The organism is Caulobacter sp. BK020, from assembly GCF_004342605.1.
Lineage (GTDB): Bacteria > Pseudomonadota > Alphaproteobacteria > Caulobacterales > Caulobacteraceae > Caulobacter.
Window position 1 is genome coordinate 228,004 of record NZ_SLZL01000006.1, and the last position, 43,743, is coordinate 271,746.

The following is a 43,743-nucleotide window of genomic DNA, read 5'->3' on the forward strand; positions in this document are numbered from 1 at the left end:
CAGAAATCGGCAACCCCTTGAACGGCTTGCATTATACTTTGATTTACCACGATTTTCCCCGGCAATATTTGCCCAGTGCGGGACCGGATGGGAAAAATCTGCCGGGCAAATTCAGGTTGAGTTCGGATAATCGACGAACGAAAAAAGAAATGCCGGACGGCCCGCAGGCCGTCCGGCTTTGATCGCTTCTTGAAGCCTAGTCGCCGATCACTTGAACAGCGAAAGGATCGACTGAGGCGTCTGGTTCGCGATCGACAGGGCCTGAACACCCAGTTGCTGCTTGGTCTGCAGCGATTGCAGCTTGGCGCTTTCCTTGGCCAGGTCCGCATCGACCAGGTTGCCGACACCCGCGTCCAGGCTGTCCTGCAGCTTACCCGTGAAGGTCAGGTGCATGTCCAGGCCCGTCGAGCTGGTGCCCAGGTTCGCCAACTTGTTCGTCGCCGTGGTCAGGGCCGTCGTGATCGTGGCGATCATCGTCTTGGCCGCGGCCGCGTTGGCGAAGGTCGACGTCGCCGTCAGACCCAGGCCGACCAGCGACAGGGTCTTGGCGTTCACCGTGTAGGCGACACCGTCCGAGTTGCTGAGGAACTGCAGCTTGGAGGTCGTGCCGTCCACGAGGCTGACGCCGTTGAATTGAGCGTTGGTGACAGCCTTGGTGATCTGGTCGCGCAGCGAGGTGAAGTCCGAGACCAGGGCGTTGAACGAAGCGGTGTTCAGCGAGGTGTCGGAAGCGGCCAGGGCCTTTTCCTTCATCTTGCCGAGCAGGTCGGTGATGGTGTCGCCAGCGGCAAGGCCCACATCGATCGTCGATTGTCCGCGCTGGAGCGAGTCCTTCACGGCGTTCAACGAGCTCGACGTCGCGCTTTGCATCTTAGCCATCGACCAGATCGCGCCGTTGTCCTTGGCGTTGGAGATCTTCTTGCCGGTGTTGATGCGTTGTTGGGTGCTTTGGAGCTCCGAGTTGGTGGCGTTCAGGTTTTGCAGCGCGATCATGGCGCCGGCATTGGTGTTGATCGAGTTCAGCATGATGGTTCTCGCCATTTTGGGAGGATTGCCCCGGCGTTTTGCCGGTCGGGCGTTTTGCCCGCAGAACCCATCGCAAGCGGCGGGCCAGTTGGCGCCGCCTTGGCGAAATTTCTAAAATTCTGATTTTATTCGATTTCTACGAGCCCAAAGCCGAATACGAGACCGCCCGGCGAATGCAGAATTCGCCGGGCGGCAGGTTTTTCCGGAAAGGTTTGCCGGAGGGGCGGAAGCGCCCTCCCCGCCTGGATCAGGCGGCGTCGGCGCGGCCCGCCAGGCCTTGCATGATCATGCGATTGATCTCGATCAGCGGCTCGAAATCCTCCTCCTTGCGCATGATGGCGCTGGAGTGGCGGCCAACCCAGAGGCTGAGCGAGATGATGCTGGCGCGCAGCTGCACCGGCAGGGTGTTCTCCGGCAATGAGCAGTCGGTCGCCAGGGCCGACCAGACGCGGCGGTTCCAGTCCAGGGCGTCGATGCGCGTAGCGATGTCGTCCGCCGGAGCCTCGGACGCCGCCATCAGCGCGCGCGTCACCTGACCGAACAGACGGTACTCCATCTCACGCGGGTTTTCGGTCCGCGTCGCCGTCTGCTGATAGGCCCTAAGAGACATGCCCCAACCTCTGATCTTCGTATTCGATTAGCTTACGGCTCAGCATGAGCGCCTTGTAGTACTCGCGCGCCATCACATGCTTGGAGATGGCGATGCAGTCGCTCAGCACGTCGGGATTGCGCACTACGCCCATGAATTCGGTCAGGCGGGTGGCGAACTCTTCGTACTGACGCTCGGCGGCGGACTCGTCCAGGTACATCATCATGACCGGGAAATAGATCCGGCGCGCCGGCGTGGTCGCCTCGTCAGGCTGCATGATGTCCTTCTCACGCAGCACCGAGGCCTTGTTCTGAAGCACCAGCACGCCGCGGCGGTCGCCATTCTGGACCACCGCGCCGTTCAGCACGAACTTCTCGCCGGGTTTCAGCGACAGCTTCAATGGCACAGGGCCGCTCCCTCTCGCATTGCTGTGTCGCCCCACCCGCCGAGATGACGGTTTCGAAGCAGAAGCTAGGCGGAGGCGGTTAACGTCCCCTTGCCAAGCCTGCGACCGTGGGACGCAGCTTAGGATACAATTAAGCATACTGACCCAGAGGATGACTCTCTCAAATCGCCAAGGCCTCAATGATGTCCCGCGTTCGCGACACCCAGATCTCGGCCAGCGCGCTGGCCATCGCCCAGGAGGCGGTCGCCCAGGCCGTTAACCTCGGCTTCAAGACGACGGCCGGCGACGCGGCCTCGGCCGAGGCCCTGGCGCGGCTGGACCGCCAGACCAACGAGGTCCGCAACCAGGAAACCGCCCGGCTGCTGGCCCGGTCCGTCCACGCCATGCAGAACCGCGACTTCGCCGAAGGCGAGAAGCTGGCGCTGAAGGCCCTGGAGCGGGACGACAAGCTGGGCGTGGCCTGGCACGTCCTGGGCATCGCCCGCGAGAAGATCGGCGATTTCGCCGGCTCGATGCGCTGCTACGAGGCGGCGCTCAAGCTGCTGCCCGACCACGGCGCGGTGGCCGGCGACCTGGGGCGCCTGGCGTTCCGCATGGACATGCCGGAAATCGCCGCCAAGTTCTTCATGCACTACATCAACGCCCGCCCGGGCGACCTGGAAGGCGTCAACAACCTGGCCTGCGCCCTGCGCGACCTCAACCGCTGCGACGAGGCCATCGAAGTCCTGCGCCCGGCGATCAACGACAATCCCGAACAGCCGCTGCTGTGGAACACCCTGGGCACGGTGATGTGCAGCCTGGGCGACGGCAGGACGGCGTTGACCTTCTTCGACGAGGCCCTGCGGCTGGCCCCGAACTTCGGCAAGGCCTACCACAACCGCGCCTACGCCAAGCTCGACCTGGGCGACGTCGCGGGGGCCCTGGCCGATTGCGACCTGGCCATCGCCGCGGTCGAATCGCCTGAGGATCTGGCGACCATGCAGTTCGGCCGGGCGACCATCCTGCTGGCCCTGGGCCGGGTCGAGGAAGGCTGGAAGGCCTACGAGGCCCGCTTCTCCAAGGATCTGGTCGAGGCCCCGCGCTTCACGATCGAGGCCTCCCGCTGGCGCCCGGGCATGGACCTGGCCGGCAAGTCGCTGATGATTTGCGCCGAACAGGGCCTGGGCGACGAGGTCATGTTCGCCAACATGCTGCCGGACGTGATCGAGGCCCTGGGCCCCGCCGGCAAGCTGACCCTGGCGGTCGAGCGACGGCTGGTCCCGCTGTTCAGGCGCTCGTTCCCCAAGGCCGACGTCTTCCCGCACAAGACCGTTTCCTACGAGGGCCGAGTCTATCGCGGGGCGCCCGAGATCGAGGACTGGAGCGGCGTCGACTTCTGGACCCCGATGGGCGACCTGCTGGAAACCTTCCGCCCCAGCGTGGCCGCGTTCCCCGACCGGCGGAACTTCCTTGAGGCTGATCCGGTTCGGGTGGCGCACTGGCGGCGGACGCTGGAGGACGCGCCCAAGGGTCCCAAGGTCGGGCTGCTGTGGAAGAGCCTGAAACTGACCGGCGAACGCGCCCGCCAGTTCTCGCCCTTCATGCTGTGGCGGCCGGTGCTGGAAACGCCGGGGATCACCTTCGTCAACCTGCAGTACGGCGACTGCGACGAGGAGATCGCCCTGGCCAAGGCGGAGTTCGGCGTCGACATCTGGCGGCCGCCTGGCATCGACCTGAAGCAGGACCTGGACGATGTCGCCGCCCTGTGCTGCGCCATGGACCTGATCGTCGGCTTCTCGAACGCCACCACCAACCTGGGCGGAGCCTGCGGGGCGCCGATCTGGATGCTGACCGGAGCCTCGTCCTGGACCCGCCTGGGCGCCCAGACCTGGCCCTGGTATCCGCAGACCCGCTGCTTCATCACGCCGGACTTCAACGACTGGACTCCGACCATGCAGGAGGTGGGCGCCGCCTTGCGCGAACGCTTCCCGGCCGGCTGATCCACAAGCTTCGCCAGATGCGCACCACATTTCGGCGGTAGACGAACGCCGGTGTTCGGGTTTCAAGATCCCGTCCCAATCTCGAGTACGCCCTTGCCGCTCGCCATCCTTCAAGCTCGCATGTCGTCGACCCGGCTGCCCGGCAAGGTCCTGGCCGACCTGGCCGGACAGCCGATGATCCTGAGGCAGATCGAGCGGCTCCAGCGCGCCACGCGGCTGAACCGGATCGTGGTGGCCACCTCGCACCAGGCCAGCGACGACCCGCTGGCCGTCTGCCTGATCGCCGCCGGCGTTCCGGTGTTTCGCGGGCCGCTGGACGACGTGCTGGCCCGCTATATCGGCGCGATGGAGGCCTTCGGACCGGTTCGCACGGTGGTGCGCCTGACCGCCGATTGCCCGCTCGCCGATCCCGACCTGATCGACCAGACCCTCGACCTTCATCAGCGTTCGGGCGCCGACTACACCTCCAACACCCCGGTCCGGCGCAGTTTCGCCAAGGGCCTGGACGTCGAGGTGTTCGAGGCCGTGGCGCTGAAGATCGCCGCCGACCAGACCGTTGATCCCTACGATCACGAACACGTCACGCCGTTCCTCTACCGCCACCCCAACCGCTTCAAGATCGCAGGCCTGGAACAGGCGGCGGACGAGGGCGAGGTGCGCTGGACGGTCGACCGGCCCGACGACCTGGACTTCGTCCGCGCGGTGTACGACGGACTCTACGCCGCCAATCCGGCCTTCACGTCCGACGATGTGCGCGCCTTCGTGCGGAGCCGGCCGGATCTGGCCGCCCTGGGGGGAGATCGCCGCGTATGACAACTCAGCCCGTGCATACCGTCGTCCTGCGCGACGTGACCGAATCCGACCGCAAGAGGCTACTGGACTGGCGCAACAGTCCCGACGTGGCCGCCTTCATGTATTCCGACCACCGGATCGGCCAGGCCGAGCACGACCGCTGGTTCGACGGCATGGCCGGCGACCGCCGCCGGCGCTACTGGCTGATAGAGGTCGACGGCGAGCCCGTGGGCCTGGCCAACCTGGCCGACATCGACGCCCGAAACCGCCGCTGCGCCTGGGCCTACTACCTGGCCAGCCCGTCCGTGCGCGGCCTGGGCGTCGGCTCCTACATCGAGTTCTGGGTCATCGAATACGTGTTCCGCATCCTGGGCTTCGACAAGCTGTGGTGCGAGGTGCTGCTGTCCAACGAGAGCGTCTGGAAGCTGCACGAGCGCTATGGGTTCCAGCGCGAGGCCCTGTTCCGCCACCACGTGATCAAGGACGGGGCGCCCGCCGACGTGGTGGGGCTGGGCCTGCTGGCCCAGGACTGGCCGGCCCGGCGCGAGGAGATGGCCCAGCGCCTGCTGGCCAAGGGCTACGCCCTTCCCTTCGCCTGACGGGCCGACGGAACAATCGCCGCGGACGACGGGTTGAATCGGCGACCGCGAGGGCGCGCCGCCCTCGCTCCTCGACTTCAGGGAGCCCGCCATGCCCGCCGACATCGACTATGACGACCAGGACGGCGCCGAGGCCCTGGACGAAACCAACCTGACCGACGATGGCGAGGACATCGCCAATTTCGACGAACTGGACGACGTCTACGACGTGACCCAGGCCGAGGGCGACGCGGACGAGGACGACGAGGACGACGAGGACGTCGACGACCTGCTCGACGATGAGGATCTCGAGGACATCGACGACGACCTCGAGGGCGAACGCGACGACGAGGGCCTGGACATCGAGCGCGAACCGCTGGACGCCATCGCCGGCGACGACGAGGATCCGGAGGATCTGGTGTCGGACGACGACGACAGCGCCGCGGACTTCGAGTCCACCGAACTGGCGGAGGACGACATCGAGTCCCTCGGCTACGCGAAGGAAAGCTGAGATCTTCAAGACCGGGCGATCCTCGGCGCCGCTGGATCCACCAGACGCCGGTCTCGCCAGGCGACAGGAGAGCGACCATGCCGCACGCGACGCCAGATCCCCGCACCGACGACTCGTCCGAACACCTCGACGATCAGCTTGAAGAGGGGCTGGAGGACAGCTTCCCGGCCAGCGATCCGCCATCGGTCGCCCGCCGCCACCGCAGGCCGGCGTCCGAGCCGCCGGAGCCGAGCGAGGAGGATTGACCACAAGCCGGCTTGATCCGGCCGACCGTTGGTCTGTAGGTTAGCCCCTGATTTGAACAACTGTTCGAGGCGCTCGCCGGAGTCGCCGTCAGGAAACCGCATGAGCTCGCGCTTCGAAGGCACCGCCGATTACGTCGCAACCGAAGACCTGAAGGTGGCCGTCAACGCCGCCGTCGCCCTGGAACGCCCCCTGCTGATCAAGGGCGAACCTGGCACCGGCAAGACGGTCCTGGCCTACGAGGTGGCCAAGGCGATGAACGCGCCGCTGCTGACCTGGCACATCAAGTCCACCACCAAGGCCCAGCAGGGCCTCTACGAGTACGACGCCGTGACGCGGCTGCGCGACAGCCAGCTGGGCGACGAGCGGGTCAAGGATGTTCGCAACTACATAAAAAAGGGCAAGCTTTGGGAGGCCTTCGAGGCCCCGAGCCGGCCCGTCCTGCTGATCGACGAGATCGACAAGGCCGACATCGAGTTTCCCAACGACCTGCTGCAGGAACTGGATCGCAACGAGTTCTACGTCTACGAGACCAACGAGACGATCGCCGCCAAGGTCCGGCCGATCATCATCATCACCTCGAACAACGAGAAGGAACTGCCGGACGCCTTCCTGCGCCGCTGCTTCTTTCACTACATCCGCTTCCCCGAGGAGGCGACGATGCAGGCCATCGTCGACGTGCACTTCCCGGGCATCAAGCAGAAGCTGGTCGCCGAGGCCCTGCGGATCTTCTACGACATGCGCAAGGTCCCGGGCCTGAAGAAGAAGCCGTCGACCTCGGAGCTGCTGGACTGGCTGAAGCTGCTGCTGGTCGAGGACATCGACGAGGCCGTCCTGCGCGAGAAGGACCCGACCAAGCTGATCCCGCCGCTGCACGGCGCCCTGCTGAAAAACGAGCAGGACGTCCACCTGTTCGAGCGCTTGGCCTTCCTGGCCCGTCGCGAGGGTTCTGGGCTCCGGCCGGGGCAGTAGACGCTCGCCGAAAGATTGTATCTGGACGTACGCTCTTGGCTCGGCCAACCTTGAGTCAGGTTGGGAAGCGCGCGATATGAGATCCTGGGCTTGGACAACGCTTGGCCTGGCCATGGCGACGACTCCGGCCGCGGCGCGCGAGGCCTGCCCGCCGCGACCGCCCGTGCAGGCGATCGTCCTGCCCTCGACCAACATGCAGAGCGACCTGGTCACCCTGATCTCCCTCGGTCCGGCGATCGCCGATAAGGCGCTCCAGCGCAAGGCCTTGCTGAAGGCCAAGCCCAAGTGCGACGAGGCCGGGCTCAAGGCAGGCGGTGCGACCTACGCGCTGTTCGAGACCACGGCCACCTCGCCGGTCCTGATGGCGCGAACCGCCAGTCCCGACGCGCCGATCTTCTTCGTCGCCCCGTTCGCCGACATGACCGCCGCGGTCATGGCCGAACTCGAGAAACGTCCGGCCCCTTCCGCCAAGGCCAGCTACGTGCTGGGGATCTCGACCAAGACGGGCGCCTCGGCGTTGCGCCTGTATCCATCCGTTCCCGACGGCCAGGCCTTCAAGGCCGATGTCGCCGCGGCGCTGCAGGGCCGGCTGCCGCCGCTGGTCAGCCGCGACGAGCGGACCAAAAGGATCCAGGTCAACGTCCAGGCCGACGCCTACGAAGGCCCCAAGTCCACGCCCGGCGCGACGCCCCTGCCCGGCTCCCGGCCGGGCCTGCCGGCCGTCAGCGCCACGCCGCAGAACCAGAGCTTCCGCGAGCAGCCGGACGGCGCGGCCCTGCACCAGGCCTCGGGCTTCACCTGCCCCGTCGCGATCGACGGCTTCAAGCGCGACCGCCTGACCGTCTACGACGCCGCCCAGGGCGGCCGCGACGTCAGCTGCGGCTACGCGGCGTCCCCCGCGACCGCGACGGCGACCCTCTACCTGACGAAACTGCCCGCCCAGTACACCCTGACCCGCGTGTTCGACATCTATGTCGAGCAGGCCAAGGCCCACACGCCCCCGGTGGGCGAGGCGGTCGATCCCTATCCCGCCTCCGAAGGCGGCCCGCGTCGCCAGGGCCGGTTCTGGCGCGACAAGGAGGGCCGCAACGAAGGCCTGTGGCTGATGCAGATCGGCCCCTGGTTCGCCAAGCTCCGCGTGACCTATTCCGACGCCGACGTCGCGACGGTCCGCCGCCTGGCCGCCGACCTGCTGGGCGCCATCGACGCCCAGGTGAAGCCGCCGACCGTATGAGGCCCTTACCGCGATTTCATTGGATTTCCGCGCGCCGCCAGCCCAGTTTCGCGCCGAACGGGAGATTCCTCTGATGCGACACCTGCTGCTGCTGGCCGCCACGAGCCTGATCGCCCTGACCGCCTGCTCACCCAAGGTCGAGGTCGCCCACAAGGACCGCAAGCCGCACGGCAAGCACGAGCCGCTGCGGGCGATCACCAGGCTGGACTGCCCCGACCGGCAGGGCGAGCTGACCCGGGTTAGCGCCGCCGCCGACGGCCAGGCCTGCGTCTATGCCGGCCAGAACGCCGAGGTGACCCTCAAGCTGGTGGCCTTGAACGGCGGCGACGCCGAGGCGGCCCTGGCGCCGATCGAGACCGAGCTGAAGGCCCTGATGCCGGCCGTCAAGTCGCCGCCGCCCTCGCCTCCCACCAGCGGCAAGCCCCGCGGCGACAGCGCCAAGATCAGCCTGCCCGGCATCCGGATCGACGCCCACGACAAGGGCGCCGACATCAAGATCGGCGGCCTGACCATCAACGCCAACGACGACACGGCCGAGGTCAAGGTCGCCAAGAACGTCACCGTCCGCGACGGCGGGACGACGCGGACGGTCAGCGAGCGCGCCAGCGGCGGCAACGCCAATGTCAGCGTCAAGTCCAGCGACGACGAAGAGGGCGACGTCGACATCCACGCCACCGACGAGGGCGCCCAGATCCGCCAGCGCCGGCGCGGCGACGGGGTGCGCGCCACCCTGATCCTGGCCAGCGACAAAGCCGCCAGCGGCTATCGGGTCGTCGGCTACGAGGCCCGCGGCCCCAAGGGCGGCCCGCTGGCCGTGGCCGTGGTCAAGGCCAAGGGCCGCGACGGCAGCGACCACGACATCTTCGAGGACATGAAGACCCTGGTCCGTCACAACGTCGGGGGGTGAACGCCCCGCCGATCGGGAAGATTCCCAGAAACCCCTCGCCTTCAACTTCGTCATCCCGGGACTCGTGCCCGGGACCCCTGGTTCAGCTCGCACGTGAAGCGCAAGCGGTTCGCCGGCGAACCGCCCCTCCCGCACCTGCGGCGGACAGAGGGGTTCCGGGCACAAGGGCCCGGAATGACGGCTGAAATGGGATTGGTGGTCGATCGAGGACAGACTCCCCCTCAAACCGGCGTCACCTCCATCACCTTGTAGGTCAGCGGCCGGCCCTCGTCGTCGGTGACGGTGACATATTCGCCCAGGGCGAAGCGGTGCTGGCCCAGGCGGTGCACCGGCTCGTCGTCCAGCTCGACATCCTCGTCATAGTCGAAGAACCAGCGCTCGCCGCGGCGGTTCAGGCGACCGTCGGCGGCGTCCTCGTCGGGGGCGAAGCGGCGCACCACGCACTCGTCCTTGGCCTTGGCGTAGGCGTCCGCGTCCAGGTGGCCGTCCTCGGTCAGCGGCGCGGTCAGGGCGTAGCCGCGGTGGTCGTCGCCCCCCGCGAACTCGGTGCCGGGATTGCGGGCCAGACGCATGACGATGCGGGACAGGGACATTTTTACGTCCTCCTTCTTGTTGCTGAACAATGACTTAGTGAGACAGAAACAGCGAAGGGCCGTCGCTGTTGAGCAGGCTGCGGGTGGTGCCGCCGAAGATGAACTCCTGCAGGCGCGGATGGCCGAAGGCGCCGGCCACCATGACCTCGGCGCCGACCTCCCGGGCCGCGCCCAGCAACAGGGCCGCGGCGTCGTTGCCCGAGCCGTCCAGCACCTTGGCCGTGGCCGCGACGCCGCGCGCCGCCAGGAACTCGACCAGGCGCTCCAGGGCGAAATTTCGCGACGAGGCGCCCGGCGCGCCGGCCACCACGACGGCGGCGGCCTTCTGCAGCAGCGGCAGGGCCGTGCGCATGGCGCGGCTGGCCTCCTTGCCGCCGTCCCAGGCCACCAGGACCGTGCCGCCGACCTTCAGGCCCGGCCGCGCCACCAGCACCGGACGCTGCTCGTCGGCGATCATCTGCTGGAACGACTCGGCCAGCGGCCCCTTGCCGCGGGCCGCGGCGCTGTCGAAGACGATCACGTCCGACAGGCGGCCCTCCATGGCCAGGCCGGCCCAGACCGGCGACTCCAGGCTGATCGCCCGGCTGCGGGCGTAGCCCAGCTCGGCCACCAGCCGGTCGACGGCGCGGTGGCCCTCGACGGCGGCTTCCTTCAGGCTCTCCAGGGCCGTGACCTGCACCCCGCCCATGAAGCCCTCGCCCATCCACGGCATCAGGTCGGCCATGTCGGCCGGGGCGTGGACGCAGGCCAGCTCGGCGTCGAACCCCTCGGCCAGCACCCGGGCCGACTCCAGAAGGCCCCGGTCGGCGGCGGCGCCGGCCAGCGGCGCCATGATTCTCGCCCAGCTCATGATCGATCTCCTGGTCCAGGCATTTCCAAACGGCGAGGGTGTCGCCTCAGGCGCATTTCCACAGCCAAAGGCCGGCCCCTCATTGATCTTTGTCAATCGATGGGCCAGTCCAGACAGGGTCAGGCCTGCACCTTCACCGTAAGGAACGATTTCGTGGCCAAAGGGCTGCATAAAACTCCGCCCCGGGCGTGGCAGCGCATGCTGTCGGGACGCAGGCTCGACCTGCTGGACCCCTCGCCGATGGACATCGAGATCGAGGACATCGCCCACGGCCTGGCCCGGGTGGCGCGCTGGAACGGCCAGACCACCGGCGAGCACGGCTTCTCGGTGGCCCAGCACAGCGTGGTGGTCGAGGAGATCGCCGCCCACATCAAGCCCGACCTTGAGCCGAAATGGCGGCTGGCCGCCCTGCTGCACGACGCCAGCGAATATGTGATCGGCGACATGATCAGCCCGTTCAAGGCGGCCTTGGGCGTCAGCTACAAGGACTTCGAGGCCCGGCTGGAGGACGCCATCCACATCCGCTTCGGCCTGCCGCCGAAGACCCCGCCGGCGGTCAAGAAACTGATCAAGCAGGCCGACCGGGCCTGCGCCTTCTTCGAGGCCACCCAACTGGCCGGGTTCGAGCACGCGGAGTCCCTGGCCATCTTCGGCCCGCCGCCGGCCGGCTACGACCTGAAGATCCTGCCCCTGCCGCCGTTCGAGGCCCAGGCCCGCTACGTGCAGCGCTTTCACGTGCTGTCCCGCGCCGCCGGCTTCGAGTCGGCGCCCGGTGCGGCGTTCGAGACCGAATGAGCGCCCCTCGCTCGACATCGGTCGTCATCGGCCTGTCGGCGGTGGTGGTGGCCATTCGCGACGGCGAGGCCGTGGTGCTGACGGTCCGGCCGCACGACGCCGTCACCGACGTGGCCAGTCCCCTGCCCGGCCTGCCGTTCGGCCCGTTCGACCCGGCCGGCCACCGCACCTTCGAGCTGGGCCTGCGGGCCTTCGTCACCCAGCAGACGCGCTTCCAGCTGGGCTATGTGGAGCAGCTCTACACGTTCGGCGACGAGGGCCGCGACGCGCCGCGCGCCGAGATGGGGGCCGGGGCGGCCCGGATCGTCTCGGTCGGCTATCTGGGCCTGACGCCCACGGCGGTCGAGACCCAGGCGCCCGACACCGCCTGGGCCCCCTGGTCCGCCTTCTTCCCCTGGGAGGACTGGCGCCACGGCCGTCCCGCCCTGCTGGACGAGGCCATCGCCCCCGCCCTGCGCCGATGGGCCGGCGACGACCCCGGCAAGGCCTCACGGGCCCGCCTGGCCTTCGCCCTGGACGGCGCGCCGTGGAACGAGGAACGGGTGCTGGAACGCTACGAGCTGCTCTACGAGGCCGGCCTGGCCCCCGAGGCGGCCCGTGACCGCGCCAGGGCCGAGGGCCATGACCCGGCCGAGCCCGCCGCCCTGTCGGCGGCGTTGGGCGAGCCGATGATCTCGGATCACCGCCGCATCCTGGCCACCGGCCTGTCTCGCCTGCGCGGCAAGATCAAGTACCGCCCCGTGGTGTTCGAGCTGATGCCGGCCGAGTTCACCCTGTCGGCTCTGCAGCGCACGGTCGAGGCCATCGCCGGCGTGCCGCTGCACAAGCAGAACTTCCGCCGCGTGGTCGAGCGCGAGGATCTGGTCCAGGGCCTGGGCCGCCAGGACGCCGACACCGGCGGCCGCCCGGCCGAGCTGTTCCGCTTCCGCCGCGAGATCCTGGCCGCGCGTCCGGCCACGGGGCTCTCCCTGCCGCTGCTGCGGGATTAGCTTGCGCCGCCGCGCGTCGCGGCCAGGCTGCACCTCGGGATGGTGAGACTTCGCAAGACGCAACTGGCGGCTGGGGCCAGCGTGGCCGCGGCCCTGGCGGCGCCGGGCTTCGGCCTGGCCGTTCATATGGGGTGCGACACCCAGGTCTAATCCCCGTCCGAAGGCGTCCTGTCCCGCGCTTCCCGTATTGCGGCGGCCAACTTGAGCCGACGGCGGATATCGCGCCGAAGACAGTCCATGCGCGCGGGCGTGCGGCCGCTGTCGTCGTCCATCGGGTCGGTGGTGTCGGGGGCGGGCGATCGGGCGGCCCGGAGACGGGCGCGAGTCCTGGATCGAGGCATGGGGTCTCCTCACGAGGGCAAGGTTTCGCCGCCTCACGCGGCGGGCCGCTGAAGTGTGGGGAGGGCTGCGGAGCGCCGGGCCAGGCCCGGAAGCTTTTGAAGAAATACCGTTTCGACCAGGACCGACGCTCCGCGCGATCGTTATCCGGGAGCGTCCGGCGATCGGCCCTGTTCGGACCTCGCCGGTCTAAAGCCCCCGACGGGCGGGCCGGGCTTGCGTCGCCCGGTCCCGGAACGTCCGCGTCACCGCAGACCTGTCGCGCCCCTCGGCCCTCACCCAACGCCGTATCTGTGTTCCAGGCCCGGCCGGCACCAGATGGATGAGGTTTGGCGACCCCTGACGAGACCGCCGCCGACGAGCGTGCCCGCTCGACCGCCCCCCAAGGCCGCGAAGGTCGCAGGCCTTAGCGCCCTCCCCATCGCCTCAAGGTGAGTTGATCATACGGCGGCGCGAGAGACGGAGGATAAGTGGATTTGCGACGTTGAATTGATTGGGGAAACGCGCCGGGAGCGATGAGGGCGTTTTCTCGTCCGTTTCCCCGAACCCTCTCCCTTGGGAGAGGGAGGGGCCCGTCGCGAAGCGATGGGAGGGAGAGGGATTATGTCCGTCCGACGCCGTAAGCCCTCTCCCCGCCCCTCTCCCGCCGGGAGAGGGAGCATAAGTTTGACCGCCGTTCAGGCCGCGCGGCCGGGGCGGCGCAGGGCGGTCGGAGCCTGGTCGGCCTGGCCGGCCCCGCTCAGTTCGAACCGGGCGACCAGGGCCCCGAGATGCCCGGCCTCGCCCTTCAGGGCGTGGCTGGCGGCGGTCGACTGCTCCACCATGGCCGCGTTCTGCTGCACCATCTGGTCCATCTGGTTGACCGCGGCGTTGATTTCCGAAAGTCCCGTGGCCTGGGCCTGGGTGGAGTCGTTGATCTCGGTGACCAGCGCCTCGACCGTCTCCACCTGCTCGACGATGCGGCGCAGCGCCTGGCCGGTCTCGTCGACCAGGGCCACGCCCTCGTCCACCTGCTGGCCGGAGGTCGAGATTAGGGTCTTGATTTCCTTGGCGGCCTCGGCCGAGCGCTGGGCCAGGGCCCGCACTTCCTGCGCCACCACCGCGAAGCCGCGGCCGGCGTCGCCGGCCCGCGCCGCCTCGACCCCGGCGTTCAGGGCCAGAAGGTTGGTCTGGAAGGCGATCTCGTCGATCACGCCGATGATCTGGGTGATCTCGGCCGAGGACTTGGCGATCTTGCTCATCGCCGAGATGGCGTTGCGCACCACCTCGCCGGAGCCCTGGGCCTCGCCGCGCGCCGCCTCGACCGCGGTGGAGGCCTTTCGCGAGCCGGCGGCCGTCTGCTTGACCCGCTGGGTGATGTCCTCCAGCGCGCTGGAGGTGCGCTCCAGGCTGGCGGCCTGCTGTTCGCTGCGCCGGGCCAGATCGTCGGCGGCGCTGGTCAGCTCGTCCGACCCGGCGCGGATGCCGTTGGCGGCCGTGGCGATCACGCCCATGCTCTGGTCAAGCTGGGAAACGGCCGTGTTGAAGTCGTCGCGCAGCTGGCGGTATTCCTGGGCGACCTCTTCGGTCAGGCGGGCCTTCAGGTCGCCGCCGGCCAGGCGGTTCAGCTGGCTGGCCATCGCCGCCACCAGCCGCTGCTGGCTCTCGCCGGCGCTCTCGAACGCGGCTTCCATGTCCTTGAGCTTGCGGTCCAGCTCGGTCTGGAACGCCGCGGCCTGGGCCTGCAGGCGCTCGCGTTCGATGCCGCCGTCCTTGAAGACCAGGACCGCGCGGGCGACGTCGCCGATCTCGTCCCTGCGGTCGGCGCTGGGCACCGCGACCGAGAAATCGTCGGCCGCCAGGCGGCTCATCACGCGGGTCAGGTCGGCCAGGGGCCGCACCGAGCGCACCGACCACAGCGCGATCACCCCGCCCAGCACCAGGGCGCCGACCGCCAGCAGGATCGTCAGCCAGGTGAAGCCCTCGGCGATCGCCCGGGTGTGGGCGCCGATCGCCTTGTTCTCCGCCTCCTTCAGGTCGATGAACTGGTTGATCTGCTTGAGCCACTGCACGAACAGCGGGCGGGCTTGGCCCATCAGGACCTGGTGTGCGCCCGCCGCGTCGCCCGCGCGCTGGCGCGCGATGACGTCCTGGATCAGCGGCAGGGTCTGGGCCTCGGTCTGCTTGATGCTGTCGACGATCGCCCGCTCGGCGTCGGTGGCGTCGGGCCGAGCCATCATCTCGTCCAGCGGGGCGGCCGACTGCGCGTACTTGTCGGTCAGCTTCTTGATCAGGGCCTCCTCGGCGCCGATCGCGTCGGGCTCGACCAGGGTCACGTCGCGCAGGGCGATCGCCCGGTCGTGGACGCTGCCCCGGAAATTGATCGCGTAGCGCTGGGCCTTGCTGTTGACGTCGTTCACCGTCGCCAGGTTCTGGTTGATCTGCTGGACCTTCTGGATGCTGATCGCCGACAGGCCGACCACCAGACTGAGCACCAGGGCGAAGCCGACCCAGAGGCGCGTTCCGATCTTCAGGGACGAAAGGATGTTCATGTCGCGCCTCATGGCCGGGTGATCCATTGCATAGGGGCGGTCGATCCAGACCATGCCGTCCTCGCATCGAGACTTCGACACGATCCCTGGCCGATCAAATCTTTGGAAACCGCCACACTGCGATCAACAGTTTGGCGATCACGGTAAATTTCCGATGAAGAATTAACGTTCGCTCGGCGGCGAATCGTCGCAACAGGACTTGGTGGGCATTGCGCTCCAATCGACCGCCAACATAACCTGAAGTTTATTCACGCCGGATAAATCAGAGGCGGGACAATTTCAGGAAGATTTAATTTGACTTGATGACTCAGGTCACGCGACCGAGCAGCAAAACTCAAGACTCGCCGCCAGGCCCGCCCTGCACCCCGTTCCGCGCCGTCCGCGCAAGCCATTTGGCCTTCAGGGTGTGGGAGGTGTCGCGCGAGCCGTCGTGGCTCCAGCCCGGCGGGCCGAAGACGTAGCCCAGGGCGTGGCGGGGATGGCGGGCGACGTCCCTGGCCATGCCGATCCACTCGTGGAAGACGTTGGTCAGCAGGTTGAAGCTGGGCAGGTTCCTGACCGTGCCGTAGCGGACCGGCTCCTCGTCGGTCTCGGGAATGAAGGTGCCGAACAGCCGGTCCCAGATGATCAGGACGCCAGCATAGTTGGCGTCCAGGTAGCGGGCGTTGCGGGCGTGGTGCACCCGGTGGTGCGACGGGGTGTTGAACACCGCCTCGAACCAGCGCGGCATGCGCTTGATCGCCTCGGTGTGGATCCAGAACTGGTAGACCAGGCTGATCCCCTTCTGAATGGCCACCATGGCCGGCGGGAACCCCAGGAACGACAGCGGCAGCCACAGCAGCCAGGTCCCGGCGACCCCGCCCGTCCAGGTCTGCCGCAGGGCCGTCGACAGGTTGTAATGGGTGGAGGTGTGGTGGTTGACGTGGCTGGCCCACCAGAACCGCCGCTCGTGCGACAGGCGGTGGAACGCGTAGTAGGTCAGGTCCTCGGCGAAGAAGAGCACCACCCAGGCCCAGACGGCGGTCATCGGGATCGTGAAGACGCGATGCTCCCAGACCCACAGGCTGGCGGCGAAGATCACGCCGCCCATGAGGGTTCCGGCGATGCTGCTGCCCAGGCCCATGGCCAGGGAGACGGCGGTGTCCCGGGTCTCGTAGCGGGCGTTGGCCCTGCCCATCCGGGCCAGGACGATCTCGAGGATCACCGCCAGCACGAAGAACGGAATGGCCGCCTGCACGGGGTCGAAGGCCTTCACGCCGCGATCTCCCCGGACAGCAACCGCGGCGGCGGCCAGGCCTCGCCGTCCTTCAGCGCCAGGCGGGCGACGCCGTCGGCGGTCTCGAGGCGCACGACCTTGTTGGCGGACTTCGCGTCCAGCGCCGCCGCCCATGGCAGGTCGCGGGCCACATAGCCGTCGCCCTTGCGCCAGGCGACCAGGGCCCGCTCGCCCGATCGCGCCACCAGACCCGCGCCGTCGGCGGCGATCCACAGGACGTCGACGCGATCGTCGGGGAACTCGACCGCCAGCAGGGCGCGCGCGGCCTCGGCGTCGAGCGGCGGGGTCGGCCGCGCGATCCGCGCCCAGGCCGACAGGGCGACCAGCAGTCCCACGGCCGCGGCCGAGCCCGCCAGCTGAATGACCAGCGCCTTGTCCAAAGCGACGCTTCCTCCCGATCCGCTTCAGCGTCGGCGTCGCGTCGACCGGCGTCAAGCCTTCCAACCGGTCCCCCGCCTGGTCGCCAAGTGATCTTGGCAATTGTTCTTTACGGCGGCCGCCTTCCCACCCTAGGTTCGCCTTCGGGTTGTCGGAGTCGGCCAGTCGCCGGCCATCGGGGGGAAGCTTAACCGTATGATGTTCGAGGCCTTGCGCAAGTATGCCGAGTTCGAGGGCCGCGCCCGGCGTTCGGAATACTGGCTGTTCACGCTGTTCCAAGCCCTCGTGACCTTCGGCCTGTTTCTCCTGCTGGTCGTGTTCAGCGCGGCGACGGGCGGCGACGAGGATCAGCTGGGGGCCGCGGCCGCGATGATCCTGGCGCTGCTGGGCCTGTTCTGCCTGGCCATGTTCATCCCCAACCTCGCCGTCAGCATCCGCCGCCTGCACGACAGCGACAAGTCCGGCGGGTGGCTGCTGCTGAGCTTCGTGCCGTTCGGCGGCTTCATGGTGTTCATCTTCACCCTGCTGGACGGCACGCCGGGCGAGAACCGCTACGGTCCCGATCCCAAGGGGCGCACCGGCTACGGCCATCCGACCGTCGTGCACCATCATTATTACCCGCCTGGCGGCGGCCCGCCGTCCGATCCGGCCCAGGCCTGACCGCGAGATTCACGCCCCTTTCGGGGCCTTCACAGGAGCCTGCCATGTCGTTGATGTTCCAGCCGCTCAAGAAATACGCCGATTTCACCGGCCGCGCCCGGCGTTCGGAATACTGGCTGTTCACGCTGTTCATCATTCTGGTCGAGATCGCCTATTTCATCCTGGTCAGCGCGATCGGTGGTGGAACCAGCGGGAACATGAACCCCATCGGCTTTGTGCTGAGCGGCCTCTACGGCCTCTTCGTCCTGGGGATCATCATTCCCAGCCTGGCCGTCAGCTTCCGCCGCCTGCACGATACCGACCGCTCGGCCTGGTGGCTGCTGATCGCCTTCCTGCCCTTCATCGGCGGCCTGGTGCTGCTGGTGTTCAACGTCTTGCCGGGCACCAACGGCCCCAACAAGTACGGCCCCGACCCCAAGACCGGGCAAACCGACACCGCGGCCGTGTTCAGCTAGGCATTCTCAGAGCCTGAATCAGGAAGCGCGCCCCCGCGAGGAGGCGCGCTTCTTTCGTTTTCGGGCCCGGGCGTGGCTAGAACTTCCGGGCGTAGCCCACCGACACGACATTGGCGTCGGCCGCGTCGTTGTCACGGAACTGCTGGCGCGTGTAGTCCAGGCGCACGCCGTTCTTGTCATCGACCTTGTACTGGGCGCCGACCCCGTAGTTGACGCTGTCGGCGTCGAACTTGTTCTCGACCCCGGCCAGGGTCTGCTTGAACTGGGTGTTGCCGTAGCCGACGCGGCCGATCAGGTCGATCTTCGGCGTGACGGGCAGGAAACCCACGCCGTAGACGGCGGCCGAATGGGTCTGCTCGATGTTGGACCGCACGCCGTTGGTGTCGATGTCGTCGTCCTTGACGCCGCCCGACAGCTCGCCCTCGACGCCAAAGTGCGGGGTCAGCTTGGCGCCCAGACGCCCCTGCACCGCGCCGGTGTCGGCGCCTTCGGCGCGGGACCCGGCATAGCCGAGGGTCCCGTAGACCCCGGTGTCCTGAGCGTGAGACAGGGAGGGAGCGGCGGCGACCGCCATGGCGACCACCGGCGCGGCCAGAACGGCCGCCGACATGAGAGTCTTCATTGTTGTACTCCTTGGTACTGGCGAGGCAGGGGGAGCGCCTCGACCTGGCCTGGATAGCCGCGCCCTGGGGCCTGGATTGGACCCTCGCTGGGCCTTTTGCGGCCATTGCGTGTCGTTCCCGACATGTCCGTGGCGATTGTGGCGGCGCCAAATCGTTCCGTGTCCGGTCTCGAAAGCGGCCAGGTGTGGCATCCCTGCCGCGCGGGGAAAGGTGACGCCCGCGCCGGGCGTGCTATGGATCGGACAACAGAGCCAAGCCGCGCCCGCACCTTTCAGAGAGAGGGGGCGCGCCAGCGTCACCGGGACCGCCGCCTTGCCTAAAGCCGTCATCGTCGCCACGGGGCTGTACACCCCGCCGTTCAGCGTTTCGAACACCGAGCTGGTCGAAGCCTTCAACACCTATGTCGAGCGCTTCAACGCCGCCAACGCCGAGGCGATCGCCGCCGGCGAGGTCACGGCGCTGGCCCCCTCCTCGCCCGAATTCATCGAGAAGGCCTCGGGCATCAAGGCCCGCTACGTGATGAACAAGACTGGGATCGTCGATCCCGAGGTCATGCGGCCGATCCTGCCCGAGCGGCCCAACGAGCAGATCTCGCTCCTGGCCGAGATGGCCGTCGAGGCCGCCAGGCAGGCGATCGAACGCTGGGGCAAGCCGGCCTCGGAGATCGGTGCGGTGATCTGCGCGGCCTCGAACATGCAGCGCGCCTATCCGGCCATGGCCATCGAGGTCCAGCAGGCCCTGGGGATCGAGGGCTTCGCCTTCGACATGAACGTCGCCTGCTCCTCGGCCACCTTCGGTATCAAGACCGCCGCCGACTTCATCGCCACCGGCAGCGCCAAGGCCGTGCTGATGGTCAACCCCGAGATCTGCTCGGGCCACCTGAACTTCACCGACCGCGACAGCCACTTCATCTTCGGCGACGTGGCCACCGCCGTGATCCTGGAAGCCGAGGACCAGGCGACCGGCGGTTGGGAGATCCTGGGGACGCGGCTGAAGACCCAATTCTCCAACAACATCCGCAACAACTTCGGCTTCCTGAACCGCGCGGCCCCGGAAGGGATCGGCGCCAAGGACAAGCTGTTCGTCCAGGAGGGCCGCAAGGTGTTCCGCGAGGTGGTGCCGATGGTCAGCGAGATGATCGTCGACCACGCCGGCGACATCGGCGTCGATCCGACCGGGCTCAAGCGCCTGTGGCTTCACCAGGCCAACATCAACATGAACGAGATGATCGGTCGCAAAGTGCTGGGCCGCGATCCCGCGCCCGGGGAGAACGTGATCATCCTGGACACCTACGCCAACACCAGCTCGGCCGGCTCGATCATCGCCTTCCACTCCGCCAGCGACGACTTCGCGGCGGGTGAGACGGGGCTGATCTGCAGCTTCGGCGCGGGCTACTCGGCGGGAACGGTGTTCGTGAGGAAGCGGTAGGCTTGGCGACAGCAGGCCAACGAACGGCGCGTCGCGGGCCCGAGCGGCGAGCGGCGCTTCCGGGCTAGTTGCCCCCCCTCGCGGTTCCAACGCCAAGCATTAGCGTCGATACGCGAGCGCCGGGGCTCAAGACCTTCAGGCCGTCCACGAGTTCGGCCCCGGCTTGCGCCAAGGCGTCCATCGGCATCGGGTCCAGGCGTTCCAGAACGAACCACATGCTGGTGGTGTCGGCGCTGATCCGGGTTCGAACGCCTTGCCGCCAGTTCCAGCGGCGACAGGTCACGCCTTGAGCGTCGCGCCAAACCACTTCGCCAGGATCAACCGGCTCGGTCCGAGGCCGACCGTCCTGGAAGGTGTCGAACGGTTCCCCGCCGGTCGCGCGGATCAAGGACGGCGCCCCGGCGTAAACGTCGGCGTCCTCGCCGCCGATGGGAAGTGCAAAGCATAGGCTGATGGCGTTGTAGAGATCGACGACCGCGTTGACCGTCGGCAGCCGGCCATCCTTGAGCGCGCGCCTGCGCAGAGCTTCCGCCGAACAGGGCGTGCGCTGAGGCTTGGCGCCGAAGGCGCGGTAGGCGTCTCGCCAGGCCTCCAGATGCGCCTCCGCCCAAGGGGCGGCGTCCAGAAACCCGCACGCGGCGTCCAGCAAGGCGACGCTTCGGGCGTCGCTCTCGGTGTTGCGGACAGCCTCGACATGGACGCTGAGCGCGGTGAAGTCCGGTCGCAGGGCGAAGATGTCCGGCGAGATGGCGGGCGCGAACGACATTGGGTTCCCTCGGCCTAGACGGCGACGGCGCCGTGGACGAGGCTGGCGGCCAGCGCCAGCATCAGGACGCCGATGGCGATGTCGAGGACGCGCCAGGCCATCGGGCGGGCGAAGAGCAGGGCCAGGAAGCGGGCGCCGAAGCCGAGCGAGGAAAACCAGACAAGGCTGGCCAGGACAGCGCCGGCCACGAAGAGCGGACGCTCCGGCGGCGGCAGGCTCGCGCCGACCGCGCCCATCAGCATGACCGTATCGATGTAGACGTGCGGGTTCAGGAAGGTGAAGGCGGCCGTCCCCGCCAGGGCCACGCCCAAGGTCATACCCGCCTGGTGGCCGACGACCAGGGCCGAAGGCTTGGCCGCCCGGCGCAGCGCCGAAATCCCGTACCAGCACAGGAAAGCCGCCCCGCCCAGGCTCAGCAAGAGCGTCAGGCCGGGGACCAGCGCCAGGACGCCGCCCAGGCCGCAGACGCCCGTCACGATCAAGGTGGCGTCCGCGAGCGCGCAGAAGAGCACGATCGGCAGCACATGCTCGCGCTTCAGGCCTTGGCGCAGCACGAACATGTTCTGGGCGCCGATGGCGATGATCAGCCCGGCGCAAAGGACGAAGCCCTTGGTGAAGGCGGGAAGAAGCTCTTGGGTCATGCGCGCTTGATGGCCGACGCGAGCGGTGTAGGCTAATTCAGTTTTCTTACCTTACGTTAGGCAAACTAATGTTGGACTATGCGTCGCTCGCCGCCGTCGCCGTCGTCGCGCGTGAAGGCAGTTTCGACAAGGCGGCCGCAATACTCGGCGTGACCCCTTCGGCCGTGTCGCAGCGGGTCAAGAGCTTGGAAGAGCGGGTTGGCGCAATCCTGCTGACACGCGGCGTCCCATGCCGGCCCACGGAAATCGGCGCCAAGCTTTGCGCCCATGTCGAAAGGGTGCGCCTTCTGGAGAGCGAGGTCATCCGCGACTTGCCTGGCCTGGCCGGTCCTGCGCTTGAACCCTCCACCGTCCGCGTGGCGGTCAATTCCGACAGCGTCAGCACCTGGTTTCCGGACGCCGCGGCGATCTTCGCGGCGGAGACCGGCGCGATGCTGGACCTGGTTCTTGAGGACGAGGCCCACACCGCCGACCGCTTGCGGTCAGGCGAGGTGCTCGCGGCCGTGACGGCCGATCCGTCGCCAGTCTCCGGTTGCAAGACCTATCCGCTCGGCGCCATCGACTATGCCGCGGTCGCCAGCCCCGCGTTCGTGACGCGCTTCTTCGGCGGCGGGGTCAGTGCGCGGAGCCTCCAAACGGCGTCCATCCTGCGCTTTGATCGACGCGACCAGCTCCAGGCGCGCTGGGCGCGCGAGGCTTGGGACGTGGAGATCTCTCCGCCGACACACTGGGCGCCCTCGACGCCGGGCATGCTGGACATGACTCTCGCCGGCCTCGGATGGGCGATGACGCCGATGGTCTTGGCCGCGCCGCACCTCGCCGCCGGCCGCCTCGTGGAGCTCTCGCCCCAGCATCGGATCTCTGTTTCGCTCTACTGGCAGCGCACAAGACTGTCGGCCCGGCTGCTGGACCATCTCACCCAGGCCGTCCGGACGGTCGCCGCGCGCGCATTGTCGCCTTGCTAGAGGCGCTCGCCGCCCCCTTACAGGGGCTTCGGATGCGCCGCCTTCCAGTCCATGGCCCGACGGATCCGGTTGCCCACCGCCGGATGGTCGTAGAACACGATCTCCTCGAGCCGCCCCGGCGTCGCCGCCCGGTATTCGATGGTCTTGACCAGGGCCTTGGACAGGCCGTCCGGCTCGTTGAAGTGCGCCAGGCTGTAGTGGTCGGCGTCGCTTTCGGCGATGCGGATCAGGCTGTTGGTCACCGGCTGGCCCAGCAGGCCCAGCAGGCCCAGGATCACCGCCAGGATCGGCAGGCCGGCCGGGTCGGCGAGGCCCCTGACCGCGTCGGCGCCCATCAGGGCGGACACCGGCGCGAACAGGCGGTCGACCAGAAAGAAGGCGACGATGGCCAGCAGGCTCATCCCGCCGGCGATCCACAGCGCGTGGTGGTGGGCGTAGTGGCCCATCTCGTGGCCGACCACGCCGCGCACCTCGGCCAGGTCCGCGCCCTGCTTGAACATGGTGTCGCTCATCGCCACCCGCGCCGAGCCGAACAGGCCCGAGACGTTGGCGGTGTAGGCGTTGGACTGCTTGGAGCCGTTGTAGACGAAGATCTTGTCGGCCGGGATGTCGTTGGCCTTGGCCATGGCCACGACCTGGTCGCGCACCGGCCCGGCCGGCGCGGGCGTGTACTGGTTGAAGATCGGCTCGATATAGATCGGGGCCAGCACCATCATCACCGTGATGAACACCGCCGTCAGCCCGCCGCTCCACAGCCACCAGGTGCGCGGCGCCTTGCGGATCAGGGCGTACAGCGCCGTCAGGAACAGGCCGAACAGCACCGCGCCGATCGCCGTGCTGATCGCCTGCTCGCCCAGCCAGCCGGCGAAGGCCTGGCTGGTCAGGCCGTACTGTTTCTGCCGCCACCAGTCGGCATAGACCGACCAGGGCAGGCTCAGGACGCTGTCGATCAGCAGGTAGACGATCCCGACCACGAAGCTGACCAGGACGGGCCTGGGCTTGCGGCGCTCCAGCCGTCGCCGCAGGGCCGCCAGCACGCCCCAGCGCACGATCAGGAACGACACCAGGGCCGAGACCAGGAAGCCCCACAGCAGCAGCCAGTGCCCGCCCTGCGTATAGGCCGTGGCCTTGGCGTGGGCCTGCGGCGGCAGTTGGGCCAGATAGGCGGCGGTGGCGGCGGCCGGATCGAACAGAGCCAATGGAAGTCCCCCGAAGAACAACTAGAGTTCTTGTTTTCGCATCGCTTTTGCGGAAAACCGGCGTCCACTTTTCCGCGCGATGCTCTAAGCCCGCAGCAAGCCAGAGCCGAAGCGTGGCGTCAGGTTAAATCTCGGTCAGGTTGGGTCTCGCGACGCCCGCGGGCGAGGCTTGCCCCTGGCGGCGGCGCGCGAGGCGTATAGAAATGCGTCGAATGTTTTCGTCCTCCGAGGCCCGCATGCGATTCCCCGCCCGTCGTGACCTGATGATCGCCCTGGCCGTTGTTGCGCTGGGAAGCGGCGCGACGGTCCTGGCCGGCTGTGGCGGCAAGGCCGGCGACGCCGCCGAGACCGGCCTCAAGCGGGTCGAGGCGACCAAGACGCTGCGCATCGGGCTGGAAGGCACCTATCCGCCGTTCAACTTCCAGGACAAGGACGGCCAGCTGACCGGCTTCGAGGTCGACTTCGCCAAGGCCCTGGCGGCCCAGATGAAGGTCAAGGCCGAGTTCCACCCCGCGCCGTTCGCCGGCCTGCTGGGGGCGCTGGAGGCCAGACGCATCGACGTGGTGATCAACCAGATCACCATCACGCCGGAACGGGCGGCCAAGTACGACTTCTCGCGGCCCTACACCGTCTCGGGCATCCAGATCATCGTCCGCAAGGGCCAGGCGGGGATCGCCACGCCGGCCGACCTGGCGGGCAAGAAGGTGGGCGTGGGCCTGGGCACCAACTACGAGAGTTGGCTGCGAACCAATGTCCCCACCGCCGTGGTCCGCACCTATGACGACGATCCGACCAAGTACCAGGACCTGAAGGCCGGCCGCATCGACGCGGTGCTGAACGACCGGCTGGTGGCCGCCGACTTCGTCAAGACCTCGCCCGACTTCGTCGCCTCCGGCCCGCCCTTCGCCAGCCAGGGCATGGGGGTGGCCATGCTGCGCGACCCGGCCCTGAAGGTCACCATCGACGAGGCCATCGACGCCCTGCGCGCCAACGGCCAGCTGGCGGCGATCTCGAACAAGTGGTTCGGCCAGGACGTGACGAAGTGACCATAGAAATACCGCTCATCCCGGCGAAAGCCGGGACCCAAGCTGAATGTCCAGACGGGCGGGGACGATCGCGCCGCGACGGCTCCTTGCTGAACCTCGGCTTGGGTCCCGGCTTTCGCCGGGATGAGCGGATTTAATGAGTCCAGCCCTCGATCTCGTCGCCCAGTCGGCCCCGCTGCTGCTGAAGGGCGCGGTCTACACCGTGCTGCTCAGCCTGATCGGCATGGGCGTGGGGCTGGTGATCGGGTTCGGCCTGGCCCTGATGCGCCTGTCGCGCAGCCCGCTGCTGCGCTGGCCGGCGGCGGTCTATGTCTCGGCGATCCGGGGCACGCCGCTGCTGGTGCAGCTGTTCCTGATCTATTACGGCCTGCCGCAGCTGGGCGTGCAGTTGCCGCCGCTGCTGGCCGCCGGGATCGGCTTTTCGATCAATATCGGGGCCTATGCCGGCGAGATCCTGCGCAGCGCCATCGCCGCCGTCGACAAGGGCCAGTGGGAGGCGGCCAGCGTGCTGGGCATGAGCCGCGGCCAGGCCCTGCGCCGGGTGATCCTGCCCCAGGCCGCCCGCACCGCCGTCGCGCCCCTGTCCAACAGCTTCATCAGCCTGGTCAAGGACACCTCCCTGGCCGCGACCATCCAGGTGCCCGAGCTGTTCCGCCAGGCCCAGCTGATCACCGCCCGCACCTACGAGATCTTCGCCATGTACCTGGCGACCGCCGCCCTCTACTGGATCCTGTCCAGCCTGCTGGCCCTGGGTCAGACCCGGCTGGAACGCCAGGCGGAGGGCCGCCGATGACCGAGGTCGCGGGAGACGCCATCGACGCCAAGGGCCTGGTCAAGCGCTTTGGCGACACCACCGTGCTGAACGGCGTGGACCTGACCGTGACACCCGGCGAGGTGGTCGCGGTCATCGGTCCCAGCGGCTCGGGCAAGAGCACCCTGCTGCGCTGCCTGGCGGGGCTGGAGGCCATCGACGGCGGGACCCTGACCGTGGCGGGCGTCACGGCGGGCGCCAAGCCGCCCCTGGCCCGGGCCCTGAAGGGCCGGGTCGGCTTCGTGTTCCAGAGCTTCAACCTGTTCCCGCACCGCACGGCCCTGGACAACGTCGCCGAGGGCCCGATCGTGGTGCGCGGCGAAGCGCCCGCCGCCGCCCGCCACAAGGCCCGGGCCCTGCTGACCAAGGTGGGGCTGGCCCATCGGGTCGACGCCTATCCGCGCGAGCTGTCGGGCGGCCAGCAGCAGCGCTGCGCCATCGCCCGAGCCCTGGCCATGGACCCGCAGGTCATCCTGTTCGACGAACCGACCTCGGCCCTGGACCCGGAGCTGGTCGGCGAGGTGCTGACGGTGATCCGCGACCTGGCCGCCGAGAAGCGGACCATGGTGATCGTCACCCACCAGATGGACTTCGCGCGCGATGTGGCCGATCGGACGCTGTTCATGGATGACGGCGTTATAATTGAACAAGGCCCTTCCGCCGAAGTGCTTGGTTCGCCTAAGGAAGAACGTACGCGGCGATTCCTCAGCAAGGTGAGCGGCCTAAGGTCATAATTTGGCCTCCGGCGCCCCTCACCTCCTCTCCGCCGACGCCGTGTGCTGTGAGGCGAGGTCCAGTGAAACCCTATATCGATCTGCAAGGCGCATCAGGCGCCGTCTACCGTTACAAGCTGGCCGAGGATCGCGATCCTCGGACGACGATCGCTGGCAATTTCGTCTTCGTGGACGCCACCGGAACCGTCGTCTACGCCGGCGAGGCCAACAATCTGCATGGGGCCGGCAATCGCTTCCCCGAAGCGGCGATGAAGCATAAGGCCGAATATCTCTACACCCGCCTGAACGTCTCGGGCGCCTCGCGCTCGGACGAGCTGCAGGACATCCTGGCCGCGCTGCATCCGGCCATGAACAAGGGCGAATAGCGCCCGCCTTCGGGTTTCCGGGGACGTCACGCGCGTCACCCCGGGATCCGTTCGGCCTTTTACGGCCGAGCTTCCTTCGAAATAGCTGATCAGCACGAAAAGAGAACACGGCGGCGTCCACTTCCGTCGCGGGCTTCGCTATGGTGATCCCGCATGCGCCCCGAGATTCTCTTTCCGCTGTTCACGCCGGTCTCCACGCTGAAGGGCGTGGGGCCGCGCGTCGCGCCGCTGGTCGAGCGCCTGGCGGGGCCGATCGTCCGCGACGTGCTGTTCACCCTGCCCCAGGGCCTGATCCGCCGCACGGCCACCACCTCGGACCGCGCCATCGACGGTCAGGTCCAGACCTTCCTGGTCACCATCGACGCCCACCTGCCGCCGCAGCGCCCCGGCCAGCCCTGGCGGGTCCGCGCCTGGGACGAGCACGGCTTCGTCACCCTGACCTGGTTCAAGGGCCACGGGCCGCACCTGGAACGCCAGCATCCGGTCGGGGCGCGGCGGGCGGTCAGCGGCAAGGTCGAGCGGTTCGGCAGCGAGATCCAGGTCGCCCATCCCGACTACCTGCTGGAGGCCGAGCGGCTCGCCGAGATCCCGCCGATCGAGCCGGTCTATCCGGCCACCGCCGGCCTGCCCTCGCGCACCTTCCGCAAGTTCGCCCACGAGGCCCTGGAGCGCGCCGCCTCCCTGCCCGAATGGCAGGATCCGGCCTGGCTGGCCAAGAGCGGCTTTCCGGCCTGGCGCGAGGCCCTGGCCCTGGTCCACGGCCCGCAAGCCGAGATCGACCTGTCGCCGATGTCGGTCGCCCGCCGGCGCCTCGCCTACGACGAACTGCTGGCCCACCAGCTGGCCCTGGCCCAGCGCAAGGCCGGCAAGCGGGCCCAGGCGGCCCCGGTCATCCGCGCGGGCGCGCTGTCGGACGCGGTCGAGAGGGCCCTGCCCTTCCGACTGACCGGGGCCCAGATCCGCGCCCTGTCCGAGGTGCGTGGCGACATGGCCAGCGGCGAGCGGATGGGCCGTCTGCTCCAGGGCGACGTCGGCTCGGGCAAGACCGTGGTGGCCATGCTGGCCATGGCCGACGTGGCGTCCAGCGGCCTGCAGTCGGCCCTGATGGCCCCCACCGAGATTCTGGCCCGCCAGCACTACGAGACCCTGGCCCCGCCGCTGGAGGCGCAAGGCCTGGCCGTGATCCTGCTGACCGGCCGCGACAAGGGCGCGGCCCGGGCGTCCAAGCTGGCCAAGCTGGCCGACGGCTCGGCCGCCGTGGCGGTCGGCACCCACGCCCTGTTCCAGGACGACGTCGTGTTCAAGGCCCTCGGCCTGACCATCATCGACGAGCAGCACCGGTTCGGCGTCAACGAGAGGAAGCGGCTGCAGGACAAAGGTGCGGGCGCGCACCTGGTCGCCATGTCGGCCACGCCGATCCCGCGCACCCTGGAACTGACGGTGTTCGGCGACCTGGACGTCTCGCGCATCGACGAGAAGCCGCCCGGCCGCACGCCCGTCGCCACCCGCGCCGCGCCCACCCCACGCATTCCGGAGATCATAGAGCGGCTCAAGGCCGCCGCCCAGGCCGGGGCCCAGGCCTTCTGGATCTGCCCGCTGGTCTCGGAGTCCGAAAAAATCGACCTGCGCGACGCCGAGCGCCGCGCCGCCGCCCTGCGCCAGGCCATCGGCCCCAGCGTCGGTCTGGTCCACGGCCAGATGAGCCCCGCCGAGAAGGACGCGGTGATGGCCGATTTCGTCGACGGCAAGGTCTCGGTCCTGGTCGCCACCACCGTGGTCGAGGTCGGGGTCAACGTGCCCAACGCCAGCATCATGGTCATCGAGCACGCCGACCGTTTCGGCCTGGCCCAGCTTCACCAGTTGCGCGGACGTGTGGGCCGCGGGGCGCGCGAGAGCGCGTGCGTGCTGCTCTACGACCCGCCCTTGTCGGAGACCGCCCAGCAGCGGCTGGACATCCTGCGGCGCAGCGACGACGGCTTCGAGATCGCCGAGAAGGACCTGGAGCTGCGCGGCGGCGGCGATCCGCTGGGCCTCAAGCAGAGCGGCTTCCCGGCCTACCGGCTGGCCGACCCGGTGGCCCACCGCGACCTGATCGCCGTGGCCGCCGACGACGCCCGGCTGATCCTGGCCCGCGACCCGGACCTGAGCTCGCCGCGCGGCCAGGCGGTGCGGACCTTGCAGGAACTGTTCGACTGGAAGGCCGCCTCGCCGCTCAACGACGCGGGCTGAGCGGACTTGATTGGGGACATGCCCATGGGCATGTCCCCAGCCGCAGGCTACGGCTGCGCGCCCCGCCGCTTCAGCGCCGCCACTCGCGCCAGGGCGTCGGCCTCGATGTCGGCCCAGAACAGGTTGAAGCCGTCCACCTTGCGGCGGTCGGTCCAGGAGCCGCTGTCGCGCAGCGAGGTCGATTTCGGCCGGCCGGTGTGCAGCAGGCCGTTCTGGCACTGGGCCCAGACCTGGCGCTTGAGCAGGGCCGGCCGCGCGCCCCACTCCAGGCCGGTGGCGTTGGCGGCGCCGAGGTTCAGCCGGGCCGGGGCGCGGATGTCGCTGCGCGCGCCCAGCAGCGGGTTGACGCAGAGCGGCAGGCGACCGTCCAGGGTGACCAGCTCGCCGCCGGCGTTCCAGACCAGCGAGCGATTGGTCAACTCCTGGGCCTGCTGGAAATCGCCGTCGAGCATCGAGGCCCAGGCCACCACGCAGCCGGCCTGGGCCCGGCTGGCGCAGGCGGGTACGGCGGATCCCGGCCCAAATTTATCCGCCGGGACGACGGTCTCGATCAGATAGACCCCGGCCAACCGGTCTCGCAGCGCGGCGTTGGGGGCGATCTCGTCGTTCAGCAGCCGCTCGGCCAGGATGCCGCCCTGCTCCACCCCGACCAGCACGATCGGCCGCCCGCGGTTGTCGTGCTCCAGATAGCGGTGGAAGGCGTCGCGGATGTCGTCATAGGCGAAGCGCCGGGCGTCGCGGGCGTCGTCGCGCAGCGTCAGGAAGGTGTAGAGGCTGGCCTGGCGGTAGCGGGGCGCGAAGACCCGCCCGACCCGGGCGAACGGGGCGGCGTAGTTGGGCAGCATCACCCGCGCCAGGTCGCGCGCCGCCTTGGGCTGGTCGAAGGGCGCGTTCCAGTCCCGGCCGCCGTCATAGCTGGTGGGATGGACGAAGAAGACGTCGGCCGCGACCCGGCTGGTCGCACCCTGCTGGGGCAGCAGGGCCCAGGCGTTCGATCGCGCATAGTCGGGCGCCGCGGGCGGCTGATAGGTCTGGAACGGAACCTTGGGATCGAGGGTGGTGCGCAGGATGTCGTAGCGCCAGTAGAACGCCGCCGACAGGACCAGCGCCAGGAACAGCACCGCTCCCGCGAAGATCCAGCGCTTGAAACCCTTGAAGCGGTCGGCCATGGGCCCTGGTTACACGAACCCGCCGCGTCGCGCGAGACGGCCCGGGACGCTTGCGCGCCTTCCTCTCCGTTGATCGCCACCGAGCAGACATTGCTCGCGCAGCCGCTCGAAGCCCGTGCTCCTTCGGCTGGGCTCGGCTTGGAGGTGGTATTGATCGGGTGTAGGTTTGAGGTCATGCCGCGCCACATTCTCACGGACGAAGCGGATCGCCTCGCCCGGCAGGTTGCGGAGCAAACGGGCGAAAGCCTGGACGACGTTGTTGAGCGAGCCCTGCGCGCCGAGGCCGACCGGACCCAGCCGCCGCTGATGACCAAGCCACGCACCCCTGAGGAAAAGCTCGCACTTATCGCGGAGATCCAAGCTCGCGTTGCAGCACTCCCGATCCTGGATCCACGCGATCCCGACGAGATCCTATACGACGAGGACGGACTGCCGAAGTGATCGTGGTCGATACGTCGGCGATTCTGGCGATCCTCTGGCGGGAGCCGGAAGCCGAAGACCTTAAGGCGGCCATTATCGGATCGGACGGCGTCATCATGTCCGCCGCGACCCGCCTCGAATGCTTTATCGTTTGCATGAGGCGCGGCGGTTCGGCCGTTGTCAGGGAAATGGAAGGCCTGCTGACGGGCCTGAATGTCGTCACGGCTCCCTTTGACGATCCGCAACTCACGACGGCTCGCGACGCCTTCACAAGGTTTGGCCGCGGCCGCCACGGCCTGAACTACGGCGACTGCTTCAGCTACGCCCTGGCCAAGTCTCGCGGCCTGCCGCTGCTGTTCAAGGGCGAGGACTTCGCCGACACCGATGTGGAGCGCGCGGTCTGACCTCGCCCATGCCGCCGCTCTTGGAAGGACGCAAAGGCGTCACCGATACGGATCGTCCGTGTTCAGGAACCCGCAGACATAGTCCTCGACGCCGTCCTCCAGCGAGGTCATCGGCGCGTTGTAGCCGGCGGCGCGCAGGCGGCTCATGTCGGCTTGCGTGAAATACTGGTACTTGCCGCGCAGCACCTCGGGCATGTCGAAATAGTCGATGTCGGGCTCGCGGCCCACGGCGCGGAAGGTGGCCTCGGCCAGGGCCTTGAACGAGCGGGCCTTGCCGGAACCCAGGTTGTAGATCCCGTTGACGTGCGGGCTCTTGGCCAGCCAGGCGACGACGTCGGCCACGTCGCGCACATAGACGAAGTCGCGCAGCTGGCCGCCGTCCTCGTAGTCGGGGTGGTGCGACTTGAACAGCCGCACGCCCTCGCCCGCCGCCACCTTGGGCCAGATCTGGCAGACCACCGACTTCATGCCGCCCTTGTGGTCCTCGTTGGGGCCATAGACGTTGAAGAACTTCAGCCCCACCCACTGGGTCGGGGCATGGCCGCGGCCGGCCTCGCGGACGGCGTAGATATCGAACAGCGCCTTGGACCAGCCATAGGCGTTCAGCGGCCGCAGGGCCTTGAGGCTTTCGATGTCGTCCTTGCCGTCGAAGCCTTGCAGGCCGTCGCCGTAAGTAGCCGCCGAAGAAGCATAAATCAGCCGCCGTTGATGTTGCGCGCACCACCGCCAGAGGTCGCGCGACAGCACGAAGTTGGACTGCACGATCAGATCGGCGTCCGGCTCGGTGGTCGAGGAAACCGCGCCCATGTGGATCACCAGCTCGACCTCGTCGCCGCGCTCGGCCAGCCAGTCGAACAGGTCCTCGGGGGCCACGAAGTCGGCGATCGCCGACTTGGCCAGGTTCTTCCACTTGTTCTGCGCGGCCTCGCCCAGCCAGTCGCAGACCACCACGTCGAGGCTCTCGTCCTCGCAAAGCCGAGCCACGATGTTCGAGCCGATGAACCCGGCGCCGCCGGTGACGAGGATGACGCGTCTGGACATGAAGGGCGTTATGGCACACGGATCCAACCTGACAAGGACGCGGGCTGCTTAGACGCCCCCTTGGAAAGCACCCAGTGATTCTGTGGAAAACTATTGGTGAAGTGCGGTCAGATGCCGCAACGGCTTTTCGAATTCGCCATTAAGTCGTTGTAAAAGTTAACCTCTTTTTCCATTGTTTTCCAACTTAATGATTTATTAAGAAAAAACTTGCGCGCGATTGGGTTCTAGTGGTTGACGAACCATTACCGCCTGTGGCCCCATATGTGGGCTGAACGACGTGCTGCAGCACAACATGTAGCGGAGCGGTCAGTCGCAAAGGGTGCGGGGCGTGGTCCGCAATCCAAGGATCCAAGTCGATGACTAAGCCGTCTTCGACCGGTGGGAACAACCGTTCCGCTGTGACTGGGCAATACGTGACGCCGCAATACGCTGCGCGACACCCCAGCACGACGGTTCGCGAGGCCCCTCCGAAACCGAAGAAGTAGGCCTTGAGCCTATTTAGCTGATTTGTTTGAGAGATCCGACATATCGGCACTCATACCTCAACGAGGTAGCAGGGACGAACGACCACACCGGCGAAAGTGAAAAGGTCGCCCGCCCCCTTCAACGCAGCCCCGGTAACTAGTGTTATCGGGGCTGTTCTATTCCAGTCGAGCTAGCTTAAAAAAGCGTGACTCGTTCAGAATGATCAAAGGTAATCTGTCTAGAGGGGCTTTGCCTAGCCCTTCTTCCACTCCATAGGCCCCGAGTTTTGGCCAATAGCGAGCCATTTGATCGCTCGTTGGCAATTCAGGAAACCTCCAACGTGCGGATCGATCGGGACGGCCCTGTCATCGTCTGGCTGCGCAATGACCTGCGCCTGATCGACAACCCCGCCCTCGCCGCCGCGGCGGCCACGGGGCGGCCGGTGATCCCGCTCTACGTCCTCGACGAGACGCCCGGCGTGCGGGGGATGGGCGCCGCCTCGCTGTGGTGGCTGGACAAGTCGCTGGCCGCCCTCGCCGCTTCCCTGGAGGCGCTCGGCGCGCGGCTGATCCTGCGGCGCGGTTCGGCGCGCGCGGTTCTCGAGGCGATGATCGCCGAGGCTCGGCCCTCGGCCGTGGTCTGGAACCGGCTCTACGACGCCGCGGCGATCGACCGCGACAGCGCCCTCAAGGCCTGGCTGAGGGAGGAAGGCGTCGCCTGCGAAAGCTTCAACGCCGGCCTGCTGAGCGAGCCCTGGACGGTGAAGAACGGCGCCGGCCAGCCCTACAAGGTCTTCACCCCTTACTGGCGCGCCGCGCGGGAACAGCTTCATCACGTCCACGTCGAGCCCGCCCCGAAGATCCTGCCTGCGCCGGAGTCCTGGCCGCTGACCGAAACTCTCGAAAGCTGGAACCTGCACCCGACCAAGCCCGACTGGTCCAAGGGCTTCGACCTGTGGACGCCCAGCGAGGCCGGCGCGACCGCACGGCTGAATGACTTCCTGTCCGGCCCTGTCGAACGCTACGACCGTCAGCGCGACCTGCCCGGGGTCGAGGCCACCTCCCGCCTGTCGCCGCACCTGCATTTCGGCGAGATCGGTCCCCGCCAGGTCTGGGTCGCCGCCCGCAACGCTGTCGAGGCCGGCGACGCCCCGGCCGGCCCGGTCGAGACCTTCCTGTCCGAGATCGGCTGGCGAGAGTTCAATCATTCCATCCTGTTCCACAATCCGGACCTGCCGCAGGCGAACTTCCGGCCCGAGTTCGACGGCTTTCCCTGGAGCCGAGACGACGCCGCCTTCGACGCCTGGAGCCGCGGCGAGACCGGCTACCCGATCGTCGACGCCGGTCTGCGCGAGCTGTGGGCCACCGGCTTCATGCACAACCGCGTGCGGATGATCGTCGCCTCGTTCCTGGTCAAGCACCTGCTGATCGACTGGCGCGCGGGCGAGGCCTGGTTCTGGGACACGCTGGTCGACGCGGACCTGGCCAACAACGTCGGCAACTGGCAGTGGGTCGCCGGCAGCGGCGCGGACGCCGCACCCTATTTCCGGATCTTCAACCCCATCGCCCAGGGCCAGAAATTCGATCCGGCGGGGACCTATGTCCGCCGCTGGGTTCCCGAACTGGCCAGCCTGCCCGACGCCCTGATCCACGAGCCGTGGAAAGCCCCCGCGCAACTCGAACCCGCCACCAGGCGTCTCTATGGAGAACCGATCGTGGGGCATTCGGCGGCGCGCGAGCGCGCTCTGGAGGCTTATCGCGGCCTCAAGGGAAACCCGGTTTCTCGCGAGGCCGGATAGCGCGCCCCATTTACAGGTCGGTTCCGAGAGTTCTTAACTTCGTCAATCAAGTTAGGGATGGGAGCGTCGATGACCGATATCCTGCCTGCGACCTGGCCGGCCACGGCCCGCGACCCCGAACTGCGCCGCGCCCCGGCCGCCTTCCGCACCGCCCTCCGCGTCGCCGTCGAGAACTGGGCGGCGGGCGACCTGACCTTCGTCCTGCCGTCGGGCAAGCCACTGCGCATCGTCGGCAAGGCCCCGGGCCCGGACGCGGTGATCCGCATCCACGACTACCGGTTCATCCGCCGGGCCCTGGCGGCCGGCGACATCGGCTTCGCCGAAGGCTACATGGCCGGCGATTGGGACACGCCCGACCTGTCGGCGGTGCTAGAGGCCTTCTCGCTGAACTTCGACCGGTTGACGGCCCTGGTCCGCGGCAATCCGGTGATGCAGGCGGTCAACAAGCTCTACCACCTTTTTCATCGCAACGACCGCCAGGGCTCGAAGAAGAACATCCACGCCCACTACGACCTGGGCAACGCCTTCTATTCCCGCTGGCTGGACCCCAGCATGACCTATTCCTCGGCCCTGTACGAAGCCCCGGACCAGCCGCTGGACCAGGCCCAGCGCGCCAAGTACGCGGCCCTGGCGCGGTCGATCGATCTCAAGCCCGGCCAGCACGTGCTGGAGATAGGCTGCGGCTGGGGCGGCTTCGCCGAGTTCGCGGCCCGGGAGGTCGGCGCCCAGGTCACCGGCGTGACCATTTCCCAGGCCCAGCACGACTTCGCCAGGAAGCGCTTGTTCGACCAGGGCCTGGCCGAGAAGGCCCAGATCCGGCTGATCGACTACCGCGACGTTCAGGGCCAGTTCGACAGCGTCGCCTCGATCGAGATGTTCGAGGCGGTCGGCGAGGAGTACTGGCCCACCTATTTCGGCAAGATCCGCGAGGTGCTGTCGCCCGGCGGCCGGGCCGGCCTACAGATCATCACCATCCGCGACGAATTGTTCGCCCGCTACCGAACCCATACCGACTTCATCCAGCGCTACGTGTTCCCGGGCGGCATGCTGCCCAGCGAGGCGCGGCTGAAGCAGGAGACCGCCGCCGCGGGCCTGGCCTGGACCGAGGTCAACCGCTTCGGCCAGAACTACGCCGACACCCTGGCCGAATGGGCCGCGCGCTTCGAGGCGGCCTGGGACGACATCAAGGGCCTGGGCTTCGACGAGCGGTTCCGCCGGCTGTGGCGGTTCTATCTCAGCTATTGCGAGGCCGGCTTCCGCACCGAACGCACCAATGTGATCCAGCTGGGCCTTTCCCGCGCCTGAAAGAGGGGCCCAGACCTGGCGAAGGCCGGCGTCCATCCCGACCTCTGATCTGTATCAACAGCGCGAGCGCGCGTGCGAGGTCGGCGCGATGAACCTCTACACCCTGGTCCTGGATTTCCACGGCGGCACCTACATCACCCAGTTCGACGCCGAGACGGCGACCGACGCGGTCGCCGCCTGGTGCAAGGAGCTGGAGGACGAGCAACTGCTGGGCGACGCCTCGTTCCCGGTCGCCGAGGGCATCATGGTCGACGCCATCGAGAACCACTTGGTCGAGGTGGAAGGCCTGCACGGGGCCTGGTGCGCCGCCGCGTCGGTCAACGGCTCGCTGGCGCTGCTGAACGTAATCATCACCCAGCGGGTCGATTGACCTGCGCTGAAACCATTCAGGCCGCCTTCAGGAAATCTGGCCTTGCCTGAGGACCCCGCGTCACGATCTACCCTACCACCTCCCGACCGGCCGGACTGAAGAGATGACCGTAAAGACCAGCGTCCTCGACGCTATCGGCGACACGCCGCTGATCCGCCTCAACCGCGCCAGCGAGGCGACCGGCTGCGAGATTCTCGGCAAGGCCGAGTTCATGAACCCCGGCCAGTCGGTCAAGGACCGCGCGGCCCTGGGGATCATCCGCGACGCCGAGGCCCGGGGCCTGCTGCGGCCCGGCGGCCGGATCGTCGAGGGCACGGCCGGCAACACCGGCATCGGCCTGGCCATGGTCGCCTCGGCCCTGGGCTACAAGACCACCATCGTCATCCCGCGCACCCAGAGCCAGGAGAAGAAGGACGCCATCCGCCTGCTCGGCGCCGAACTGGTCGAGGTGGACGCCGTCCCCTACTCCAACCCCGACAACTATGTCCGCTATTCCGGCCGCCTGGCCGAGGACCTGGCCCGCACCGAGCCGAACGGGGCGATCTGGGCCAACCAGTTCGACAATGTCGCCAACCGCCAGGCCCATTTCGAGACCACCGGACCGGAGATCTTCGAGCAGACCGACGGCAAGGTGGACGGCTTCATCTGCGCCATCGGCTCGGGCGGCACCCTGGCCGGCGTCTCCGCCGCCCTGAGGGCCCGCAAGCCCTCGGTGAAGATCGGCTTGGCCGACCCGCACGGCGCTTCGCTGTACAGCTGGTACGCCGACGGCGAGCTGAAGTCGGAAGGAACCTCGATCAGCGAGGGCATCGGCCAGGGCCGGATCACCGCCAACCTGGAAGGCCTTTCGGTCGACCATCCGTTCCGGATCAGCGACGAGGAGATGCTGGAGCAGGTCTTCGACCTGGTGCAGCACGAGGGCCTGTGCCTGGGCGGCTCGACCGGGATCAATATCGCGGGCGCCGTGCGCATGGCCAAGGCCATGGGGCCAGGCCACACCATCGTGACCATCCTGTGCGACCACGGCTCGCGCTACCAGAGCAAGCTGTTCAACCCTGCATTCCTGGCCGAGAAGGGCTTGCCGACCCCGCCTTGGATGTAGGGCGCCGCCCTCGACTGACCAAAAAGTTGCAGAACTCAACCGTCCAGTGCAGGATCACGCCAAGTCGCACCGGGAGGGCCTGATGGCTTGGAAGGGTATTGTCGGCAAGAGCTTTTCACCAGAGTCGTTCGAGACTTACTGCGAGGCTTTGACCTGGTCGGCGTGGCGGCCGAAGTTCATCGCCCTGCACAACACCGGCGTGCCCTCGCTGGCCCAGCGGCCGCAGGGCTTCACCCAGACCCACATCGCCAATCTCGAGGCCTACTACCGCGACAATCAGAAATGGAGCGCGGGACCGCACCTGTTCGTCGACGACCGGCAGATCTGGGTCTTCACGCCGCTGACGGTGTCGGGCGTCCACTCGCCCAGCTGGAACAGCATCGCCCTGGGCGTCGAGATGCTGGGCGACTACGACAAGGACCCGTTCGACGCCGGCCGCGGGGCGGCGGTGCGCGACAACGCCGTGGCGGCCATGGCCACCCTCTCGGCCGTGCTGGGCCTGGATCCCACGACCATGAAGCTGCACCGCGAGGATCCGGCCACCACCCACGCCTGTCCGGGCAAGAACGTCAAGAAGCTGGACGTCATCCAGCGCGTGCAAGAGAAGATGGTCCAGGAGGCCAAGGAGCACTCGCTGCACGAGGCGCATCCCTAGCCTTCCCCGCGGATAGGCGGATCAAGGGCGGAAAGGCGGGCTGAACCGCTTGCCCCGCAAGGCCGATCGCGTGATCTTGCGCGCCTTCTCGAAGGGGCGAGTCAGACCCCGAAAGGCCTTGCGATGACCCATGCCGATCCGCTCGTCTCGACCGCCTGGCTGGCCGAGCACCTCGACGCGCCCGACGTCCGCGTGGTCGATGGGTCCTGGCACATGCCGGCCGCCCAGCGCGACCCGAAGGCCGAGTACGAGCGTGCCCACATCCCGGGGGCGGTGTTCTTCGACATCGACGACATCGCCGACGAGACCTCCGATCTGCCGCACATGCTGCCCTCGCCGATCAAGTTCGCCTCGCGCGTCAAGAAGCTGGGCCTGGGCGACGGCTCGCGGATCGTGGTCTACGACACCAGCGGCATCCTGCCCGCCGCCCGGGTCTGGTGGGAATTCCGCGCCATGGGCCACGAGGACGTGGTGGTGCTGGACGGCGGCCTGCCCAAGTGGATCGCCGAGGGCCGCCCGGTCGACGACCTGGCCGTCGTCCCGCAGGAACGCCACTTCACGCCCCGCTACCAGGCCGACATCGTCCGCTCGCTGGACCAGATGAAGCGCAACCTGGAAACCGGCCGCGAGCAGGTGATCGACGCCCGCGCCGCCGGCCGGTTCGAGGGGCGCGACCCCGAGCCCCGCGCCGGCCTGCGCGGCGGCCACATCCCCGGCTCGCGCAACGTGCCGCTGTCGGCCCTGCTGGCCGCCGACGGAACCCTGCTGCCGGCCGACCGGCTGGCCGCGGTGTTCGAGACCGCCGGGGTCGATATCGACCGGCCGATCGCCACCACCTGCGGCTCGGGGATCACCGCCGCCGTGGTGGCCCTAGCCCTGGCCCGGCTCGGCAGGCCCCGGGCGGCGGTCTATGACGGCTCCTGGACGGAATGGGGCGGTCGCGACGACGTCCCGGTGGCGACGGGCGCGGCGGTCTAGTCGAGCGGCGGGAGAAGACTGTAGTCACGCCGATTCCCACAGCCGCAGCTCGCGCCCCGCCACGCCCTCCGCCTCGACCGGTCGTTCACGCAGCCAAGGCGCCTGGGCGAAGGCCCGATTGCTGGTCGAGACCGAGGCCACCACGATCCGCCGGCGCCGCGCCTCGGTCTCCAGCCGCGCCAGCACGGGCGGCAGGAGGCGCGGCAGCACGGCGTTCATCATGCAATAGACGTCGGCGGCCGGCCACGGCGCCGTCAGCAGGTCGCCGGCCGCGAAGGTCACGCGGGCCAGACCCAGGGCCCGCGCGGCGCGCGCCGCCTCCTCCACCCGCTCGGGCACCAGTTCCAGCCCGTGGGCGACCAGGTCATGGCGCAGGCCGCCATACAGCCCGAACCGCCCGTAGCCGCTGCCCAGGTCCAGCAGCCTGAGGCCGGGACGCGCCCTGATCTCGGGCTCCAGGGCGCGGTAGAAGGCCCGCACCACGTCGTAGGCCAGGTCGCCCTGGTCGAAGCGCTGCACGCCGTGCCGGTCCAGCAGCCGCAGGGTGTCGAGTCGGGCCTCGACCGCCGTGATGCGCAGGCCCAGGGCCGCGTCGAGCTGGGCGTCGACGATCGACGCATCGTCGCGATCCACGGCCTGGATCAGCCGCCGCGCGGCCTCCGGATCGACATTCAGCTCGCCTTCGATCAGGCCCATGAACAGCTCCTGCCCGCCGGATACAATCGCTATGCTATCATAAAACCAACATACATCCTTCAGTTGACAACACGGTCCATTTCCCCGAACCTCGTAAGCAGGAGGAAGGATCGCGATCTTTCTCCGCCGCCACGGCGTGATCGGCCGCGGCGCTATCGACAGTGCCCGCCTATCGCCTCAATCCGCCGCCGAACGCTTTCCGGACGGGATCGCAGCCTCGACGCCTGGCGCCGGGCCGACGACGCCTGCCGCCCGCGCTCGGCCCGTCCCAGCCCGGAGCCTCCCATGACCCCCATCCCGCTCTACGGACAAGCCATCACCGACGCCATCGCCAGCGGCGACCTGGACCAACTGCGCAAGCTGCAAGCCCTGGCCGAGTCCCATCTGGAAGAGCACGGCGACGTCGGCGCCCTGCTGACCCAGCTCAAGGTCGAGATCGCCAAGCTGAAGCGCTGACGCCAACCGAACACGCCCCCCTAAAACACGCCCAAGGACAGATCCAGGGCGACGGAGGAGACACCATGAGCATCAAACCCTACGGCGTGGCCGTGACCGACGCGATCGCCTCGGGCGAACTGGCCCGCCTGAAGGAAGCCGAGGCCGCCGCCGAGGCCCACCTGCAGGAATACGGCGACATCCCCGCCCTGCTGGCGGTGCTGAAGGTCGAGATCGCCAAGCTCGAGAAAAGCCGCGGCTGACGCCGCCCCCTCAACCCCTTCCCATCGGAGGTCAAGACCATGGCCATCGTCATTCTGTACGGACAAGCCATCACCGACGGCATCGCCAAGGGCGATCTGGCCGAACTGCAGCGCCTGCACGACCAGGCCGAGGCCCATCTGCGGGAATATGGCGACATCCCCGCCCTCCTGGCCCTGCTCAAGGTCGAGATCGCCAAGCTGGAACGCGGCCGCTGAGGCCTGCCCCTCCCTCCTCCCCGGGACGCGCCGACCGCGCGTCCCGGTCTTCTTCCGCCCGCCCGAGGACCGACACGATGACGGACGCGATCTCGCTGGACGCCGATGCTCGCGCCCCGGTCACGCCCCCCGCCGGCAAGCCCGTCCGCTACCGGCTGGAGCGCGACTATACCGAGCTGGTGCCCGTCCACGTGGTCTGGGAAGTCACCCTGGCCTGCAACCTGAAATGCCAGCACTGCGGCTCGCGGGCCGGCCGGCCGCGCTCGGACGAGCTGACCACGGTCGAGGCGCTGGAGCTGATCGATCATCTGGCCGCCCTGGGCACGCGCGAGCTGACCCTGATCGGCGGCGAGGCCTATCTGCGCCGCGACTGGATCGAGCTGATCCGCCGCAGCCGCCAGCACGGCATCCGCACCGGCGTCCAGACCGGGGCCCGCAACCTGACCGACAAGCGCCTGGACGAGGCCGTCGAGGCGGGGCTGCAGGGCCTGGGCGTGTCGATCGACGGCCTGCCCGACCTGCACGACCGGGTGCGCGGCGTGCCCGGTTCGTACGACCAGGCGATCGACGCGCTCAAGCGCGCCAAGGCCCGGGGCCTGGCCGTCTCGGTCAACACCCAGATCGGGGCCGAGACCGCCGCCCACCTGCCCGAACTGATGGACCGCATCATCGCGGCCGGCGCCACCCACTGGCAGATCCAGCTGACGGTCGCCATGGGCAACGCCGTCGACAACCCGCAACTGCTGCTGCAGCCTTACCAGCTTCTGGAGGTCATGCCGCTGCTGGCCCGGCTATACGACGAAGGCCAGGCCCGGGGCCTGCTGATGGTGGTGGGCAACAACATCGGCTATTTCGGTCCCTACGAGCACATCTGGCGCGGGTTCGGCGACGAGGCAGACCACTGGAACGGCTGCTCGGCCGGCCAGACCGGCATTGGCATCGAGGCCGACGGCACGATCAAGGGCTGCCCGTCCCTGGCCACCTCGCTGTACACCGCCGGCAACGTCCGTGACATGACCGTGGCCGACATCTGGCGGCACAGCGAGAAGATGAGCTTCGGCCGCCTGCGCGATGTCGACGAGTTGTGGGGCTATTGCCGCACCTGCTACTACGCCGACGTCTGCCGGGCCGGCTGCACCTGGACCTCGGAGTCGCTGCTGGGCAAGCGCGGCAACAATCCCTACTGCCACCATCGCGCCCTGGATCTGGCCCGCCACGGCCTGCGCGAGCGGGTGGTCAAGATCAAGGACGCCCCGCCGCAAAGCTTCGCGGTCGGCGAGTTCGCCCTGATCACCGAGGCGATTCCGGGAGCCGAGGTCACGCCCCTGCCCGACCGCGATCCGGCCGCCGTGCACGTGGCGCCGCGCCAGCGTTCGGCGGCTGGCGGCGCCCTGCCGCCCAGCCTCAAGCCCTGCGCGGCCTGCGCTCACTACATCTGGCCGCACGAGACGACCTGCCCGCACTGCCAGGCCGACGTCGCGCAGGCCGAGGCCCGGCGCCAGGCCGACACCGAACGCCGCCGCGCCCTGATCGCCGAGGCGACGCGGGTGCTGGGCAAGCTGGGCGTTGGGGTTTAGTCGGGGACAGGCGCATGCGCCTGTCCCCAGCCCCGCCCAGTTCCTCTCCCGGCCCGGACGGATTTCCTGCCTTGAACCGGTTCGCCCGCGCGCCGTAAACCACCGGGTGTCGCAGTCGCCCGAGTCCCCCATGCCCCTGGATGAACAAACCCGCCTGGTCCGCAAGGGCGCCCCGCCCAAGGGCGGCTCGGTGCTGGCCCGCACGGTCAATCCGCCGGTCCAGCGCGGCTCGACCGTGCTGATGCCCAACGCCGCCTCGCTGTATGACGACAGCCAGCTGACCTACGGCATAACGGGCCTGTCCTCGCCGGCCAACCTGCAGCTGGCCCTGGCCGAGCTGGAGGGCTCGCCGGACGTGACGCTGTATCCGTCGGGCCTGGCGGCGATCACCGGCGTGATGCTAGCCCTGCTGAAGGCCGGCGACGAGATCCTGGTGGTCGACAGCGCCTACCGGCCCACCCGCCGGTTTTGCGACAGGGTGCTGGCCCGGTTCGGCGTCGCCACCACCTACTACGACCCGGGCCTGCCGCCCGACGCCCTGATGGCCCTGTGCACGCCGCGCACCCGGATGATCCTGCTGGAGGCCCCCGGCTCGCTGACCTTCGAGATGCAGGACGTCCCGGCCATCGCCGCCGCCGCCAACGCCCGCGGGATCCTCACGATGATCGACAACACCTGGGCGGCGGGCTTCTACTTCAAGCCCCTAGCCCACGGGGTGACCATCAGCGTCCAGGCCCTGACCAAATATGTCGGCGGCCATTCGGACGTGTTCATGGGCAGCGCCGCCACCGCCGACAACGTGATCGGCAACCAGCTGGGCGACGCCATGTGGGACATCGGCTGGTCGGTGTCGCCCGACGACGCCTACACCGTGCTGCGCGGCCTGCGCACCCTGGCCACCCGCCTGCCGGCCCACCAGGCCAAGGGCCTGGAGATCGCCCGCTGGCTGCAGGACCGGCCCGAGGTGGCCCGCGTGCTGCATCCGGCCCTGGAGACCGATCCGGGCCACGCCCTGTGGAAGCGCGACTTCACCGGCGCCTGCGGCCTGTTCGGCCTGGTGCTGAAGCCCTGCTCGCAGAAGGCCGTCCACGCCTTCCTCGACGCCCTGGACCTGTTCGGCCTGGGCTTCTCCTGGGGCGGCTACGAGAGCCTGGCCATCCATTGCGACCCGCAGCTGAAGAACCGCACCGTCCCGGTGAACCTGGAAGGTCCGCTGTTGCGCCTGCACGTGGGGCTGGAGGCGACCGGCGACCTGATCGCCGACCTCGAACGCGGCTTCGAAGCGCTGGCGGGCGCCTGATCGACATGACCGTCCACATCGCCCTGCTGCGCGGCGTCAACGCCGCCGGAAACCGCCAAGTTACGGCCGACGAGCTGACCGCCCTGCTCGGCGAGCTGGGGCATGCCGAGGCCCGCACCGGCCCCAAGGTCGGCGACCTGGTGTTCGCCAGCGGCCAGCAGACCGGCGCCGAGCTGCAGGCCCGGATCGAGACCGCGCTGATGGAGCGGTTCTCGCTGCGGACCGACGTCTATGTGCGCACCGCCGACGCCTGGCGCGCCCTGGTGGCCGCCAACCCGTTCCCAGCGTTCGCCGCCCAGGATCCGGGGTGGCTGATGACGCTGTTCCTGAAGGACGCTCCGGACAAGAAGGCCGTCGGCGCCCTGCGCACGGCGATCCGCGGCCGCGAGCAGGTGCGGGCCGAGAGCCGGCAGCTCTACGTGACCTATCCGGACGGGATCGGCGGCTCGAAGCTGACTGTGGGCCTGGTCGAGAAGACCCTGGGCGCACGGATCACCGGCCGGCCGTGGACGACGGTCCTGGCGCTTGAGGCGATGCTGGGCGGCTAGGCTGTGGTGACGATTTAGCTATTTGAGCCATAGCATGATGGCGGCGAGGGTTACGAAGCCCATGAAGGTGGCCGCCAGCTTGTCGTAGCGC

General features: G+C 68.4%; 47 protein-coding genes and 3 pseudogenes. 34 read left to right on the plus strand and 16 right to left on the minus strand.

Features of this window, described 5'->3' with window-relative positions; all coding sequences use genetic code 11:
• Positions 1 to 207 precede the first annotated feature (207 nt).
• From EV278_RS09845 to flbT, 3 genes are all read right to left on the minus strand, one after another.
• A complete protein-coding gene (locus EV278_RS09845; protein ID WP_132090223.1) occupies positions 208 to 1,029 on the minus strand; it encodes a flagellin in 822 nt (273 codons plus the stop codon).
• 244 nt (positions 1,030 to 1,273) lie between these two features.
• Positions 1,274 to 1,636 carry a flagellar biosynthesis regulator FlaF gene (flaF, locus tag EV278_RS09850; protein ID WP_029589244.1) on the minus strand — a complete coding sequence of 121 codons (363 nt, stop codon included), beginning with the start codon at positions 1,634 to 1,636 and terminating at the stop codon, positions 1,274 to 1,276.
• On the minus strand, positions 1,626 to 2,021 hold the full coding sequence (gene flbT, locus EV278_RS09855) for a flagellar biosynthesis repressor FlbT (RefSeq protein ID WP_029589245.1): 396 nt from the start codon (positions 2,019 to 2,021) through the stop codon (positions 1,626 to 1,628). The genes flaF and flbT overlap by 11 nt, the downstream gene beginning before the upstream one ends.
• Before the next feature lie 182 nt (positions 2,022 to 2,203).
• Here flbT and EV278_RS09860 point away from each other — a divergent pair, with 182 nt between their 5' ends.
• From EV278_RS09860 to EV278_RS09890, 8 genes are all read left to right on the plus strand, one after another.
• The gene (locus tag EV278_RS09860) at positions 2,204 to 4,000 is read left to right on the plus strand and encodes a tetratricopeptide repeat protein (protein WP_132090226.1); all 1,797 of its coding nucleotides are present in this window, start codon (positions 2,204 to 2,206) and stop codon (positions 3,998 to 4,000) included.
• Positions 4,001 to 4,093: 93 nt separating this feature from the next.
• Positions 4,094 to 4,813, plus strand: coding sequence for a glycosyltransferase family protein (locus tag EV278_RS09865; RefSeq protein ID WP_132090064.1), 720 nt, complete (start codon positions 4,094 to 4,096; stop codon positions 4,811 to 4,813).
• Positions 4,810 to 5,391: a UDP-4-amino-4,6-dideoxy-N-acetyl-beta-L-altrosamine N-acetyltransferase gene (pseH, locus tag EV278_RS09870; protein ID WP_132090066.1), complete on the plus strand. Its 582-nt coding sequence runs from the start codon at positions 4,810 to 4,812 to the stop codon at positions 5,389 to 5,391. Before EV278_RS09865 ends, pseH begins: the two co-directional genes overlap by 4 nt.
• Positions 5,392 to 5,482: 91 nt before the next feature.
• Positions 5,483 to 5,881 carry a primosomal protein gene (locus tag EV278_RS09875; RefSeq protein WP_132090068.1) on the plus strand — a complete coding sequence of 133 codons (399 nt, stop codon included), beginning with the start codon at positions 5,483 to 5,485 and terminating at the stop codon, positions 5,879 to 5,881.
• Positions 5,882 to 5,958: 77 nt separating this feature from the next.
• Positions 5,959 to 6,126, plus strand: coding sequence for a hypothetical protein (locus EV278_RS23970; RefSeq protein ID WP_165916591.1), 168 nt, complete (start codon positions 5,959 to 5,961; stop codon positions 6,124 to 6,126).
• A gap of 100 nt (positions 6,127 to 6,226) precedes the next feature.
• Complete coding sequence (locus EV278_RS09880; protein ID WP_132090070.1) at positions 6,227 to 7,096, plus strand: MoxR family ATPase; 870 nt, start codon at positions 6,227 to 6,229, stop codon at positions 7,094 to 7,096.
• A gap of 76 nt (positions 7,097 to 7,172) precedes the next feature.
• On the plus strand, positions 7,173 to 8,330 hold the full coding sequence (locus tag EV278_RS09885) for a hypothetical protein (protein ID WP_132090072.1): 1,158 nt from the start codon (positions 7,173 to 7,175) through the stop codon (positions 8,328 to 8,330).
• A gap of 73 nt (positions 8,331 to 8,403) precedes the next feature.
• Positions 8,404 to 9,237 carry a hypothetical protein gene (locus EV278_RS09890; RefSeq protein ID WP_132090074.1) on the plus strand — a complete coding sequence of 278 codons (834 nt, stop codon included), beginning with the start codon at positions 8,404 to 8,406 and terminating at the stop codon, positions 9,235 to 9,237.
• 72 nt (positions 9,238 to 9,309) lie between these two features.
• Here the strand turns inward: EV278_RS09890 and EV278_RS24360 are convergent.
• The 3 genes and pseudogenes from EV278_RS24360 to EV278_RS09900 all read right to left on the minus strand — a co-directional run.
• Positions 9,310 to 9,405 (minus strand): annotated as a pseudogene (locus EV278_RS24360) (hypothetical protein); the annotation flags it as partial.
• 53 nt (positions 9,406 to 9,458) lie between these two features.
• Positions 9,459 to 9,830 carry a hypothetical protein gene (locus EV278_RS09895; protein ID WP_132090076.1) on the minus strand — a complete coding sequence of 124 codons (372 nt, stop codon included), beginning with the start codon at positions 9,828 to 9,830 and terminating at the stop codon, positions 9,459 to 9,461.
• A 34-nt stretch (positions 9,831 to 9,864) separates the two neighbouring features.
• Positions 9,865 to 10,680: a universal stress protein gene (locus EV278_RS09900; RefSeq protein ID WP_132090078.1), complete on the minus strand. Its 816-nt coding sequence runs from the start codon at positions 10,678 to 10,680 to the stop codon at positions 9,865 to 9,867.
• A gap of 153 nt (positions 10,681 to 10,833) precedes the next feature.
• Here EV278_RS09900 and EV278_RS09905 point away from each other — a divergent pair, with 153 nt between their 5' ends.
• The 3 genes and pseudogenes from EV278_RS09905 to EV278_RS24365 form a co-directional block, all read left to right on the plus strand.
• Positions 10,834 to 11,475 (plus strand): HD family hydrolase, encoded by a 642-nt coding sequence (locus EV278_RS09905; protein ID WP_132090080.1) that lies wholly within the window; start codon positions 10,834 to 10,836, stop codon positions 11,473 to 11,475.
• Positions 11,453 to 12,464: pseudogene (locus EV278_RS09910) on the plus strand (NAD regulator). Before EV278_RS09905 ends, EV278_RS09910 begins: the two are co-directional and overlap by 23 nt.
• An 890-nt stretch (positions 12,465 to 13,354) precedes the next feature.
• A pseudogene (locus EV278_RS24365) lies at positions 13,355 to 13,467 on the plus strand (hypothetical protein); the annotation flags it as partial.
• A gap of 13 nt (positions 13,468 to 13,480) precedes the next feature.
• On the opposite strand, the gene EV278_RS09915 reads toward EV278_RS24365, so the two are convergent.
• From EV278_RS09915 to EV278_RS09925, 3 genes are all read right to left on the minus strand, one after another.
• The gene (locus EV278_RS09915; protein ID WP_165916592.1) at positions 13,481 to 15,334 is read right to left on the minus strand and encodes a methyl-accepting chemotaxis protein; all 1,854 of its coding nucleotides are present in this window, start codon (positions 15,332 to 15,334) and stop codon (positions 13,481 to 13,483) included.
• Between the two features lie 334 nt (positions 15,335 to 15,668).
• Positions 15,669 to 16,589: a sterol desaturase family protein gene (locus EV278_RS09920; RefSeq protein ID WP_132090088.1), complete on the minus strand. Its 921-nt coding sequence runs from the start codon at positions 16,587 to 16,589 to the stop codon at positions 15,669 to 15,671.
• Positions 16,586 to 16,990 carry a hypothetical protein gene (locus tag EV278_RS09925; RefSeq protein WP_132090091.1) on the minus strand — a complete coding sequence of 135 codons (405 nt, stop codon included), beginning with the start codon at positions 16,988 to 16,990 and terminating at the stop codon, positions 16,586 to 16,588. The genes EV278_RS09920 and EV278_RS09925 overlap by 4 nt, the downstream gene beginning before the upstream one ends.
• Positions 16,991 to 17,186: 196 nt before the next feature.
• On the opposite strand from EV278_RS09925, the gene EV278_RS09930 reads away from it, so the two are divergent.
• Positions 17,187 to 17,648 carry a DUF805 domain-containing protein gene (locus tag EV278_RS09930; RefSeq protein ID WP_243692148.1) on the plus strand — a complete coding sequence of 154 codons (462 nt, stop codon included), beginning with the start codon at positions 17,187 to 17,189 and terminating at the stop codon, positions 17,646 to 17,648.
• Between the two features lie 44 nt (positions 17,649 to 17,692).
• Positions 17,693 to 18,103: a DUF805 domain-containing protein gene (locus EV278_RS09935; RefSeq protein ID WP_132090097.1), complete on the plus strand. Its 411-nt coding sequence runs from the start codon at positions 17,693 to 17,695 to the stop codon at positions 18,101 to 18,103.
• A gap of 76 nt (positions 18,104 to 18,179) precedes the next feature.
• On the opposite strand, the gene EV278_RS09940 is transcribed toward EV278_RS09935, so the two are convergent.
• Positions 18,180 to 18,725, minus strand: coding sequence for a porin family protein (locus EV278_RS09940; RefSeq protein ID WP_132090100.1), 546 nt, complete (start codon positions 18,723 to 18,725; stop codon positions 18,180 to 18,182).
• A gap of 313 nt (positions 18,726 to 19,038) precedes the next feature.
• On the opposite strand from EV278_RS09940, the gene EV278_RS09945 reads away from it, so the two are divergent.
• The gene (locus EV278_RS09945) at positions 19,039 to 20,154 is read left to right on the plus strand and encodes a beta-ketoacyl-ACP synthase III (protein ID WP_132090103.1); all 1,116 of its coding nucleotides are present in this window, start codon (positions 19,039 to 19,041) and stop codon (positions 20,152 to 20,154) included.
• Positions 20,155 to 20,218: 64 nt separating this feature from the next.
• Here the strand turns inward: EV278_RS09945 and EV278_RS09950 are convergent, their stop codons facing one another.
• A complete protein-coding gene (locus tag EV278_RS09950; protein ID WP_132090106.1) occupies positions 20,219 to 20,920 on the minus strand; it encodes a B3/4 domain-containing protein in 702 nt (233 codons plus the stop codon).
• Positions 20,921 to 20,934: 14 nt separating this feature from the next.
• Positions 20,935 to 21,561, minus strand: coding sequence for a LysE/ArgO family amino acid transporter (locus EV278_RS09955; RefSeq protein ID WP_132090109.1), 627 nt, complete (start codon positions 21,559 to 21,561; stop codon positions 20,935 to 20,937).
• 68 nt (positions 21,562 to 21,629) lie between these two features.
• Here EV278_RS09955 and EV278_RS09960 point away from each other — a divergent pair, with 68 nt between their 5' ends.
• Positions 21,630 to 22,526 (plus strand): LysR family transcriptional regulator ArgP, encoded by an 897-nt coding sequence (locus EV278_RS09960; RefSeq protein ID WP_132090113.1) that lies wholly within the window; start codon positions 21,630 to 21,632, stop codon positions 22,524 to 22,526.
• Between the two features lie 17 nt (positions 22,527 to 22,543).
• Here EV278_RS09960 and EV278_RS09965 read toward each other — a convergent pair whose 3' ends face one another.
• Positions 22,544 to 23,725, minus strand: a complete 1,182-nt coding sequence (locus tag EV278_RS09965) for a M48 family metallopeptidase (RefSeq protein ID WP_132090116.1) — start codon at positions 23,723 to 23,725, stop codon at positions 22,544 to 22,546.
• Between the two features lie 236 nt (positions 23,726 to 23,961).
• Here EV278_RS09965 and tcyJ point away from each other — a divergent pair, with 236 nt between their 5' ends.
• From tcyJ to recG, 5 genes are all read left to right on the plus strand, one after another.
• A complete protein-coding gene (gene tcyJ / locus EV278_RS09970; protein ID WP_132090119.1) occupies positions 23,962 to 24,771 on the plus strand; it encodes a cystine ABC transporter substrate-binding protein in 810 nt (269 codons plus the stop codon).
• A gap of 136 nt (positions 24,772 to 24,907) precedes the next feature.
• Complete coding sequence (gene tcyL / locus EV278_RS09975) at positions 24,908 to 25,564, plus strand: cystine ABC transporter permease (protein WP_132090122.1); 657 nt, start codon at positions 24,908 to 24,910, stop codon at positions 25,562 to 25,564.
• Positions 25,561 to 26,316: an amino acid ABC transporter ATP-binding protein gene (locus tag EV278_RS09980; RefSeq protein WP_132090125.1), complete on the plus strand. Its 756-nt coding sequence runs from the start codon at positions 25,561 to 25,563 to the stop codon at positions 26,314 to 26,316. Before tcyL ends, EV278_RS09980 begins: the two co-directional genes overlap by 4 nt.
• 62 nt (positions 26,317 to 26,378) lie before the next feature.
• Positions 26,379 to 26,681: a hypothetical protein gene (locus tag EV278_RS09985; RefSeq protein WP_132090128.1), complete on the plus strand. Its 303-nt coding sequence runs from the start codon at positions 26,379 to 26,381 to the stop codon at positions 26,679 to 26,681.
• 153 nt (positions 26,682 to 26,834) lie between these two features.
• The gene (gene recG / locus EV278_RS09990) at positions 26,835 to 28,910 is read left to right on the plus strand and encodes an ATP-dependent DNA helicase RecG (RefSeq protein WP_132090131.1); all 2,076 of its coding nucleotides are present in this window, start codon (positions 26,835 to 26,837) and stop codon (positions 28,908 to 28,910) included.
• A 47-nt stretch (positions 28,911 to 28,957) separates the two neighbouring features.
• Here the strand turns inward: recG and EV278_RS09995 are convergent, their stop codons facing one another.
• Positions 28,958 to 30,079 carry a DUF3089 domain-containing protein gene (locus EV278_RS09995; RefSeq protein WP_132090134.1) on the minus strand — a complete coding sequence of 374 codons (1,122 nt, stop codon included), beginning with the start codon at positions 30,077 to 30,079 and terminating at the stop codon, positions 28,958 to 28,960.
• 69 nt (positions 30,080 to 30,148) lie between these two features.
• Here EV278_RS09995 and EV278_RS10000 point away from each other — a divergent pair, with 69 nt between their 5' ends.
• Positions 30,149 to 30,520 (plus strand): type II toxin-antitoxin system VapB family antitoxin, encoded by a 372-nt coding sequence (locus EV278_RS10000; protein WP_132090137.1) that lies wholly within the window; start codon positions 30,149 to 30,151, stop codon positions 30,518 to 30,520.
• Entirely contained in the window at positions 30,517 to 30,903 is a 387-nt protein-coding gene (locus EV278_RS10005) for a type II toxin-antitoxin system VapC family toxin (protein WP_207905471.1), read from the plus strand. Before EV278_RS10000 ends, EV278_RS10005 begins: the two co-directional genes overlap by 4 nt.
• A 39-nt stretch (positions 30,904 to 30,942) precedes the next feature.
• Here EV278_RS10005 and rfaD read toward each other — a convergent pair whose 3' ends face one another.
• Positions 30,943 to 31,944 (minus strand): ADP-glyceromanno-heptose 6-epimerase, encoded by a 1,002-nt coding sequence (rfaD, locus tag EV278_RS10010; RefSeq protein WP_132090140.1) that lies wholly within the window; start codon positions 31,942 to 31,944, stop codon positions 30,943 to 30,945.
• Positions 31,945 to 32,749: 805 nt separating this feature from the next.
• Here rfaD and EV278_RS10015 point away from each other — a divergent pair.
• The 6 genes from EV278_RS10015 to sseA all read left to right on the plus strand — a co-directional run bounded on the left by EV278_RS10015 (position 32,750) and on the right by sseA (position 38,617).
• Positions 32,750 to 34,207 (plus strand): deoxyribodipyrimidine photo-lyase, encoded by a 1,458-nt coding sequence (locus EV278_RS10015; protein ID WP_132090143.1) that lies wholly within the window; start codon positions 32,750 to 32,752, stop codon positions 34,205 to 34,207.
• A 69-nt stretch (positions 34,208 to 34,276) separates the two neighbouring features.
• The gene (locus tag EV278_RS10020; protein WP_132090146.1) at positions 34,277 to 35,512 is read left to right on the plus strand and encodes a cyclopropane-fatty-acyl-phospholipid synthase family protein; all 1,236 of its coding nucleotides are present in this window, start codon (positions 34,277 to 34,279) and stop codon (positions 35,510 to 35,512) included.
• 88 nt (positions 35,513 to 35,600) lie between these two features.
• Positions 35,601 to 35,882: a hypothetical protein gene (locus EV278_RS10025; RefSeq protein ID WP_132090148.1), complete on the plus strand. Its 282-nt coding sequence runs from the start codon at positions 35,601 to 35,603 to the stop codon at positions 35,880 to 35,882.
• Positions 35,883 to 35,985: 103 nt separating this feature from the next.
• Positions 35,986 to 36,984: a cysteine synthase A gene (locus EV278_RS10030; RefSeq protein ID WP_132090150.1), complete on the plus strand. Its 999-nt coding sequence runs from the start codon at positions 35,986 to 35,988 to the stop codon at positions 36,982 to 36,984.
• A gap of 82 nt (positions 36,985 to 37,066) precedes the next feature.
• On the plus strand, positions 37,067 to 37,639 hold the full coding sequence (locus EV278_RS10035) for an N-acetylmuramoyl-L-alanine amidase (RefSeq protein WP_132090152.1): 573 nt from the start codon (positions 37,067 to 37,069) through the stop codon (positions 37,637 to 37,639).
• A 123-nt stretch (positions 37,640 to 37,762) separates the two neighbouring features.
• On the plus strand, positions 37,763 to 38,617 hold the full coding sequence (gene sseA, locus EV278_RS10040; protein ID WP_132090154.1) for a 3-mercaptopyruvate sulfurtransferase: 855 nt from the start codon (positions 37,763 to 37,765) through the stop codon (positions 38,615 to 38,617).
• A 24-nt stretch (positions 38,618 to 38,641) separates the two neighbouring features.
• On the opposite strand, the gene EV278_RS10045 is transcribed toward sseA, so the two are convergent.
• Positions 38,642 to 39,313: a methyltransferase domain-containing protein gene (locus EV278_RS10045; RefSeq protein ID WP_132090156.1), complete on the minus strand. Its 672-nt coding sequence runs from the start codon at positions 39,311 to 39,313 to the stop codon at positions 38,642 to 38,644.
• A 285-nt stretch (positions 39,314 to 39,598) separates the two neighbouring features.
• Here EV278_RS10045 and EV278_RS10050 point away from each other — a divergent pair, with 285 nt between their 5' ends.
• The 6 genes from EV278_RS10050 (at position 39,599) to EV278_RS10075 (ending at position 43,652) form a co-directional block, all read left to right on the plus strand.
• Complete coding sequence (locus EV278_RS10050; protein WP_132090158.1) at positions 39,599 to 39,769, plus strand: DUF1843 domain-containing protein; 171 nt, start codon at positions 39,599 to 39,601, stop codon at positions 39,767 to 39,769.
• A 65-nt stretch (positions 39,770 to 39,834) separates the two neighbouring features.
• On the plus strand, positions 39,835 to 40,011 hold the full coding sequence (locus EV278_RS10055) for a DUF1843 domain-containing protein (protein ID WP_132090160.1): 177 nt from the start codon (positions 39,835 to 39,837) through the stop codon (positions 40,009 to 40,011).
• A 39-nt stretch (positions 40,012 to 40,050) separates the two neighbouring features.
• Complete coding sequence (locus tag EV278_RS10060) at positions 40,051 to 40,227, plus strand: DUF1843 domain-containing protein (protein ID WP_081942498.1); 177 nt, start codon at positions 40,051 to 40,053, stop codon at positions 40,225 to 40,227.
• A gap of 77 nt (positions 40,228 to 40,304) precedes the next feature.
• A complete protein-coding gene (locus EV278_RS10065; protein WP_132090162.1) occupies positions 40,305 to 41,804 on the plus strand; it encodes a GDL motif peptide-associated radical SAM/SPASM maturase in 1,500 nt (499 codons plus the stop codon).
• Positions 41,805 to 41,940: 136 nt separating this feature from the next.
• The gene (gene metC, locus EV278_RS10070) at positions 41,941 to 43,104 is read left to right on the plus strand and encodes a cystathionine beta-lyase (protein ID WP_132090232.1); all 1,164 of its coding nucleotides are present in this window, start codon (positions 41,941 to 41,943) and stop codon (positions 43,102 to 43,104) included.
• A gap of 5 nt (positions 43,105 to 43,109) precedes the next feature.
• Positions 43,110 to 43,652, plus strand: coding sequence for a DUF1697 domain-containing protein (locus EV278_RS10075; protein ID WP_132090164.1), 543 nt, complete (start codon positions 43,110 to 43,112; stop codon positions 43,650 to 43,652).
• Positions 43,653 to 43,743: the final 91 nt, after the last annotated feature.

Excerpts from the sequence above, each read along its gene's own strand:
- flaF (WP_029589244.1), bottom strand. The coding sequence starts at position 1,636 with ATGTCTCTTAGGGCCTATCAGCAGACGGCGACGCGGACCGAAAACCCG.
- EV278_RS09860 (WP_132090226.1), top strand. The coding sequence starts at position 2,204 with ATGTCCCGCGTTCGCGACACCCAGATCTCGGCCAGCGCGCTGGCCATC.
- pseH (WP_132090066.1), top strand. The coding sequence starts at position 4,810 with ATGACAACTCAGCCCGTGCATACCGTCGTCCTGCGCGACGTGACCGAA.
- EV278_RS09875 (WP_132090068.1), top strand. The coding sequence starts at position 5,483 with ATGCCCGCCGACATCGACTATGACGACCAGGACGGCGCCGAGGCCCTG.
- EV278_RS23970 (WP_165916591.1), top strand. The coding sequence starts at position 5,959 with ATGCCGCACGCGACGCCAGATCCCCGCACCGACGACTCGTCCGAACAC.
- EV278_RS09880 (WP_132090070.1), top strand. The coding sequence starts at position 6,227 with ATGAGCTCGCGCTTCGAAGGCACCGCCGATTACGTCGCAACCGAAGAC.
- EV278_RS09885 (WP_132090072.1), top strand. The coding sequence starts at position 7,173 with ATGAGATCCTGGGCTTGGACAACGCTTGGCCTGGCCATGGCGACGACT.
- EV278_RS09890 (WP_132090074.1), top strand. The coding sequence starts at position 8,404 with ATGCGACACCTGCTGCTGCTGGCCGCCACGAGCCTGATCGCCCTGACC.
- EV278_RS09895 (WP_132090076.1), bottom strand. The coding sequence starts at position 9,830 with ATGTCCCTGTCCCGCATCGTCATGCGTCTGGCCCGCAATCCCGGCACC.
- EV278_RS09900 (WP_132090078.1), bottom strand. The coding sequence starts at position 10,680 with ATGAGCTGGGCGAGAATCATGGCGCCGCTGGCCGGCGCCGCCGCCGAC.
- EV278_RS09915 (WP_165916592.1), bottom strand. The coding sequence starts at position 15,334 with ATGAACATCCTTTCGTCCCTGAAGATCGGAACGCGCCTCTGGGTCGGC.
- EV278_RS09930 (WP_243692148.1), top strand. The coding sequence starts at position 17,187 with ATGTTCGAGGCCTTGCGCAAGTATGCCGAGTTCGAGGGCCGCGCCCGG.
- EV278_RS09935 (WP_132090097.1), top strand. The coding sequence starts at position 17,693 with ATGTCGTTGATGTTCCAGCCGCTCAAGAAATACGCCGATTTCACCGGC.
- EV278_RS09940 (WP_132090100.1), bottom strand. The coding sequence starts at position 18,725 with ATGAAGACTCTCATGTCGGCGGCCGTTCTGGCCGCGCCGGTGGTCGCC.
- EV278_RS09950 (WP_132090106.1), bottom strand. The coding sequence starts at position 20,920 with ATGTCGTTCGCGCCCGCCATCTCGCCGGACATCTTCGCCCTGCGACCG.
- EV278_RS09955 (WP_132090109.1), bottom strand. The coding sequence starts at position 21,561 with ATGACCCAAGAGCTTCTTCCCGCCTTCACCAAGGGCTTCGTCCTTTGC.
- EV278_RS09960 (WP_132090113.1), top strand. The coding sequence starts at position 21,630 with ATGTTGGACTATGCGTCGCTCGCCGCCGTCGCCGTCGTCGCGCGTGAA.
- tcyJ (WP_132090119.1), top strand. The coding sequence starts at position 23,962 with ATGCGATTCCCCGCCCGTCGTGACCTGATGATCGCCCTGGCCGTTGTT.
- tcyL (WP_132090122.1), top strand. The coding sequence starts at position 24,908 with ATGAGTCCAGCCCTCGATCTCGTCGCCCAGTCGGCCCCGCTGCTGCTG.
- EV278_RS09980 (WP_132090125.1), top strand. The coding sequence starts at position 25,561 with ATGACCGAGGTCGCGGGAGACGCCATCGACGCCAAGGGCCTGGTCAAG.
- recG (WP_132090131.1), top strand. The coding sequence starts at position 26,835 with ATGCGCCCCGAGATTCTCTTTCCGCTGTTCACGCCGGTCTCCACGCTG.
- EV278_RS09995 (WP_132090134.1), bottom strand. The coding sequence starts at position 30,079 with ATGGCCGACCGCTTCAAGGGTTTCAAGCGCTGGATCTTCGCGGGAGCG.
- rfaD (WP_132090140.1), bottom strand. The coding sequence starts at position 31,944 with ATGTCCAGACGCGTCATCCTCGTCACCGGCGGCGCCGGGTTCATCGGC.
- EV278_RS10020 (WP_132090146.1), top strand. The coding sequence starts at position 34,277 with ATGACCGATATCCTGCCTGCGACCTGGCCGGCCACGGCCCGCGACCCC.
- EV278_RS10025 (WP_132090148.1), top strand. The coding sequence starts at position 35,601 with ATGAACCTCTACACCCTGGTCCTGGATTTCCACGGCGGCACCTACATC.
- EV278_RS10030 (WP_132090150.1), top strand. The coding sequence starts at position 35,986 with ATGACCGTAAAGACCAGCGTCCTCGACGCTATCGGCGACACGCCGCTG.
- EV278_RS10035 (WP_132090152.1), top strand. The coding sequence starts at position 37,067 with ATGGCTTGGAAGGGTATTGTCGGCAAGAGCTTTTCACCAGAGTCGTTC.
- sseA (WP_132090154.1), top strand. The coding sequence starts at position 37,763 with ATGACCCATGCCGATCCGCTCGTCTCGACCGCCTGGCTGGCCGAGCAC.
- EV278_RS10045 (WP_132090156.1), bottom strand. The coding sequence starts at position 39,313 with ATGGGCCTGATCGAAGGCGAGCTGAATGTCGATCCGGAGGCCGCGCGG.
- EV278_RS10050 (WP_132090158.1), top strand. The coding sequence starts at position 39,599 with ATGACCCCCATCCCGCTCTACGGACAAGCCATCACCGACGCCATCGCC.
- EV278_RS10055 (WP_132090160.1), top strand. The coding sequence starts at position 39,835 with ATGAGCATCAAACCCTACGGCGTGGCCGTGACCGACGCGATCGCCTCG.
- EV278_RS10060 (WP_081942498.1), top strand. The coding sequence starts at position 40,051 with ATGGCCATCGTCATTCTGTACGGACAAGCCATCACCGACGGCATCGCC.
- EV278_RS10065 (WP_132090162.1), top strand. The coding sequence starts at position 40,305 with ATGACGGACGCGATCTCGCTGGACGCCGATGCTCGCGCCCCGGTCACG.
- EV278_RS10075 (WP_132090164.1), top strand. The coding sequence starts at position 43,110 with ATGACCGTCCACATCGCCCTGCTGCGCGGCGTCAACGCCGCCGGAAAC.